Annotated in this window: 52 protein-coding genes, 2 pseudogenes and 1 riboswitch (1 of these 55 only partly in view); of the genes and pseudogenes, 19 read left to right on the plus strand and 35 right to left on the minus strand. The window is 66.2% G+C overall.

The window, feature by feature from the left end; genetic code table 11:
• Both KF708C_RS06320 and KF708C_RS06325 read right to left on the minus strand, forming a co-directional pair.
• Positions 1–1,135: pseudogene (locus KF708C_RS06320) on the minus strand (hypothetical protein); the annotation flags it as partial.
• A 9-nt stretch (positions 1,136–1,144) separates the two neighbouring features.
• Positions 1,145–2,560 carry a hypothetical protein gene (locus tag KF708C_RS06325; RefSeq protein ID WP_059411220.1) on the minus strand — a complete coding sequence of 472 codons (1,416 nt, stop codon included), beginning with the start codon at positions 2,558–2,560 and terminating at the stop codon, positions 1,145–1,147.
• 604 nt (positions 2,561–3,164) lie between these two features.
• Between KF708C_RS06325 and KF708C_RS06330 the strand changes: the two genes are divergently transcribed.
• Positions 3,165–3,386, plus strand: coding sequence for a hypothetical protein (locus KF708C_RS06330; RefSeq protein WP_059411222.1), 222 nt, complete (start codon positions 3,165–3,167; stop codon positions 3,384–3,386).
• A gap of 129 nt (positions 3,387–3,515) precedes the next feature.
• Here KF708C_RS06330 and KF708C_RS34385 read toward each other — a convergent pair whose 3' ends face one another.
• The gene (locus KF708C_RS34385) at positions 3,516–3,914 is read right to left on the minus strand and encodes a hypothetical protein (protein WP_082079468.1); all 399 of its coding nucleotides are present in this window, start codon (positions 3,912–3,914) and stop codon (positions 3,516–3,518) included.
• Positions 3,915–4,475: 561 nt separating this feature from the next.
• On the opposite strand from KF708C_RS34385, the gene KF708C_RS06335 reads away from it, so the two are divergent.
• From KF708C_RS06335 to KF708C_RS36625, 4 genes and pseudogenes are all read left to right on the plus strand, one after another.
• Positions 4,476–5,198: a hypothetical protein gene (locus KF708C_RS06335; protein ID WP_059411223.1), complete on the plus strand. Its 723-nt coding sequence runs from the start codon at positions 4,476–4,478 to the stop codon at positions 5,196–5,198.
• A gap of 3 nt (positions 5,199–5,201) precedes the next feature.
• Entirely contained in the window at positions 5,202–5,348 is a 147-nt protein-coding gene (locus tag KF708C_RS36615; RefSeq protein ID WP_231586398.1) for a hypothetical protein, read from the plus strand.
• Positions 5,297–5,704, plus strand: a pseudogene (locus tag KF708C_RS36620) (SIR2 family NAD-dependent protein deacylase); the annotation flags it as partial. The gene KF708C_RS36615 and the pseudogene KF708C_RS36620, both read left to right, overlap by 52 nt.
• 45 nt (positions 5,705–5,749) lie before the next feature.
• The gene (locus tag KF708C_RS36625; RefSeq protein ID WP_231586399.1) at positions 5,750–6,019 is read left to right on the plus strand and encodes a hypothetical protein; all 270 of its coding nucleotides are present in this window, start codon (positions 5,750–5,752) and stop codon (positions 6,017–6,019) included.
• A gap of 64 nt (positions 6,020–6,083) precedes the next feature.
• Here the strand turns inward: KF708C_RS36625 and KF708C_RS06340 are convergent, their stop codons facing one another.
• The gene (locus KF708C_RS06340; RefSeq protein ID WP_059411225.1) at positions 6,084–7,229 is read right to left on the minus strand and encodes a tyrosine-type recombinase/integrase; all 1,146 of its coding nucleotides are present in this window, start codon (positions 7,227–7,229) and stop codon (positions 6,084–6,086) included.
• 1,136 nt (positions 7,230–8,365) lie between these two features.
• On the opposite strand from KF708C_RS06340, the gene KF708C_RS06345 reads away from it, so the two are divergent.
• Together KF708C_RS06345 and KF708C_RS36870 are read left to right on the plus strand one after the other, a co-directional pair.
• Positions 8,366–9,859 (plus strand): phage/plasmid primase, P4 family, encoded by a 1,494-nt coding sequence (locus KF708C_RS06345; protein WP_059411227.1) that lies wholly within the window; start codon positions 8,366–8,368, stop codon positions 9,857–9,859.
• Positions 9,856–10,557, plus strand: a complete 702-nt coding sequence (locus KF708C_RS36870) for a DNA primase family protein (RefSeq protein WP_059411229.1) — start codon at positions 9,856–9,858, stop codon at positions 10,555–10,557. The genes KF708C_RS06345 and KF708C_RS36870 overlap by 4 nt, the downstream gene beginning before the upstream one ends.
• A gap of 337 nt (positions 10,558–10,894) precedes the next feature.
• Here the strand turns inward: KF708C_RS36870 and KF708C_RS35495 are convergent, their stop codons facing one another.
• On the minus strand, positions 10,895–11,509 hold the full coding sequence (locus tag KF708C_RS35495) for a hypothetical protein (RefSeq protein WP_156173747.1): 615 nt from the start codon (positions 11,507–11,509) through the stop codon (positions 10,895–10,897).
• A 379-nt stretch (positions 11,510–11,888) separates the two neighbouring features.
• On the opposite strand from KF708C_RS35495, the gene KF708C_RS35500 reads away from it, so the two are divergent.
• From KF708C_RS35500 to KF708C_RS06360, 4 genes are all read left to right on the plus strand, one after another.
• Complete coding sequence (locus KF708C_RS35500; RefSeq protein WP_370552795.1) at positions 11,889–12,170, plus strand: hypothetical protein; 282 nt, start codon at positions 11,889–11,891, stop codon at positions 12,168–12,170.
• Between the two features lie 182 nt (positions 12,171–12,352).
• Positions 12,353–13,237: a hypothetical protein gene (locus tag KF708C_RS35505; protein WP_156173749.1), complete on the plus strand. Its 885-nt coding sequence runs from the start codon at positions 12,353–12,355 to the stop codon at positions 13,235–13,237.
• A complete protein-coding gene (locus tag KF708C_RS35510) occupies positions 13,234–13,710 on the plus strand; it encodes a hypothetical protein (protein ID WP_156173750.1) in 477 nt (158 codons plus the stop codon). Before KF708C_RS35505 ends, KF708C_RS35510 begins: the two co-directional genes overlap by 4 nt.
• Before the next feature lie 491 nt (positions 13,711–14,201).
• A complete protein-coding gene (locus KF708C_RS06360; RefSeq protein ID WP_043366939.1) occupies positions 14,202–14,402 on the plus strand; it encodes a hypothetical protein in 201 nt (66 codons plus the stop codon).
• A 194-nt stretch (positions 14,403–14,596) separates the two neighbouring features.
• On the opposite strand, the gene KF708C_RS06365 is transcribed toward KF708C_RS06360, so the two are convergent.
• The 6 genes from KF708C_RS06365 to KF708C_RS06390 all read right to left on the minus strand — a co-directional run bounded on the left by KF708C_RS06365 (position 14,597) and on the right by KF708C_RS06390 (position 22,283).
• A complete protein-coding gene (locus KF708C_RS06365; RefSeq protein WP_197090320.1) occupies positions 14,597–16,084 on the minus strand; it encodes an N-acyl-D-amino-acid deacylase family protein in 1,488 nt (495 codons plus the stop codon).
• 5 nt (positions 16,085–16,089) lie between these two features.
• Complete coding sequence (locus KF708C_RS06370) at positions 16,090–17,067, minus strand: Bug family tripartite tricarboxylate transporter substrate binding protein (protein WP_059411232.1); 978 nt, start codon at positions 17,065–17,067, stop codon at positions 16,090–16,092.
• Between the two features lie 64 nt (positions 17,068–17,131).
• Positions 17,132–18,067, minus strand: coding sequence for an N-carbamoyl-D-amino-acid hydrolase (locus tag KF708C_RS06375; RefSeq protein WP_059411233.1), 936 nt, complete (start codon positions 18,065–18,067; stop codon positions 17,132–17,134).
• 245 nt (positions 18,068–18,312) lie between these two features.
• The gene (locus KF708C_RS06380) at positions 18,313–19,221 is read right to left on the minus strand and encodes a LysR family transcriptional regulator (protein ID WP_059411234.1); all 909 of its coding nucleotides are present in this window, start codon (positions 19,219–19,221) and stop codon (positions 18,313–18,315) included.
• A gap of 355 nt (positions 19,222–19,576) precedes the next feature.
• Positions 19,577–21,145, minus strand: coding sequence for a methyl-accepting chemotaxis protein (locus KF708C_RS06385; protein WP_059411235.1), 1,569 nt, complete (start codon positions 21,143–21,145; stop codon positions 19,577–19,579).
• A 172-nt stretch (positions 21,146–21,317) separates the two neighbouring features.
• Entirely contained in the window at positions 21,318–22,283 is a 966-nt protein-coding gene (locus KF708C_RS06390) for an aldose epimerase family protein (protein WP_059411371.1), read from the minus strand.
• Positions 22,284–22,631: 348 nt separating this feature from the next.
• Between KF708C_RS06390 and KF708C_RS06395 the strand changes: the two genes are divergently transcribed.
• Entirely contained in the window at positions 22,632–23,054 is a 423-nt protein-coding gene (locus tag KF708C_RS06395; RefSeq protein WP_059411372.1) for a cupin domain-containing protein, read from the plus strand.
• Between the two features lie 69 nt (positions 23,055–23,123).
• Here KF708C_RS06395 and KF708C_RS06400 read toward each other — a convergent pair whose 3' ends face one another.
• Positions 23,124–24,338, minus strand: a complete 1,215-nt coding sequence (locus KF708C_RS06400) for a polyhydroxyalkanoate depolymerase (RefSeq protein ID WP_059411237.1) — start codon at positions 24,336–24,338, stop codon at positions 23,124–23,126.
• A gap of 491 nt (positions 24,339–24,829) precedes the next feature.
• Between KF708C_RS06400 and KF708C_RS06405 the strand changes: the two genes are divergently transcribed.
• Complete coding sequence (locus KF708C_RS06405; protein WP_020204244.1) at positions 24,830–25,483, plus strand: glutathione S-transferase family protein; 654 nt, start codon at positions 24,830–24,832, stop codon at positions 25,481–25,483.
• A 121-nt stretch (positions 25,484–25,604) separates the two neighbouring features.
• Here KF708C_RS06405 and KF708C_RS06410 read toward each other — a convergent pair whose 3' ends face one another.
• Complete coding sequence (locus KF708C_RS06410) at positions 25,605–27,629, minus strand: acetoacetate--CoA ligase (RefSeq protein ID WP_059411239.1); 2,025 nt, start codon at positions 27,627–27,629, stop codon at positions 25,605–25,607.
• Positions 27,630–27,745: 116 nt separating this feature from the next.
• A complete protein-coding gene (ubiD, locus tag KF708C_RS06415; RefSeq protein WP_020204246.1) occupies positions 27,746–29,275 on the minus strand; it encodes a 4-hydroxy-3-polyprenylbenzoate decarboxylase in 1,530 nt (509 codons plus the stop codon).
• A 631-nt stretch (positions 29,276–29,906) separates the two neighbouring features.
• Here ubiD and KF708C_RS06420 point away from each other — a divergent pair.
• Positions 29,907–30,980: a lytic transglycosylase domain-containing protein gene (locus KF708C_RS06420; RefSeq protein WP_029043865.1), complete on the plus strand. Its 1,074-nt coding sequence runs from the start codon at positions 29,907–29,909 to the stop codon at positions 30,978–30,980.
• A gap of 316 nt (positions 30,981–31,296) precedes the next feature.
• Here the strand turns inward: KF708C_RS06420 and KF708C_RS06425 are convergent, their stop codons facing one another.
• From KF708C_RS06425 to glyA, 21 genes are all read right to left on the minus strand, one after another.
• On the minus strand, positions 31,297–32,478 hold the full coding sequence (locus tag KF708C_RS06425) for a pyridoxal phosphate-dependent aminotransferase (protein WP_020204248.1): 1,182 nt from the start codon (positions 32,476–32,478) through the stop codon (positions 31,297–31,299).
• 136 nt (positions 32,479–32,614) lie between these two features.
• The gene (nusB, locus tag KF708C_RS06430; RefSeq protein ID WP_020204249.1) at positions 32,615–33,121 is read right to left on the minus strand and encodes a transcription antitermination factor NusB; all 507 of its coding nucleotides are present in this window, start codon (positions 33,119–33,121) and stop codon (positions 32,615–32,617) included.
• On the minus strand, positions 33,114–33,617 hold the full coding sequence (gene ribH, locus KF708C_RS06435) for a 6,7-dimethyl-8-ribityllumazine synthase (protein ID WP_020204250.1): 504 nt from the start codon (positions 33,615–33,617) through the stop codon (positions 33,114–33,116). The genes nusB and ribH overlap by 8 nt, the downstream gene beginning before the upstream one ends.
• Positions 33,618–33,699: 82 nt before the next feature.
• Positions 33,700–34,809 (minus strand): bifunctional 3,4-dihydroxy-2-butanone-4-phosphate synthase/GTP cyclohydrolase II, encoded by a 1,110-nt coding sequence (ribBA, locus tag KF708C_RS06440; protein WP_020204251.1) that lies wholly within the window; start codon positions 34,807–34,809, stop codon positions 33,700–33,702.
• Between the two features lie 253 nt (positions 34,810–35,062).
• Positions 35,063–35,557, minus strand: coding sequence for a DUF1453 family protein (locus KF708C_RS06445; RefSeq protein WP_020204252.1), 495 nt, complete (start codon positions 35,555–35,557; stop codon positions 35,063–35,065).
• A gap of 126 nt (positions 35,558–35,683) precedes the next feature.
• On the minus strand, positions 35,684–36,307 hold the full coding sequence (locus KF708C_RS06450) for a riboflavin synthase (RefSeq protein ID WP_020204253.1): 624 nt from the start codon (positions 36,305–36,307) through the stop codon (positions 35,684–35,686).
• 145 nt (positions 36,308–36,452) lie between these two features.
• A complete protein-coding gene (gene ribD / locus KF708C_RS06455) occupies positions 36,453–37,571 on the minus strand; it encodes a bifunctional diaminohydroxyphosphoribosylaminopyrimidine deaminase/5-amino-6-(5-phosphoribosylamino)uracil reductase RibD (RefSeq protein WP_029043866.1) in 1,119 nt (372 codons plus the stop codon).
• Positions 37,572–37,648: 77 nt separating this feature from the next.
• Positions 37,649–38,221, minus strand: coding sequence for a GspH/FimT family pseudopilin (locus KF708C_RS06460; RefSeq protein ID WP_059411241.1), 573 nt, complete (start codon positions 38,219–38,221; stop codon positions 37,649–37,651).
• 3 nt (positions 38,222–38,224) lie between these two features.
• A complete protein-coding gene (locus KF708C_RS06465) occupies positions 38,225–38,674 on the minus strand; it encodes a type IV pilin protein (protein WP_059411243.1) in 450 nt (149 codons plus the stop codon).
• 65 nt (positions 38,675–38,739) lie between these two features.
• A complete protein-coding gene (locus KF708C_RS06470) occupies positions 38,740–40,233 on the minus strand; it encodes a hypothetical protein (protein ID WP_059411245.1) in 1,494 nt (497 codons plus the stop codon).
• A gap of 278 nt (positions 40,234–40,511) precedes the next feature.
• Positions 40,512–41,135: a pilus assembly protein gene (locus KF708C_RS06475; RefSeq protein ID WP_231586393.1), complete on the minus strand. Its 624-nt coding sequence runs from the start codon at positions 41,133–41,135 to the stop codon at positions 40,512–40,514.
• Complete coding sequence (locus tag KF708C_RS06480) at positions 41,129–42,061, minus strand: PilW family protein (protein ID WP_059411374.1); 933 nt, start codon at positions 42,059–42,061, stop codon at positions 41,129–41,131. The genes KF708C_RS06475 and KF708C_RS06480 overlap by 7 nt, the downstream gene beginning before the upstream one ends.
• Positions 42,058–42,522 (minus strand): hypothetical protein, encoded by a 465-nt coding sequence (locus KF708C_RS06485; RefSeq protein WP_156173751.1) that lies wholly within the window; start codon positions 42,520–42,522, stop codon positions 42,058–42,060. The genes KF708C_RS06480 and KF708C_RS06485 overlap by 4 nt, the downstream gene beginning before the upstream one ends.
• Positions 42,523–42,743: 221 nt before the next feature.
• A complete protein-coding gene (locus KF708C_RS06490) occupies positions 42,744–43,196 on the minus strand; it encodes a type IV pilin protein (protein WP_020204262.1) in 453 nt (150 codons plus the stop codon).
• Positions 43,197–43,242: 46 nt separating this feature from the next.
• Complete coding sequence (locus tag KF708C_RS06495; protein ID WP_059411250.1) at positions 43,243–48,051, minus strand: pilus assembly protein; 4,809 nt, start codon at positions 48,049–48,051, stop codon at positions 43,243–43,245.
• Between the two features lie 58 nt (positions 48,052–48,109).
• Positions 48,110–48,712 carry a pilus assembly PilX family protein gene (locus KF708C_RS06500; RefSeq protein ID WP_082079455.1) on the minus strand — a complete coding sequence of 201 codons (603 nt, stop codon included), beginning with the start codon at positions 48,710–48,712 and terminating at the stop codon, positions 48,110–48,112.
• 8 nt (positions 48,713–48,720) lie between these two features.
• A complete protein-coding gene (locus KF708C_RS06505; RefSeq protein ID WP_020205624.1) occupies positions 48,721–49,584 on the minus strand; it encodes a PilW family protein in 864 nt (287 codons plus the stop codon).
• Positions 49,581–50,126, minus strand: a complete 546-nt coding sequence (pilV, locus tag KF708C_RS06510) for a type IV pilus modification protein PilV (RefSeq protein WP_059411251.1) — start codon at positions 50,124–50,126, stop codon at positions 49,581–49,583. The genes KF708C_RS06505 and pilV overlap by 4 nt, the downstream gene beginning before the upstream one ends.
• 4 nt (positions 50,127–50,130) lie before the next feature.
• A complete protein-coding gene (locus tag KF708C_RS06515; RefSeq protein WP_197090321.1) occupies positions 50,131–50,814 on the minus strand; it encodes a GspH/FimT family pseudopilin in 684 nt (227 codons plus the stop codon).
• A 195-nt stretch (positions 50,815–51,009) separates the two neighbouring features.
• A complete protein-coding gene (nrdR, locus tag KF708C_RS06520) occupies positions 51,010–51,477 on the minus strand; it encodes a transcriptional regulator NrdR (protein ID WP_020205621.1) in 468 nt (155 codons plus the stop codon).
• 162 nt (positions 51,478–51,639) lie between these two features.
• Positions 51,640–52,887, minus strand: coding sequence for a serine hydroxymethyltransferase (glyA, locus tag KF708C_RS06525; protein ID WP_020205620.1), 1,248 nt, complete (start codon positions 52,885–52,887; stop codon positions 51,640–51,642).
• 122 nt (positions 52,888–53,009) lie between these two features.
• Positions 53,010–53,111, minus strand: a riboswitch (ZMP/ZTP riboswitch).
• Positions 53,112–53,284: 173 nt separating this feature from the next.
• On the opposite strand from glyA, the gene ybgC reads away from it, so the two are divergent.
• The 5 genes from ybgC to tolB all read left to right on the plus strand — a co-directional run.
• The gene (gene ybgC, locus KF708C_RS06530) at positions 53,285–53,689 is read left to right on the plus strand and encodes a tol-pal system-associated acyl-CoA thioesterase (RefSeq protein WP_029044165.1); all 405 of its coding nucleotides are present in this window, start codon (positions 53,285–53,287) and stop codon (positions 53,687–53,689) included.
• Complete coding sequence (tolQ, locus tag KF708C_RS06535; RefSeq protein ID WP_059411252.1) at positions 53,686–54,369, plus strand: protein TolQ; 684 nt, start codon at positions 53,686–53,688, stop codon at positions 54,367–54,369. The genes ybgC and tolQ overlap by 4 nt, the downstream gene beginning before the upstream one ends.
• A gap of 58 nt (positions 54,370–54,427) precedes the next feature.
• Positions 54,428–54,865 carry a protein TolR gene (tolR, locus tag KF708C_RS06540; protein ID WP_020205616.1) on the plus strand — a complete coding sequence of 146 codons (438 nt, stop codon included), beginning with the start codon at positions 54,428–54,430 and terminating at the stop codon, positions 54,863–54,865.
• 30 nt (positions 54,866–54,895) lie between these two features.
• Positions 54,896–56,053 carry a cell envelope integrity protein TolA gene (tolA, locus tag KF708C_RS06545; protein ID WP_059411253.1) on the plus strand — a complete coding sequence of 386 codons (1,158 nt, stop codon included), beginning with the start codon at positions 54,896–54,898 and terminating at the stop codon, positions 56,051–56,053.
• 134 nt (positions 56,054–56,187) lie between these two features.
• Positions 56,188–56,592: the beginning of a Tol-Pal system beta propeller repeat protein TolB gene (gene tolB / locus KF708C_RS06550; RefSeq protein ID WP_052166008.1), read on the plus strand. The gene runs 891 nt beyond the window's last position; the window shows 405 of its 1,296 coding nt (coding positions 1–405); its start codon is at positions 56,188–56,190; its stop codon lies off the right edge, out of view.

Consider the following 56,592-nt stretch of genomic DNA (forward strand, 5'->3'; position numbering starts at 1 on the left):
CCGTGCTGCTGCTATCGAGGCCGGTGTGTGCCTTGATATCCGGCAGCGATGAAGCAAGCGATACGGCCTCTGACGCGGAAGACGCAGGAGCTTCCTGCACAGCTTCCTCCACGACGTTCAGCCCATGCACATCCTTATAGATATCAATGGCAACCTGGCTACCTCCGATTATCTCGTGAATCAGGGCGCGGATGCCATAGACAGTGGAAAGCCCGAACAGCTCGCGTCCAAAGAACTTCGATATGATTTTCTCGCGCGCTTCGTCGCTGTTGCACAGTGACTCATCGCCGATCAGATCGACGATCTTGTCGTAGTGATCAGACAGGAAGTACAGGGAGTTGAATCCAATGCCGGAGACGTTCTTCTGGATGAAGTCGGAATCGACAGTGTGGTCATCGAACGACAGCTCGATTGCGGCGCGATACTGGGCAATGCCAACGACGTCGATTTGGTCGATCAGCTCGCTGACGAAATCCAGCAGCCTGATCTCCTCATCGCAATTGACATCGAGCTTTTCGAGCGTTGTCACAAGGTAGTTGTCGACATCGTCTGCGGTCAGATTGACCTGTGGATTCCGGCGCATGAAGTCATATGTCAGCCGCAAGATCAGCAGGTTCTTCGGAATCGATTTGAAACGGCGCTTGTTGGCCTCGATGTTGAGTGCCCAGGTGTTGAAGCCTGTGTTGTTTTCAACGTGCTGCAGCCGGTGATGGAGTCTGTCGACGGCGTGTTCAAGGAAATCCCGGGTTTCGATGATGTAGTCGTTCATCGTCCCGAGATTGTTGCGAATGACAGCGATGGCTTGTGCGTTGATCAGCTTCTGCTGCTGAAGCTGCTGCAGGTAGTGCCATGCGAACCGTTGAATCTTCAGGATGTCCAGCTGGTTCAACGCTTGGTTCTCGCTGGTCTTGCCGCTGATGGCACTGGCCAGGCGTTTGAAGAACCCTGCATCGGCCTGACGAGCAAGCCGCTCCTGGCTCGTCGTCACCAGTCGCGACGCATCAAGTGCCAGTTGCTGGGTGAGGGCGGCATTTGCCTTGTGCTTGCTGACCAGTGCGTTGACGGCCTCGAGTTCCGCCTGCTCCATCGGTGCACTAAAGATCTGCTGTTGTTCAGCTACGGATGCTTCGTTCATTGTCCCGTCTCAGAGATTGTTGATCTTTTGCTTCAGGCGCGCGCTCTGCACCTGCATGGTCTTGACTTGATGTGTGAAATGCCGCTCGGACAGATAAAGTCCCCTGTGGAAATCCGCGTAGTATTCTTGGGAGAACTGCAGGTACTTCAAGGTGTCGTGCACGGCAATGCCATTGCTGGCAACCTGTTCCGAGGCAGCAAGTGTGAGCCTGAAGGTTTTCTCGACGTGGTTGTCGAGTGCGATGCTCATGGCGAGCGAAGTAATCATGCTGCCCACCATACTCCCGATCAATGCCCCTATCGGCCCCCCCAGCGCGCCGATCGATCCACCGACAGCGGACCCGACTACAGCGGCACCAGTCTGAAAGACGTTTTTGCCCGTACGGGTTTCCAGTTCCGCAACGGTCATCTTGCCCGCGGCAACCATGACGAGACATTGAACGAGATCCACCGCGCAGATCGCGGCGCCCGCAACAGTGCCGCCGACAAGACTGCTTTGGAATGCCGAGCCCGCGAAGAGTTCGGGGAACGAGCGTGCCACCATGCTGGCGCTCGCCGTTGCTGTACCTGCCTTCAGTGCGCTGTCGGCGGCGGCAATTGCCGTATCGCGCAGGATGCGCGTGGCGGCCTGCTCCGCAGTGACCTCACCATTCTTGACTTGCCGAATGCACTGGAAGGCGTTGATGCAGCCTGCGGTCACGGCGGTGATAACCGCCGCAGAACCTGCTGCCCGCAGGCTTTGCTGGACTGTGGCCTTGTTCAGGTAGCCCTTCTGCATTTTCTCGTGCGACGCCTTGCCTGATTTGGTACCGCCACCAATTTGCTCGGCTTCGCCTTTGCTCAGGAATGTGGATTGAACACCGTCCACATCGAGTTGTCCTGCCGTGTTGTCCCGCACTTTCTCGGCCGCCTGCGATACGTTAGGACGTGTCTCTTTGTTTTTCAGTATGGCTTTCTGCGCGGAAGCCTGAATACCGTCGATCTGATCGGATGGCCCTAGGAACACATCGCTGTGCTCATAGCGATGCACACCATCCTTGCTGGACCGGAATGCCTTTTGCGTGGCATCGGCGTCCTTGAAATATTTCAACTGCGCCCCAAGCGCCTGCTTGCCGTCTTTCATGACGACGATGTCGTGCATGGGGTCGTTGCGGGGAATGGGTGTTTTGGCGAACCCGTCAGTGAAAGCGCGTACATCCTTGTCTTTCAGGATGGCGTCCAGGTTGAAGGATTCGGCGTGAAAGGTTTCGGCAGCAAAGCCCCCCTTGATGGCGTTGTTTTGCGCAGTTGCTGAAATACTGCCAATGATGGAATTTGCTTGGTTGATTTCACCAAGCATCTGGCCAATTTTCTCTGTGGCCTGGGCCGGCCAGATCTGACATGCGCTGATAGACTCCGTTACTGCCTTTTTGCGATCATTGTTCAATGCGAGCTCCTGACTGGGATGTCACCAAGATTCCTGCGCAGTGCCGCTAGCGGTGACGGCTCACGCGCCTTGGCTTCGTCATCATCAACATGGATCTGGACAAGACATGTCCAGTTGACGGCCGAGCATGGCGACCGGGTGCGGTATCAATACATTCGCAAGCGACAACATCAGTACCGTCCTTGCTCACCTGCGATGCTTGACACATCATGGCGTCGCGGCCGCAGCGCGACCACTAGGCGGTCTCGGAGGTCTCGTGTCTGTGTCATCGAGGTAGGTGTGCATGTGTCCACGTGGACACCTAGCTTCTGACGTTCAGCCCCTCATTGGAAGGACGTCCATAAATGATGGCTTACGTTATTTTCGAGGACCGGGCTCATGTTTCGTCAGGAGATCAGCACTGTGCACATATATCGTTGAGCAGGGCCAACCTCTATACCCCTCATTGGAGGGGCTGATTAGCGGCGCCTTGCTTCCCCATTTGTTCGACAACGCTATCCCGCGATCTCCGATGCAGCGCCCTGGGCGTCCATTCCTTCGGCAGTAGCGCGACGAAGCTGGTGTAGCCGTTGTGCCGGTTGGCGAAGGGTAGGAAGCTGCCCGGATGGCTACCTCAACCGATACCCCTATTTCCCTGCTGTCTCCGGAGCAGGAACAGGCCCTTGCGGAGATTGTGAGCGAACACTTCGGCTCTGCTCTTTCCTACGTTGAGTTTTTAGACCAGCTGCATCTACTGTGCGAGGACATCGCCGGATTCGAAGCGGGGAACCTCGCCGACACCGTGGCGCGGCGAATCTGGAATGACTACAGTAGGCGGGCGCAGTAGCGTCTGGTGTGTGCCGCTATTTGCGGCGTTGGCTCCGTGCCGGATGCTTGGATCGCAGCAGGTCAGTGAACTGCTGGACGAAGCTGATCACGAGCGCCCTCTCGTCGTCCTCCAGGCCTTTCAGGGCATCTAATCGGTGTCTTGCCGCAATTGCTCGACCAATTCTTCCACCAGGTAGCGCCTATGGGGCGCAAGGCTCTGGATCTTCTGTGCTAGTGCGAGCGCATCCGGTCCCAGCTTTTCCGCCTTCCGATTTTCCCTTCCCTGAGCAGCCGGCGGCGGCCCGTATTGAAGCCAGTGCTCAGTTACCTTGAGCCATTCCGCCAAGACGGCGAGCTTGTCACGGGTAGGGATGGAGCGTCCGGACAACCATTTGTGCGTTGTCTGGGTCGATACGGGAGACCCTGAGCGATAGCGCAGATTGAACTGCAGCGCTAGATCCGTAGGGCTGGAAACGTCCTCTCCCGCACGGCGTAACGCCAATCGTAGACGGTCAGAGAAGGCCTGCTTGTCGGCATCGGTGAGCATAACAACATTCTGTAGGCCCATACGCTGGCGGCGATCAACCGCACGGGCTAATAATATCTCAATTCATTCTCCTGATGGGTAGTGACGACCACGGCAATGGACCGGCAGTGGATGCCCCGCCCACGGTTTTGCTCAACGATGGTTCCGGGACGTTCGCGAACGTTGTCCCGACGACGTTGCCTTCCGTGCCCGGCACTGCTGCGCTGGATGCCGTCCTGTTGGGCCGCAAGCTGTATCTGCTGCGCACGAGCGATCAGGGCGCGAACTCCTATGCCACTCGCATGTTCAGCGAGTCGACCTCAGCACCAACGCATCGGACATCGTGGTCAACGAGTAGCCCACTGTCGCTACGCCGTGGATCGAATGGATGCTCCCGTATGCGAAGGACGGGGTGACGAAGCTCGTATCGGACAACGCGAACAATCCGATGACGTACACCATTCCTTAACGAGACGACGCGCCGCCATCCGTGCGGTGCTCGGCCGTTTTCAGCGCTCGATTCGCAGTGCCCAGCCCTTCCGAATTCCCGGACGATGAAGGGCTGGCGTACTAACAAAGGGGATGACCGTGTTCGACAATCACAATTACAAGGACGACGATGGCCCAATTGCGAGCTTGATGCGACTTGCTTGGGCAACTTGGTTTCTCGCCGTCGTCTTCCTCGTTCCCATCATTCTCTGGCAGCGAAGAGCAAACGGAACCAAACAGATGAGCGTCGCCACGACGGAGCAGGAGACGAAGTTTTGGATCGTGCATCGGTGGACCTCCGCCATGATGCTGTACGGCGTGATTATGTTGTACTGCTGGTTTGCACGAGTGCTGTTTTTCGGCCCATCAGATCACCACCTCGTGTTCTACCTATCGGCCGCGACTAATGTCTTCGGCACGCTCCATGCGATCTTCATGGACCGCACGATACTCACCGAGATGGAAACGCTGACGCTTGTGCAGACCAACTTCCTCTACGTGATCGGCCTGAGCATGTTCGGGGTTGTCTGGTGTAAGTTCTATGGTACGGTGACTAGTCGAGGCGAGTGGCTTCCCCCGGCGGCAGAGCGAGCCCGCGAGCAGGTGGAGCATGATCGGTTGGAAAAGCCATTCCACGAGATCACTAAGAAAATGATCGCTCACGAGGACGCAAAACCCTCGTTTGCTGACGGCTTCGAGGACTTGCCGCAGGAAGAGCAACAGCGACAACTGGAACAGTGGCAGACGGAGTTTGATGCCATCAAGCGCGAGCGAAGCGCTATGCCCCGGTATGTCAGTAAATGGGCGAGGAGATAAGTCGTGGAAGACGCGAAAATCAGGCTCGCAGCGCAATGGATACGTGATGCAGGCGCACTCATCATCACGGCGGGCGCAGGCATTGGGGTTGATCCGGGTTGCCGGATTTTCGCGGTCCGGATGGCTTCTGGCGGGTATATCCAGCGCTGAAACATGATGGGATCGGGTTCTACGATATAGCTACGCCTGAGGCATTCCGTTCTCGGCCAGAGCAGGCATGGGGCTTCTACGGGCAACGACTCAAGCTCTATCGGAGAACAGCCCCCCATGCCGGATTCGGCATCCTGAGGGACTTGGCAACGTCGATGCGAGACGGCTACCGCGTCTTCACTAGCAACGTGGACGGGCACTTTCAACGCGCGGGCTTCGAAGCCGGATGCGTGCACGAATGCCATGGTTCAATCCACATGCTGCAATGCCTGGATGGCTGCAGTGGGCAAGTGTGGCTAGTGGAGGACTTCTGGCCGGTGGTGAGCAACGAACGTTGCTTGCTCAGGAATGCCCCGCCAAGGTGTCCAGCTTGTGGGGCACTAGCACGCCCACATATCCTAATGTTCGATGACGACACGTGGGTCCACGGCCCGACAAGCGAAGACCGGGATCGGCTTGATGCGTGGTGCAAGGAACGGGAAGGGATTCTCGTCATCGAAATCGGTGCTGGTGAAGCCATACCGACTGTCCGGAGGTTTGGTGAGCGTGTAGGGCATCGGATGATCCGAATCAACCAGGAAGATGAGTCGGCCAGCGATGCGCGTCGAATCGTGCTGCGCGGTGGCGCACTGAATGTGCTCACCGCACTGGCAGAGGCTGTGCGGGCCTGACAGCAAGGGACGGAGTTTTCCGGATTTACGCACCTTGCTAAAAGATCCAATCACAACTATTTCCCTACGCCGCAGATAGCATCGTATCGATCAGGGTCGCGGCCTTCCTGCTGGCCTGATTGGGGCTCAGGTGTGCATACCGCTGCGTCATTTTCGGATCGCTGTGGCCGAGGAGGACAGATACCTCGTAGAGGCTGACGCCCGGGCGCACGAGCTTGCTGGCGTAGGTGTGTCGCAGGGTGTGCAGAGTGACACGACCGCCTCGTTCCTTTACCACCATCGGAGCATTCAGTCCGGCTCGGTCAATGGCCTTCTTGATCGACTTGCTGCTATAGCCGCGCTCGTGACCGTTGCGATCCTCGAAGACGTACCGTTGATCGTGACGACGCGTGCTGTACCTCCGTTCCATGATTTCCCGTAGGCGGGTGGTCATGTGCAGTACATCCTCGTTCCGAACCTTGCTGCGGTACAGGCTGATGGTGCTGGCTGCCATATCGATGGCGGACCACGGGATGTTGGCGACCTCCGAGTACCGGCATCCCGTATCGAGCAAAAACACCGTCAGGTCGTAGTTGTCTTGCACGTTGCGCCGCATCTCAGATGTTCGCTCCTCAATCGACTTTAAACCCGTTCTGACGGCGTTGGGATCGAGCTCGCGCAGTAACGCGGCTTCCTCGTTGGAATCGAGATACCGAAGCCTATAAGCGGTTTTAAGCGCGGGATATACGATGTCTTTATTCGCCTTGTAGCCAAGCTTCGCCATCTCGTTCATGGTCGCACGAATCAGGCCAATCTCATGCTTGATGGTGGCAGGCTTATCACCCTCCGACTTGCGTCGTGCGACGAGCTGGTCGATGTCGCGGGTCTGAAGCGTGTGCAGCGGCGTGCTCGGGTCGAGGCCGTAGCAGGGGAGCTTTTCCTTGGTCCGGGGATGGAGCTTGTAGCCCAATGTCTTCCGAACGCCCGAGCACATGCCCGGGTAATAGGCGGTGTCCTTGCGCGCTTCCAGATATCTCTCAAGGGCGTCCTTGAGCGTGATGGTCTCTGCTTCTCCGAGGAATGCCTCGCCGTGGGCTCGATTGCGCATCTCGCGTTCGACCTGCGCTGCCCTCGTCTTGTTCGGTGTGCCGGTCGTGCCGAAGAATTTCTTACCGTTGATCTGGAATTGGTAGTACCAGTTCTTGCTGTTGTTGCGTCGTAGTAGGGTCATGAGGTGTCCTTGTTAAATATCGATATGGACACCTTCCGGTCAACCGCGCGGGTGGATCAACAGCTTCCCTCGTCCCAGCACGAAGAATATTTCAATCGCTTTCCGAGCTATTGGAGGGCCCTTCAGGAGGCTACAAATCTGAGGGGTTCGCGGCGCCCCCCTTCCTTTGTAAAAGGCGCTGCTGCCGTGCCTCGCGCGCTGGAGGGCTGTGCGCGGTGCTGCCGCCTGCCGTGGCGATCGGGAGCGACGACGATGTTTACATAGTCTTGCTACGGCTTAACGGGGAAACGGGCAATTTTGTATAGTAAGCGTTCTTTACGAGTAGCAAGCACATGAATTTGCGGGCCGAGCGGTCTGCGATTTCCCACCCTGCGGGCGACGGTAGTGTGATCGCCACGGATACAGCGTCTTGAGCTGTCCGTTCCGGGATATTCGGATGCAATGGGACGACCTCGAACTGAAGCACCGTCCATTGGGGACGGTGCCTGATCGATGGTGTCCGCCCATACATTGCGCTTCATCGTGCAACGCCATCGATCCTTTCTCACGAGGAATAATGATGGTGAATTCGCAATTTCCCCCTGCTACCACGCCCCGCCAGCTGACACCCTGCCGTTCAGACCACGCAGCCGACTACTGTTCGTCCGAGTTTTGTCCGCGCTTTAACATGGATGCTGCCTGTCTCAACGAGGGCGAGGAACTGTTGTCGCCGGCACCGAAGTACATCCTGCCTTGCCGTTACTGCGGCTCGCCTCAAAAAGTCTGCGAAGTTTTCCTGGACTCCGACAACCCGATTGAGTGCTCGCACTGTCACCGTGACATGGGCCTGTCCGAGCTTGCCCATCGCTTGCCACATGAGTTTGCATCCCAATGGGAACCCATTGCAGATTGCGATCATCGGCATGAACGAGCCCAAGCCACCGCGACAAGCTGGCACGAATCCGTGGTCTGGTTTGTGAGCCGCGAGAGGAAGCCGTTCGCTAACAGCTAGTGCGGCGGCAGGGATGGCACTAGTCCCGGGCTAAACACAGCTCCCGTCGTCAACCTTCATTTTCTCTGTCAGGCAGCGTATCTCCGCTTTGGTGGCGGCTGGGTCAACTCGCGCTCGCGCCTGCCTGACCCTTTTACGAATTTCTATGCAGAACAACAAATACACTTGCCTCGCCGTCCGCGGTTTCTCTGTCTTCCCAGTCGTCGTCGATGGCAAGAAGCCTGCGACATCGAATGGCTTCAAGGACGCTTCGCGGGATGAAGCGCAACTCGCCCAATGGAGCGAGACGCATGCGCATTGCAACGTCGGCATTGCCACCGGGAAGCCGTCCGGCATCTGGGTATTGGACATCGACATCAAGAACAACAACGTGGGCATCAAGTCTCTGGGCAAGCTCCAGAAAGCCCATGGAGAATTGCCAGAGACCTTGACGGTTGAAACCCCATCGGGTGGCTTTCACTTCTATTTTCGCTACCCGGACGACATCGATATTAAGAGTCGTGTTGCGATGGTTGATGGCATTGACGTGCGGGCAGCAAAGGGCTACGTCGTTGCGCCGCCGTCGAAAATCGATGGCAATCAGTATGTGTGGCTCGACGCGGATATTCCAATTGCTGATGCACCTGATTGGCTCGTCAAGCTTGTGGCCAGCCCCTCGCCGAGTAATCGGCACGTGACGCGCCCTGGCGAGAAGATTGAAAAGGGTGGCCGCAACGATTTCTTGATGCGCGCCGCGTTCAAGTTCGTCAAGCAAGGGAATGCGGCCGAGCGGTTGCCGGACCACCTTCAACACCTCAATCAGAATCAGTGCGAGCCGCCTTTGCCACAAACAGAGGTCGATGAAATCGCCGCGAATGTGACTCGCCTGCACATCGAAAGTGATCATGAGGAGGTGCGTTTTACGGACCTCGGCAACGCGCGTCGGTTGAGCGGATTGTTGGGCGACAAACTGCGTTATTTTTCGCCTGAAAAACAGTGGTTTCAACTGACCACAGAGAAATACTGGCGGAGGGTGGATGAGCTTATTGTCGCACGTGGTGCGCGCACGATGATTGAGGAGATGCACGCGGAAGTGGCAAGGCTGGGCGATGGCCCCTACAAGCTCGCCATGAAGAAGCACGCCATTCGCTCCGAGAGCGCGAAAGCTATTAACGACGCCATCACGCTGTTCCGTTCGGAACCCGATATCCTCGTGGAGGTCTCGGCATTGGATCAGGGCGAGTGGCTGTTCCCTGTGGAGAACGGCATCGTGAATCTGAGGGATGGTAGCTTCTTGCCGGCCGACTCGAGTCTCATGATTACTCAGACTGCTGGCGCTCGCTTTGATGCCGACGCAACTTGCCCAATATGGGAGGCATTCATCGACCAGATCATGGGAGGTGACAAAGAGCTTGTAGCCTACCTCAGGCGCGCGGTTGGCTACTCCTTGACGACGACTACGCGCGAGCACGCGATGTTCTTCGTCTACGGCACCGGCGCGAACGGGAAGTCCACATTCCTGAATATCTTGCGCGCGTTGTTCGGGGAACTGGGAGCGCAGGCGTTAGGTGATCTTCTTCTGGAGCGTTTTAAGGGGGAAGTACGGGCGGCCCGAGTAGCGATCTGGCTCGTCTTCGCGGCAAACGTCTCGTCGCCATGAGTGAGGTGGAGGATGGTCAGCACTTCAGTGATAAGACCGTGAAGTCGTACACCGGGGGTGACGCAATCACCGCCCGCCACCTGTATAAGGATACCTTCGAGTTCGTGCCTCGCTTCAAGATTTGGCTGGCCAGCAATTACAAGCCCACTGTGAAGGGTACGGACACCGGCGTTTGGCGGCGCATGAAGCTGATCCCCTTCACCGTCACCGTGCCCGCCGATCAGCGCGATAAGCACCTTGAAGAGAAATTGCGCGCGGAACTGCCCGGAATTCTCAATTGGGCGTTGGCGGGATGCATTGAGTGGCAGAGCGTTGGCCTTAACGATCCGATGGTGATCGCCGATGCCGTGCAGGAGTATCGCGACGATATGGATGTCGTGGGAACTTGGCTGCGGGACCACTGCATCTTCGATCCCGATGCCGAAATGCGCTTCGACACTGCATATAAGTTCTTCAAGGCATGGAGCGAAGAGAACTACAACTTCGCCTACTCGAAGAAGCGCTTTGGTCAGCATCTCGGTGCTACGTCGGGACTCACTGCAATTAGCAAGCCTCAGCGCTTCTACAAGGGTGTGCGGTTGAACGGCGATGTCATCCTCGATGAGCATACGGAGAAATTCCTGCGCTTTAGCCCATCGGTTGATTCGCTGTGGCCCAAGCGCCAGCGAGCCGGCGATGATTGCCCAGACTCCGTGTAACTGGTCAATAGGGGTGCCGACTACTGCAATCGGCACCCCATGTTCGGCCGGCGCCCGCCTTCTACACGGTTTGATGATCCACACCAAAAAATACAAACTCTCCTCGCTTATCTTCTTCTCTTCCATCATTTTTTAAAAAACAATGGGAATTATTTAATCATCTAATACGCCTGGAATTTCAATAAAAAAATGCTTGGAGGCGCGAACGCGACGGGGGAGCGGGGGCTGCTCCCGTCGCCGGGCCTATTTAAGCTAACGATCTAACTCGGAAACTCCTGTTGAATCAAGGAGATACTGGAGGGGTGGGTGATGGTGACGTGAAAACTGTCACTGTTGCTCATTGGACTTCGCGCTGGCCGCCGTCGTGTTGGCCGTGGATGCTTCGCTCACGCCGCCCATTCGAGCGCCAGTTGCCACTCAGAAACGGTCGAATGCGTACGTACTCCAGCACTTTCAGAGCGTGGTCAAGTTCTTCTAGCTCCGTCAACGTCGTTACTGGGTCAAACACTTCCGTGGTGGCGAATGTGTTGCCCTTCCTGTCCGCAGGATATCGATGGCGTTGGTCCAATGTCGAATGGAACTTCTCTTGGTCTTGCGGGAAGAGGTCAAGGTTCAAGCTGACGCGGAAGTGGGAAGGGAGTTCGAAGGAGAATATCAACTGGGGATAAAGGCGACGATATTCAGAGAAGAGTTTGCTCAGATCGTGAGTCTGGGGAATCGAGCGCTCAGAAACGGCGCCAATTGCGCCTTTCAAGAACAGTTCAACTCCCTGGCGAGCCAAGTGCAATATAACTCGGCTGGAAGAGTACTGGGAACTAAAATCGCCACCCAACATGCTCGTGCACAAGCATCGACTCGCTTCAAGAAACGCGCGTGAGAGCCAGAATGAACGGTCCCAAACGGGCAGGTTAGCAAGTTCTTCGGAAAACGACGGATCGGAATCCTCTTTCATAAACCTCTCTCCAGCGTGGGATTGTGCGTACTACAGTATGCTAGCTCGCGAAGCCGCAGGTGGCGTGGACTCGGACGGGATGGTGTGGCTCAAAATCTGAGCAAAAACAATAGGTTAGATGGTGTTTGTACTGCGGTGACGCGAGGACTGTCACTGTTGCTCGGCGATCCGTCGCTGGGTCAGGCTAAAAGTGCTCAATGCGCCATGAGTTGTCTGTCTTGAAGATTCGCTGGACAGTAGGGGCTCCAATGACATCAGGAGCCCCGATCATGACCAATCCCAAGGCAGTCGCAAGCCCGAAGGCTAAAGAGACCGGCGCTGACAAGGCAGAGTTGGTGGGCAGGCGAAGCCGGCAGCGGTTGCTGTGGCGGCTGGCGCTATTGCACTGCATCGGGAAGGCCAGGCCCGGGAGGGCAATGAGGGCAGTAATGCGGACGCTGAGTGGTCGCGGATGGTTGCCGCCAAGCGGGATGCTGAAGCAAAAGCTGCGCCGACCAAAATGATGGTTGCGGTGGAAATCTACAAGCGGATGGTTGCTGTGAAGGGCATCACTCGCAAGGACATCATTCAGAAGTTCATTGACGAAGTGAAGCTGACGAAAGCCGGCGCGAGTACCTACTATCAGCTGATTAAGGCGAAGCAAGCTCCGCCGAAGAAGTGAGGCGATGATGTCCTGGCCTAAATGACTCCGTGTGGAGTCATTTTTTTTTGACTCCAATGAGCAGGCGGTCTTCCCAGAGTTACGTCCACCCACGCTAGTCCTCTCCGATGTGGGGTTGCAATGGATGGCCTCATGCTGCACTCTAGCGAGTGACGGGCAAACAAGACAACGGACAGAACAGGATGCAAAGAGGTCGTTATTATCTGGGGAGAGTGATCAAACTCGGTACGTTAGATCAATCTCGCTTGATGGATGCCATATCAAACGCGGGAACAATTATGGTCGGGAAGGCAAGGTGGACCATTACTAGCGTTGTGGATCGGCGTGCGGACAGCTTGCCATTTGTCTTTGGCAGGCTTTCGAAATACTCTGACGAGGGGCACGTAACTGTTGTGGATACATCCACTAAGTCTGAAGTGGATGCAATTGCACCGAATCTGCTTATTGCAAGCGCAAGCTTCGTATATCTGCCTGAGTATTCTGGGATTGCTTACGTGCATGTGTGGAATCATATCGAGGCGGATACGTTCGCTAGGCGCTTTAAGGCCGTGATCGAAGCAACCTACGATAATTTCTTCGTGGGATGTTCAATTGAGGCTGTATCGGATTATCGTGCCTTTGGCATCAAATTACAGTCGCTAGACCGAATTCGGCAAATCTCAGCTCGTGTTCATCCTCCCAATCCGTTGTTTGGGCGTTTGTGGGGATCATTGAATCGTTACATTGAAGAGCGAAATGCTTCCGAAGTAACGGTGAAAGAGTCGCAAGAGGGCATGAAGGGTCTTGCCACTGATATTGCCAAACTGGTATCAAGGATCCTTGAGAACCGGGAGTATGAACCTGAGAAGGACGTTGCCATCGGTGACGCGGCAATCCTCATGGCAGCGGATGGTTATGGATCTGGCCGCGTGGTTGGGGACCAGCATGGTGAAGAGGTTGTGATCAGAACCTCGGATACACAGAAGGCCTTCCTGTTTTCAAAGGACCCAGTGCCTGAGGACTTGGCTGCGGAGGCGGAGATCCACTTCCGACGAACAAGCATGGAAAGAGATATGAGGCATCCATGAAGCAGACAGTCGAGTTCGCGAGGTTTTTCCTAATCGGGCCAGAAATGCTAATTGTGGTAACTGGGCTCTTGCTCAGAGTTATTTTTCCCATCCAGATTGACTCCCTTTTGCACGGGATTCAGGTGTCTGATGATCAGCTTAAGTGGCTCGTTGCAGTTCCCGCGGCACTTTTTGCTTGGTCATTAACCTCTGGGAGGAAGCTTATTTTTCCAGAAAAAGATAAGGAGGGCGTACTTCAGCAGTGGCCAGAATACTGGAGGCTACGTCTTGGCTTCCACGTTGCCTTGCTTTGGGGTTTTATATTTCTTATGGTATCTATGGCAGCATGGGCGGGAGATTGGAAAAATCCATCGGTAACGCATGCCATACTGTTAGCTGTTTCGATCACTGGCTCCGGGCTTTTTTCACTCAGCCTCTATAATGCGCAAACTCGAGTAGAGGAGGCGGTTTCTCAATACAAGATCCGACGTTAAACAGTTGCGCCGTTGTGGTCTCAATTCGCCGGTCTATGCCAATAGCTTTTCTTGCATCTGGGTGGGGGCGGAACTGGCATCGCGTCAAAACGCACAGATTTGGTGGGGGAAATGAACAGGCGCGAGAATTTGCGTCTGAAACCCGCATGAACAGTGGGTTTGGTCAAGCCGTTGCGGCTTGGGAAGCTAAGGTAATGGCCATTATACGACGCCCGCTAAGGCATGACAGGCGCGGATTCTAGCATAACTCGCGCATGGGAAGCATCGGCGCGACCTGTGCCGTTGGCCTGTGAGCCGATGGTGCCGGCGTCGGGCCCGGCGTCATGTACCTTGATGCCATCGGCGTCTTGCGCCGGTCGGCTTGTCCGCCTCGGCAATGGCCTGATCCGGATGCGAATATTCCCTGCCTCGGCGTCACGATTCCTTACAGTCGGCGCGCGCTCGGGCCGGTATTCTCCGCATCAAGCATACCTTCGAGAATAGACACCATCATGAAATCCCTTCTTGCCTTGTTCATTGCCTGCGGTGCCCTGCTCAGCGGCTGCGTGGTGGCGCCGTATGACGACCACGGCGGCGGTCAGGGCAACGGCGGCTGCCCTCCCGGACAGGCGAAGAAGGGGAATTGCCGCGTGGATCAGTACGGCAACGAATCGTTCTGCCCGCCCGGGCAAGCGAAGAAGGGCCGCTGCTGACGCGGGTATCCGGGCGCGCCGGACCAAGGCACGTCACGCCGCCTGGGCGCGCCATGCGCCGCCTGGCGTGGTGAGTAGCGCCCGGGCCGGCCAATGCGCGGATCGCGCAGTTTCCACGATCCAGCCGGAAAAGATGACCAGGCCATAAACAGATACAGCAGACACAGCGAAGATACGGCGGAAATGGCCGCCGCTCAGGCTCGCGCGCTGTCCTCCCGGTCGGCGTCAGTTGACGCCACCAGGATCTGTCCCGGCAGTTCGCCGGTCGCGCATTCCCCGTTCCATACGCATTTCCCGTTCACCCACACGCCGACGATGCCTTCGCTGGCCTGCACGGGCGCGTCGAAGGTCGCGCGGTCGGTCACTGTCTGCGGATCGAATACGACGAGGTCGGCGTACATGCCGGGGCGCAGCAAGCCGCGATCCGACAGGCGGTAGTACCGTGCCGCCAGCCCGGTCATCTTGTGAACCGCCGTCTCCAGCGGCAGCAGGCCGCGTTCGCGCACCTGGCTGGCCAGTACCCGCGTGAAGGTGCCCCATTGGCGTGGATGCGGGTGCTTGTCGAAGGGCAGGCCATCGGATCCCACCATGCATCGCGGATCGGCCAGGATGCGGTCGACGTCTTCTTCGCTCATCAGGAAATAGATCGCGCCGGCCGGAGCAAGGCGCGCCAGCATCTGCTGGTCGTCGAGGCCCAGCTCGCGCTGGAGGTCATCGAAGTCGCGGCCCTGCGCGCCGGGGTAGCCGTCCGACCATGTGATCATCGTGCGCCGGGCCAGGCGCACGCGATCGAGCCGCAGCATCGTGGAGGTGGCGGGATACGGGTGGCAGTCCAGGCATACCGGCTGGAGCGCCGCGGCCTGGCCAATGCGGGCAAGCGTTGCCGCCGAGCGCCCGTGATTGCGTTCGCCGGCCAGCTTGTGGTGGGAGAACACGACGCGGCTGCCAAGCGACTGGCCGATCGCCAGGGCTTCTTCAATCGCAGCATCGATGTGGTCTGCCTCGTCGCGCAGGTGCGTGGCATAGATGCCGCCGCGCTTGCGCAGCGGGGCGCCGACGTCGATGATTTCCTGCGTCGACGCGTGCGTGGCGGGCGGATAGAACGTGCCGGTCGAGAGGCCGAAAGCGCCTGCGTCCAGTGCTTCGGACAACAGTTCGCGCATTTGCGCGCGTTCCTGCGGCAAGGCGGGCCGGTCGAGATCGTCCATCACCGCCACGCGCAGCGTGGTGTGGCCCACCAGCGGTATCACGTTCACGGCCGCGGGCTGCGCGCGCAGGGCGGCGAGCCAGTCCGCGAATTTCGGGAAACGGAACAGCTCTCGCGGTCCAAGCAGGTCCAGCGGCTGCGGCAGCCGTGGCCTTGCCGGAGAGGGCGCCAGGCTGATGCCGCAATTTCCCGTGACCACGGTGGTAATCCCCTGCGATACCTTGGGGACCATGTCCGGATGCGCGATCAGGTAGCCGTCGTCGTGCGTGTGCGAGTCGATGAAGCCCGGGGCGACCGCCATGCCGGCGATGTCCAGCACCGGCGCGTCGGCATGCAGCGTGCCGGGCGCGCCAATCGCGGCGATGCGCTCGCCTTCGATCAGGAGGTCGGCCGCGCGTGGCGGGGAGCCGCTGCCGTCGATCAGCATGCCTGCGCGCAGCAGCAGTCGTGTCGAAGCCGTGAGGGATTGCGGCATGTCCATCAATCCAGTTTCTCGATGTGTGCCTGTTCGATCAGCTGCCCCCAGCGCCTGGTTTCCTCGTCGATGACGTGCTGGAAATCGGCGGAACTGCCGCCGGCGGGAACCGCGCCCAGCTTGTTCAGGCCGTCGCGCACCGAATCCGTTTTCAGCGCGGCGTTTGCCGCCTGATTTATCTTGCTGACAATATCCGCGGGCGTGCCGCGTGGCGCGACGATGCCGCCCCACGCCACGGTCTGGTAGCCCTTCAGCCCGGCTTCGTCCAGCGTCGGCACATCGGGCAGGATCGGCAGCCGCCTGGGGCTGCTGACACCCAGCGCCCGCACCTTGCCGGCGGCGATCTGCGGGCCGACTTCCGAGGTATTGGCGAAGAGATAGTCGATGCGTCCGCCCAGCAAGTCCTGCAGTGCGGCAGGGCCGCCGTTGTAGGGCACGAACAGCACGTCGATTTTCGCCATTCGCTTGAAGAGCTCGCCGCCGAGGTGGCCGGTGGTGCCGATGCCCGGCGCGCCGAACGACAGGGTGCCCGGCGCCTTGCGCGCTGCCTCGATCAGCGCCGCCGCGCTCTGGAAGGGGGCGTCCTTGCGGACAATCAGCACGTTGTAGAGATCGAACGCGTGGACGACCGGCACCAGATCGCGATCCACATCGTAGGGCAGCTTCTTGAACAACGACCGATTCACCGCGAGCGTGTTGACGTTGCCGTAACCGACGGTATAGCCGTCGGCAGCCTTGTTCTTGATCTGCAGGATGCCGATGTTGCCGGCGGCGCCCGGGCGGTTCTCGATCACCACCGGCACGCCCAGGGTCTTGGTCATCTCATTGGTGACGATGCGGGACAGCACGTCCGGCGAGCCGCCCGCGGCGGAGGGGATCACAAAGGTCAGGGGTTTTTCGGGCCAGGCCGCCAGCAGGGGCGTGGACAGCAGCAGGCTCATGGCGACGACGGACAAGCGCGTCGAAAGGCGAAAGGAGGGCATTCGGCATCCTTGCGGAAAAGGTGGATGTGCGGGGCAACGGTGGAGAAATCGTCGTTCTTTCGAATCAGGGCAGCGGTTCGCCGGCACCGGTGCGCTCGGTGATCAGGCGATAGTGTTCTGGCCGGCGGTGCTTCGCGAAGTTGAATACGTGCCGACGGAAGTGCTCGCCCAGCGTCATGTCCGCCTGCACGCTGATCACTTCGTCGTCTTCGGTCAGGGCGCGCGCCACGATCTCGCCGGTGGGCGCAACGATGACCGAGTTGCCGATCATGTGGTGCCCGTCCTCGCTGCCGCATTTGGCCGCCGCCGCCACCCAGATGCCGTTCTGGTAGGCATTGGCTTGCAGCGAGATCAGGTGGGTGGAGGTCCGCAGGTGCGCCGGTTCGTTCCAGTGGATGTTCCGCGAGGGCGTGTTGTAGCCCAGCACCACCACTTCGGCGCTCTGCAGCGCCATCACGCGATAGGTTTCCGGCCAGCGGCGATCGTTGCAGATGCACATGCCGAACCGGGTGTCCTGCGTGTCGAACACGCGAAAGCCCAGGTCGCCCACTTCGAAGTACTTCTTTTCCAGATGCTGGAACGGTGCCTCGGGCTTGAGGTCGCTATGGCCTGGCAGATGGATCTTCCGGTATTTGCCGACGATGGCGCCGTCCGGCGCGACAAGGATCGACGTGTTGAAGGCGCGCTGGTCCGGTGTCAGTTCCGCATAGCCAAGGTAGAAGCCCATGCCGAGCTTCCTGGCCTCGTCGAAGAGTGGCTGCGTCGCCGGGCCGGGCATGCTGCGCTCGAAGAAACGTTCTTGTGCTTCGGCCTCCTCCATCCAGTAGCGGGGGAAGAAGGTGGTCAATGCCAGTTCCGGAAACACGACGAACGTCGCGCCGCGGCCGCGGGCGTCGCGCAGCATTTCCACGAGTCGGCGGACCACGGCGGCGCGGGTGTCGGCCAGGTGGACGGGGCCCATCTGTGCAACGGCCAGGCCAAGGGAACGCTTGGTGTCCATGTCGGCTTCAAGAAGAGTGGGAGAGGGTTGCCGGGACGGGCCTTCTTGCGGGGCCGCCGGCATGCAAACCATTATCCGAACGCGGAACGGGCGCGTCGAATGACGGTTTGTGCGTCAGCCTTAATCGCGGTTTAAGGCATTGCTTCGTGTTGGTGCCGCATGCGGGCGGCGCACGGCGCCGGTGCGGCTTGCACCATTTCGTGACGACGGGGTACAGGGCAGGGCAATGCGCCCAGGCGAGTGCCTTAGCCGGGGTCGGGGAGCGACAGGCCGTGCAGCGTCATGACCCCACGTATCACCCGAATGAGCGCTTCGGCAACTGGCGACAGCGATTCGGCGTGCGGGTACACCAGATCCGCGACGATGGGCGCCGCCTGTTCCACCGGCAGGATGCGGAAGCGCGCGCCGGGCCAACCGCGCAGCAGGAACTCGTCCACCAGCGCGATGCCGGCACCCGCATGCACCAGCGCGCAGGCCGTATGAGGCAAGCCGGCTTCGATCTCGATGCGTGGGGTCTCGCCTATCTCCGCGTACAGGTTGTCGATCCGCTGGCCGAAAGGGGTGTCGTGCGGATACGCGATCAACGGATAGGGCAGAAGGTCGGCGACACTCACCGACGAGCGCGCCGCCAGCGGGTGCGAGGGCGGGCAGATGCATACCAGCCGGCTCGCCGCCAGGGGCGAGGTGCGCAAACTGGGATGCTCCATCGGCAATGTGGAAATGCCCAGGTCGATCTGCCGGCCCAGCAACTGCTCCTTGAGCCGAGCGTGGGTCATGCAATGGAAATGGATGCGAACTTCCGGATTGCCGATGTGGAACTCGGCGATGGCCTGGGGCACCAGCATCTGCCCGACACTCGGGCTGGAGCCGATGCTGATCAGGCCGTGCCGGCGCTCGGCCAGTTCATGGACGAGATCGCCGATGCGTTCCACGCCCCGGTAGACGAGCTGCACCTCATGGTAGAGCCGCCGCGCTTCCGCGGTGGGATGCAGGCGGCCCTTGACCCGTTCAAAGAGCGGAAAGCCGAGCCGGCTCTCGGTGTACGACAGCATGCGGCTGACCGCCGGCACCGAGACATGCAGCAGCCGCGATGCGTCGCTGACGGACCCGGTGCTCATCACCGCGCGAAAGACCTCGATCTGCCGCAGGTTCATCGCCTGGCACCCGCCGCCGGGAGCAAGCCGGCGGGGAAAACCGCCTGAGTGAAAATCACGTTCATCGCCATGTCGGGCTTTGTCTGGACATTGTTCTCGACCCGGTCAGCCACGTCCATGCTGAACCGGCATGCGCCATGCCGACGAGCATCATACCGGCAACCCGCCGGCCTGCCCGGCCGCGCCGCCCTCACCCAACAGCGCCGCCACGACCGAGCGCGGACGCCGCCGGCGCGCGCCTGGAGGACATCGTTCTCCTGAACGCCCGCCCCGAAATCATGACCGGCCCCGACAACATGGCGGCCGCCCGCGTGGGCGGCGTGACCATCAACTTCGCATTCGCGCCAGATAACCTTCAGGCGCGCCCGCCGCCAACGCGGAACACCGCCACCGCCGCCGACAGCCTGTGCGCCTGCTCTTCCAGCGAGCCGGCCGCGGCGGCGGCCTGTTCGACCAGCGCGGCGTTCTGCTGCGTCACTTCGTCCATCTGCGCCACGGCGATGTTGACCTGATCGATGCCGCTGCTCTGCTCGGCGGAGGCGGCGGCGATCTCGTTCATGATGTCGCTGACGCGGGTGATGGCGCCGACGATCTCGGTCATGGTCGAGCCGGAGCGCTCGACCAGTTGCGCGCCGGCTTCGACGCGCGTGGTGGAGGCGCCGATCAGGCCCTTGATTTCCTTGGCCGCGCCGGCGCTGCGCTGCGCCAGCGAGCGGACTTCGCCGGCGACCACCGCGAAGCCGCGGCCCTGCTCGCCGGCGCGGGCGGCTTCGACCGCGGCGTTGAGGGCGAGGATGTTGGTCTGGAAGGCGATGCTTTCGATCACGCCGACGATGTCGCCGATCTGGCGCGAGTGCGTCACGATGTCCTGCATGGTGCCGACCACCTGCTGCGTGAGTTCGCCGCCCTGCGCGGCCAGCCCGGACGCGCCGTGCGCGAGCTGGCTGGCCTGGCGGGCGTTCTCGGCGGTCTGCTTCACGGTGGAGGTGAGCTCTTCCATGCTGGCGGCGGTCTGTTCGAGCGACGCGGCCTGTTCCTCGGTGCGCTGGGACAGGTCGGTGTTGCCCGCGGAGATCTCGCGCACGCCGACGTTGATCGACTCGCTGCCGCTGCGCACGGTGCCGACCGTGTCGATCAGCGATTCTTGCATCTTCTGCAGCGCCGCGCCGAGCTTGCCCATTTCGTTGTCGCTGGTGACGGCCACGCGCCCGGTCAGGTCGCCGGCGGCGATGCGCTGGAACTGCGCGATGGCGGCGTTGACCGGATCGACGATGGCGCGCATCAGCGCCGCGCGCCCGGCCCACGCCAGCAGCAGCGAGACGGCGAGGCCGGCGGCGACCGCGATGCTGACGGCCTTGAAGCGGCTTTGCGCCTGTTCATAGCGTTGCGCGCCGCGGTCGAGCTGGAGCTTTTCCAGCGCCAGCATGGATTTCTCGAAGGCGCCGTAGAGCGGCGGCAGCTTGTGGGCCTGCAGTTGCAGGAAGGCCTGCCGGTCGCCGCCCTTGAGCGCGGCCAGCGCCGGTTCCACGCCTTCGGCGAGGAACTTCGCGCGCTTTTCCTGCATGTCCTTGATCAGGCGCTGCTCTTCCTCGCCGCTGCCGGCCGAGGCGAGGTAGTGCGCCTGGCGCTCGTCGGCCGCCTTCAGGTACTGGCCGGACCGCGCGAGCACGGCGCTGGCGCCTTCCTGGTTGTTCAGCTCGGTGAGCGAGGCGTAGGTCGCCAGTGCCAGGCGCAGGCGCAGCAACTGGCCGGCGCTGCCTTCGAGGTCGGCCACGGCGGGCGTGTCGACGGTGTACATCTGCTTGAGCGATTCGTTGCCGGCGTGCATGGACAGCAGTCCCGCCGCGGCCCCGACCATCAGGGCAAAGCCGAACATGGCGACCATGAGGCTGAGATAGCCCCGGATGGACAGTTGCTTCAACATTGTCTTCCTCTCCTTGGATACAGCGTTCTTGTGTCCGCTGCCGCGCGGCACAAGGACCGCGGCACGGAAAACGCCTCTGATTGCGGGGGGCGCTATTTCGGTCTACGGCTGTGGAGGAGGAAAACTGAAGCGGCTTCGGGCAGGTGGCTGCAGGCGCGCGGGCGGCCGGATGTCACGCCAGGATGCGCAGGCGGCACACGGCGGTCTCTTCCTGTCCCGGCGCGAGCCAGCGCAGCCCGGTGCCGTGGTGGATGGCATTGGGCAGGCCGAGCCACGGTTCCACGCAATAGAAGTCGGCGTCGGCGTGCTCGGACCAGGTGGTGACGGCGAACCACGGCGCGGCTGCGGGCGCGTCCGGCGCGTCCAGTTCGATCGCCAGCCGGCGGCCACGCGGGGCCGCCGCGCTGGGCGGCATGGCGAGGATGCAGGCGCGCGGCGCGGCGTGCGATTCACGCAGCACGTGGAAGGTGTCCTGCAGGCGCGCATCGTCGAGCGAGTAGGACGCCGCGCCGGCACCGAGGGCGTCCAGCGCGCCGTCGGCGCGCTGGCGCATCAGGTCGGCGTCGGGCATCTCCAGCACGGCCGCGCCGCGCGCTTCATGCGCGAGCGCGAAATAGAAATGGTGGCCGGCGTAGTACGGCAGCGGCTGCGTGCCGGTATTGCGCGTGCGCAGCGTGGTTTCGAGTCCGTCCTCGAGCAGGCGGTAGCCGGCTTCGAACGCGAATTCGAACGGGTAGCCCGCGCGCGTGGCGTCGCTGGCGCGCAGCGTCATCGCGATGTGGCTGCCGGCGTCGTACTGCGTGAGCGCGAACGGCAGGTCGCGCGCGAAGCCGTGGCTGGGCAGGGCGCGCACCGCGCCGTTCGCGTCGCGCCAGGCGCCCGGCGCGCCGTCGACGAAATGCCGGGCGATGAAGGGGAACAGCAGCGGATTGCCGCCGCGCACGCGCGCCGGCTGGGACCAGTCGGCCGGGTCGGGCCAATGCAGGATGTCTTCGCCGCGATGCACCCAGCGCACCAGGCGCGCGCCGGCCCGCGGGGCCAGCAGCAGGTAGTTGTCGTGGCCGCCGACGCGGACCAGGTCCTGGCCCTGGAACTGCGTGAAGGAGGGAGCGGGGGAAGAGGTGGCAGGGGCTTGCATGTGGCGCGGGGTCTCGGGCAACGGTGAGGCGGGCGGGGGCGGAAGCGGCGATGCATGGCAATCATAACCGCAGCACCGCGCCGGTGCCGCGGCGCGGGCGGCGTGCGCGCCGGGCGCCCAGCACGGGTGCATGCGTTGGGTGTGCCACGGCGCGCGGCGCGCCGGCGGCGCCGGGCGCTTCACATTTGTCCGCGTGGCGGCGCGCCTTGCGCGCCGTGGTCCGCTGGCGCGGATGTTGCGTTGCATCGCAGCGCATTTCCCCACCAGCGAAAGGAGCTTGTCATGGCCGAGTCCAACAGCAAGTCCAGCAGCGAACCCGCCGGCGCGCCCGCCGCGGATCTTCCCCCCATGCAGTTTTCCCACGTGCGCCCGCACGACACGGCGTTCGTCGACCAGGGCCTGCGCGACTTCTTCCTCTACCGCGACCTGGGCGTGGCCGAGGCCACCGGCGGCAAGGTGCTGGCGCAGCTGGTCAAGGCCAACCAGCCGCCCGAGCAGGGCACCGGCTGGCACCGGCACGAGGCCGAGTTCCACGTGGTGCTGATGCTCAAGGGCTGGGCGCGTTTCATGTACGAGGACAAGGAGACGCTGGTCGCCGCCGGCGACTGCGTGCACCAGCGCCCCGGCATCACGCATTACCTGTTCGACTATTCGCCCGACATGGAATATCTGGAGATCGTCGGGCCGGCCGATTTCGCCACGGTCGAGGTCGAGGGGCCGTGCGCGGTGCCGGCGGTGACGCCGTGGCCGACCGACCGCAACGCGGCCTGACCGCCTGATTGCCTGGCCGCCGCGGCAGCCCCGGAGAAAAATCCCGGGGCCACCGCCGCGCGGTCCCGCCTACGAAGTCATGTGCACGGTGTTGCGCACGATCGGATAGACCTGCGCATCCCAGCGCTTGCCATTGAACACGCCGTAGTGGCCGACGCCGGTCTGCACGTGGTGCATGCGCATGTAGGGGCGCAGGCTTGCGCACAGGTCCTGCGCGGCCATGGTCTGGCCGATCGCGCAGATGTCGTCGCGCTCGCCTTCCACCGTGAGCAGCGCGGTGCGCCGGATCGCGCGCGCGTCCACGCGGCGCCCGGCCACGTCGAGCAGGCCCTGCGCCAGCAGGAAGCGCTGGAACACCATGCTGACCGTCTCCAGGTAGAACTCGGCGCTGAGGTCCATCGTGGCGAAGTATTCCTCGTAGAAGGTCTGGATGGCGTCGGCGCGCTGGTGCTCGCCGTTGGCGCGCAGGTCGTAGAGGTCGTGGAAGGCCTGCTGGTGGCGCTCGCTGTTCATGCTCATGAAGGCGGTCAGTTGCACGAAGCCCGGATAGACGTGCCGCATGGCGCCAGCGAAGCGCAGCGGCACGTGGCTGGTGAGCGTGCGCTCGAACCACTCGATGGACTGGCTGGTGGCGAGCTCGTTGACCTTGGTCGGGTTGATGCGCGCGTCGATCGGGCCGGCCATCAGGATCAGGCTGGGCGGCTGGGCCGGGTCGTCGTCCTCCGCCATCAGCGCGACGGCGGCGAGCGCGGCCACGGTGGGCTGGCACACCGCCATCAGGTGCGTGCCGCCGCCGAGCACGTGCAGGAAGTCGATCAGGTGCTGGACGAATTCGTCGAAGCCGAAGCGGCCGTGCATGAGGGAGATGTCGCGCGGGTTGTGCCAGTCGGTGATGTACACGTCGTGGTCGCGCAGCATGGTCTGCACGGTGCCGCGCAGCAGCGTGGCGAAGTGGCCCGACATCGGCGCGACCAGCAGCACGCGCGGCTGCTGGCCGGCGCCGTGCTTGCGAAAGCGCAGCAGCGTGCAGAACGGCGTGCGCGCCGCCACTTCTTCCGTCACCTGCATCGGCGTGCCGTCGACGGTGATGCTGTCGATGCCGAAGGCCGGGCGGTGATGGGTGAGCCGGCTCAGCGCCAGCACCTCGCACGCGGCGCGCGTGGCGCGCATGGGCTCGCATGCGGCCAGGCGCGGGTTGGCGGCCATTGCCACGGCCATCATGTCGGCCACGCTGCAGGCTGGCTGCATGAGGTCCGCATAAGTCTGGTACACCTGATACAGCATGGCCGCCCCCCTTTTATGCGTTGGCTTCATACGCCGCAATATGTGTGCCACGGCGTTCTGTTGGCATGAGGCTTGCGGGCCTGCCATCGTGGGGAGACGGGCGACCGGTTCTGGTTCGAATGCGGCGCCAGCGCCGCGTGCGGCAAGTGGCACGAAGGGCTGCCGCGCCGGCGCGGCTTCATGCTGGTGCCGCAAGCCGCACCGCGCCGGTGCGGACCATCTGCCGCTTGTCCGCGGCGCGTTTTCCCGTGCCGCGCCGGCCGCGATGCCACGCCCGCCATGTAGTACAACATCATGGTAGGAGCCGCGGCATGCGGCACATAGCACGACATGACAGCGGGAAAACCCGCGGCGGGAATGATGTGAGCGGCGGGGAACGCAGCGAAAGAAGCAGCGAAAGAAGCAGCGGCGGCATGCCGGGCATCGTTCGCGCCGCGAGCGCGTCGCCGGCCCGCCGTTCCAACGACTCATCGAGATGGCAAGGAGACGTGATGGCGAAGACGACACTGACCATCAGCAGCAAGACTTATTCGTCGTGGTCCCTGCGCGGATGGCTGCTGGCGCGTTTTGCGGGACTCGACTTCGAGGAAGTGCTGGTGCCGCCCGACGACGCCGCGGCGCGCGCGGAGATCCTGCTGTTGTCGCCGTCGATCCTCGTGCCGCGCCTGTTCCACCAGGGCGTGACGGTGTGGGACACGCTCGCCATCGGCGAGTATCTCAACGAGATCAGCCCCAAGGCCGGCCTGCTGCCCGACGACCGCGCCGCGCGCGCGCATTGCCGCGCCATCTGCGGCGAGATGCACTCCGGCTTCGCCGCCCTGCGCGCGGCGCTGCCGATGAACCTGAAGGGGCATTTCCCCGGCTTCAAGGTGTGGTCGCGCGCGCAGGCGGACATCGACCGCATCGTGCAGATCTGGAGCGAATGCCTGACCCGCTACGGCGGCCCGTTCCTGTTCGGCCAGCGCAGCATGGCCGACGCGATGTACGCGCCGGTGGTGACGCGCTTCCTGACCTACGGCGTGGAGCTCGACCCGCAGCCGGTGGCGTACTGCAAGCAGATCCTCGCCATGCCCGAGCTGCAGGAATGGATCGCCGAGGCGCGCAAGGAGCCGGACGAGATCAGCGAGCTCGAAGTGGAATTCTGAGCGCGCCGCGGCGCGCTCAGGAGCGAAGACGAAGCGAAACCGCAGGGGACCGGGCGCGGCGGGCGCTGCCGCAGCCGGTCCCCTTCGCGCTTCCTGCGCGCGGCGTTCGGCGCGCTCCCCGTCAGGCCGCCGCGGATGCGCCGGCGCGCGCGGCCAGGAAGCCCACGGCGTAGGCGAAATACCAGTCGAGCGTGTCCGGGTTCATCATGGCGTCGCGGTTGGCGATCTGGTCCGGCGCGTGGCCCAGCAGCAGCTTCTTGACCGGCACTTCCATCTTCTTGCCCGACAGCGTGCGCGGCACGCCCGGCACCTGCAGGATCTCGTTCGGCACGTGGCGCGACGACAGCGCGGCGCGGATGCGCGCGCGCATGGCCTCGCGCAGCGGCTCGTCCAGCGCCAGCCCTTCGCGCAGCACCACGAACAGCGGCATGTAGGACTCGCGGCCCAGGTATTCGAGGTCCACCACCATGCTGTCGAGCACTTCCGGCAGGTCTTCCACCACGCGGTACAGCTCGCTGGTGCCCATGCGGATGCCGTGGCGGTTGATGGTGGCGTCCGAGCGGCCGTAGATGATGGCGCCGCCGTGCGCGGTGATCTTGATCCAGTCGCCGTGGCGCCACACGCCGGGGTAGGTGTCGAAATAGCTATCGCGGTAGCGCCTGCCGTCGGCGTCGCCCCACAGGAACAGCGGCATCGACGGCATCGGCGCGGTGCAGACCAGCTCGCCGACCGCGCCGGTCAGCGCGCGGCCCGCGTCGTCGAACGCTTCCACGCGCGCGCCGAGGCAGCGGCATTGCATCTCGCCGGAGTAGACCGGCAGGATCGGGCAGCCGGCCACGAAGGAGCCGGCGAAATCGGTGCCGCCGCTCATCGGCGCGAGCCAGATGTCGGCGCGCACGTGGCGGTAGATCCAGTCGTAGGCCTCGGCCGGCAGCGGCGAGCCGGTCGAGCCGAGCGCGCGCAGGCGCGACAGGTCCGCCACGCGCGCGGGCTCGATGCCGGCCTTCATGCAGGCGGTGAAGAAGGCCGCGCCCGCGCCGAAGGCGGTGATGCCGGCGGCCTCCACGAAGCGCCACAGCACGCCGGCATCCGGGTAGGCCGGGTTGCCGTCGTAGAGCGCGATGGTGGTGCCGAGCAGCAGCCCGGCCACCTGCGCGTTCCACATGATCCAGCCGCTGCTGCTGTACCAGTGGAACACGTCGTCCGGGCCCAGGTCGTTGTGGAAGGCCATGAGCTTGACCTGCTCGACGACGATGCCGCCGTGGCCGTGCACGATGGGCTTGGGCATGCCGGTGGTTCCCGAGGAATAGACGATCCACAGCGGGTGGTCGAACGGCACCGGCTCGATGGCCAGCGCCGCGCGGTGCGCCAGCACGTCCCGCCACGCGTGGCGGCGCACGCCCGGCGGCAGGGGCGGGGCGGCAGCGTCCGCGTGGCCGGACGGCACCAGCACCACGTCGGTCAGCGAGGGCAGGGCGGCGGCGAGGTCGGCCAGCACCGGCGCGCGGTCGTGGTGCCTGCCGCCGTACTGGTAGCCGTCCACGGCGACCAGCACCTTGGGCTCGATCTGGCGGAAGCGGTCGATCACCGCGACCTGGCCCATGTCCGGCGCGCAGCCCGACCAGATCGCGCCGAGGCTGGCGGTGGCGAGGAAAGCCACCACGGTGGCCGGGATGTTGGGCAGGTAGCCGGCCACGCGGTCGCCGCGCGCCACGCCCATCTGCCGCAGCGCGTGGGCCAGCGAGGCGACCTGCGCTTCGAGCGCGTCCCAGCTCAGCTCGCTCACGCCGACCGCCTCGCCGGCGAAGCGGATGGCCGCGCGCCGGCGCGCGGCGCCGCTGCCGGCGTGGCGGAACACCTGCTGCACATAGTTCAGGCTGGCGCCTTCGAACCAGCGCGCGCCGGGCATGGCGGGATCGGCCAGCACACGCGCCGGTTCGGTGTCGAAGCGCAGGTCGAAATACGCGCGGATGGCGTCCCAGAAGGCTTCCAGGTCGGTTACCGACCATTGCCACAGGGCGCCGTAGCCGTCGAAGGCGAGGCCGCGCTCGCGCGCCAGCCAGCGCATGAAATCGGCGATGCGGCTGCCGTCGCGGAATGCCGGCGACGGCGTCCACATCAGTTTCCCTTCCTCAAGGGTGGTCATGTGTCTCCTCCTCGGTTCCGTCTGGCGCGGACGTGCGGATGGCCTGGTTTTCATGTTGCCGCGCGGCAGCGTGGCCGCCGCGTGCGGCTTGGCGTGATCTTATTACATGGCGCGGCCTAGGCGCTGGCGCGCTGCGCGAACAGCGAGTCCCACAAGCCGTCGACGCGCGCCTTCACGGCGTCGTCCATGCGGATCGGGCGGCCCCATTCGCGCGTGGTCTCGCCGGGCCACTTGTCGGTGGCGTCGATGCCCATCTTGGAGCCCAGGCCCGAGACCGGCGAGGCGAAGTCCAGGTAGTCGATGGGCGTGTTGTCCACCAGCACGGTATCGCGCGACGGGTCCACGCGCGTGGTGATGGCCCAGATCACTTCCTTCCAGTCGCGCACGTCGACGTCGTCGTCCACCACCACGATGAACTTGGTGTACATGAACTGCCGCAGGAAGCTCCACACGCCGAACATCACGCGCTTGGCGTGGCCGGCGTACTGCTTCTTCATGCGCACCACCGCCATGCGGTAGCTGCAGCCCTCGGGCGGCAGGTAGAAGTCGGTGATCTCGGGGAACTGCTTCTGCAGCAGCGGCACGAATACCTCGTTGAGCGCCACGCCGAGGATGGCCGGCTCGTCGGGCGGCTTGCCGGTATAGGTGGAGTGGTAGATCGGGTCGCGCCGCATGGTGATGCGGTCGATGGTGAAGACCGGGAACCAGTCCTGCTCGTTGTAATAGCCGGTGTGGTCGCCGTAGGGGCCTTCCAGCGCGTGCTGGTAGCCGCTCGGGTGGCCGGGGTCGGGCTGGATATGGCCTTCGAGCACGATCTCGGCCGAGGCCGGCACGCTCAGCTCGGACAGCGTGGGCGTGAGGCAACCGGCCAGCGCGGTGCGGCTGCCGCGCAGCAGGCCGGCGAACTGGTATTCGGACAGCGTGTCCGGCACCGGCGTCACGGCGCCGAGGATGGTGGCCGGGTCGGCGCCCAGCGCCACGGCGATCGGGAACGGCTTGCCCGGGCTGGCCAGCGCGTGCTCGCGGAAATCCAGCGCGCCGCCGCGATGCGCGAGCCAGCGCATGATGACCTGGTTGCGGCTGATGACCTGCTGGCGGTAGATGCCCAGGTTCTGGCGCTTCTTGTGCGGGCCCTTGGTGACCACCAGCCCCCAGGTGATCAGCGGCGCGGCGTCCTCCGGCCAGCAGGTCTGGATCGGCAGGCGCGCGAGATCGACGTCGTTGCCTTCCCACACCACTTCCTGGCAGGCGGGGCTGTTCACGCGCCTGGGCGCCATGTCCCACACCGACTTGGCCAGCGTGAACAGCTTGCCCGCTTCGCGCAGGCCGCGCGGCGGCTCGGGCTCCTTGAGCGCGGACAGCACGCGGCCGATGTCGCGCAGGTCGGCCAGGCTTTCGGCGCCCATGCCCAGCGCAACCCTGCGTGTCGTGCCGAACAGATTGGCCAGCACGGGCACGCTATAAGTCTGTCCAGGACGCTGCGGATCGCTCGGTCTTTCGAACACGACGGCGGGTCCTTCCGCCCGCAACAGCCTGTCGCAGATCTCGGTCATTTCGAGGTTGGGCGACACCGGCACGCCGATCCGCTTCAGTTCGCCGAGGCCTTCAAGCTGGCCGATGAAATCGCGCAAGTCGTTGTATTTCATAGTGAATTCTGTTGGTGCCTGGACGCGGCAAAATGCCCGCGCCGGCAATGAATGCGGATCTTCGTGCACATCCGCATGGCGTGGCGAAAAAAAATCGCCCTGATTTACATCATCAAATTGTAAATTTTTTTCCCGCGCCGGCGCTGGGGGAGACTGCTCCGATGCTTTACCAGTACTGACTTTCGCCGAATTCGGGGGAGGCGGAAGCGGCGTAAAGGACATTGTTACATATAACTACAAGCTATGACTTTTGACATCGTTATTCTTGACGATGTATAAAAGCGTTCCTACAATCCGGTTCTGCTCGTTGGAGTGTTGCGTCGCAGCACATTTTTTTCCTCCCTGTCAAGGGGCTGGCAAAAAAACATCCATCTCTGATCACTAAGCGGATTCGCCTGAGCAAGGGCGGGTCCCGATCGATTGTCCCGGCGCTGGCCGGGTGCATTGAGTAGTTCGCGGCAGGGCAGGCTCCCCCAAGAGCCTACCCTGTTTCTCGTTGGGCGCATGGGGAGCGCCCACCAACAGGTGCTGGCAGCCTTTGCTAGGCAGTGCAGCATCCTTACTTGAGTACGCGGTCATCGGCGTGAGGCGTTTCGGCGCGGCACGATGCGAACGGCGGATGGAGGTAAGTATGAGTGGTTGGAAAACCCTTCATCTTCCCGGTGTCGGACGGGCATTGCAGGTCCGCTTCAGACAACCGGTTCCCGGGGTGAGTCGGGCATTGCAAGTCCGTCTCGCACACCGGGTGGCGGGTCGCGCCTTCCGGGGCGGCCGCGCCACAGTGAAATATGCCCTGAACAGTCTCGGGGTGGTGTCGGTGGTCGCGGCGGTCTCGCTGGCGGTCAGCCAGGAATGGCGCACGGCCCTGGCCGGCGCGCTGGCCGGGGACGAAGCGCCGGCGGTGCTCATGGAAGCCGCGGTGCCCGCCGCCTCGGCCGACGTGGCTGCGGCCAAGCTCGGCCTGGCACCGGCTCCGGTGCTGGCCAAGGCGCCGGGCCTGCCGACGGTGTCCGGCACCGACGACTGGAACCAGCCGGCCGGCAAGGTGCCTTCGGTGGCCCACCTGGCCGCGCAGATTCCGGCGCAGCGCGTGGCGCTCGACGCCCGCAACCCGACCACGCTCGGCAGCGCGCGCGAGCAGGCCGTGGTGGCGGACTACATTGCCCGCAAGTACCGCGTGGCGGCGCAGGCCACCGCGCAACTGGTGAAGGCCGCGTACCTGACCGGGCGCGAGGTCGGCATCGATCCGCTGCTGATCCTGGGCGTGATCGCCATCGAGTCCAGCTTCAACCCGTACGCCGAGAGCGGCGTCGGCGCGCAGGGCCTGATGCAGGTCATGACCAAGGTCCACCAGGACAAGTACGAGGCCGTGGGCGGCGTGGCAGCCGCGCTCAACCCGTATGCCAACATCAAGATCGGCGCGCTGGTGCTCAAGGACTGCATCGCCCGCGCCGGCTCGCTCGAAGGCGGCCTGAAGTTCTACGTGGGCGCGTCCAGCAACACCGACGGCGGCTACGGCGCCAAGGTGCTGGCCGAGCGGGCCCGCCTGCGCCAGCTTCCGGGCGTGCACAGCGCACCGGAGCCGGTCGCGGCCAAGCCCGAGGCGGAGGCCGACGCCAATGCCAAGTCGCAGGCCCAGGCCGTGCATCACCAGGGCAACGGCGACAAGCTGGAAGCGGCCGGCAACGTGCCGAAGAGCGCCTGATCGTCCGAGCGCCCGAGGCCGCGTGCCGCGCGGCTTGCCGCGCAACAGGGAAAAGCACCCCCGAGGGGCTGGCCGTCAGCAAAAGGCGTTGAAAGCCCCAGGAGGGTCGAGAAGTCAAAAAAGCCCCGCGAAGCTGCCTTCGCGGGGCTTTTCTTGTATTGCCGATCCGTCTTGCCCGAGAGGCTGGTCCGAGAGGCCGGCCAGTTGCTGCTGTGTGATTTCCCGCGGCTTCCGCGCGAGGATCAGGTGCTGCCCCAGGCGCTCCGCAGAGGCCCCCTGGGGGCGCGGGTGCTTTCTGCTTGCCGCGCTGCCGGGCTCAGGCGAAGAACTTCCGCAGCCGTGCCATCGCTTCCTCGATGTTCGCCATCGAGGTCGCGTAGGAGATGCGGATGTAGTCGCTGGCCGTGTACGGGCCGAAGTCCTGGCCCGGCACCATGACCACGCCGGCCTCGTGCAGCATGGCCTGGGTCAGGCTGTCGGAATCGCCGGCGGCGCGATGGTTGACGCCGCGGCAGTCGGCATACACGTAGAAGGCGCCGTCCGGCTTGACCGGCACGTGCAGGCCGAGCGACTCCAGCGCCGGCACGATGGCGTCGCGGCGGCGACGGAACTCCGCCTTGCGCTCGTCGTAGATGGCCAGCGCCTCGGGCGTGAAGCAGGCCAGCGCGGCATGCTGGGCCACCGCCGAGGCGCAGATGAACAGGTTCTGCGCGACCTTCTCGAACGCGTCCACCAGCGCGTCGGGCACCACCAGCCAGCCCAGGCGCCATCCCGTCATGTTGAAGTACTTGGAGAAGCTGTTGACCGTGACCACGTCGTCGTCCAGGCTCAGCGCCGACACCGGCGGCGCGTCGTACGACAGGCCCTGGTAGATCTCGTCGACGATGGCGAAGCCGCGACGCGCGCGCACGGCGGCGAGGATGCGCGCGAGCTCGTCCGGCAGGATCGAGGTGCCGGTCGGGTTCGAGGGCGACGCCAGCAGCACGCCGCGGGTGTGCGCGTGCCAGTTGGCCTCGACCTGCTCGGCGGTGAGCTGGAAGCGCTCGGCCGGGCCGCTCGGGATCATCTTCGCGCGGCCGTCGAAGGCCGCCACGAAATGGCGGTTGCACGGATAGCTGGGGTCCGGCATCAGCACCTCGGCGCCGATCTCCACCAGCACCGCGCAGGCCAGCAGCAGCGCGCCCGAGGCGCCGGCGGTGACGATCACGCGGCGCGCCGGCACGTCGATCCCGTAGGCGCTCTTGTAGTGGGCGGCGATGGCCTCGCGCAGCGGCATGATGCCGAGCGCGCCGGTGTACTGGGTGACGCCGCGGCGCATGGCCGCCTCCGCCGCCCTGACCACGGGCTCGGCCGCGGTGAAGTCGGGCTCGCCGATGCCCATGTGGATGATGTGGCGACCGGCCCGCTCCAGTTCGGCGGCCTGCTTGGCCAGTTCCATCACGTGGAAGGCGTCGATGTGGGCGAGGCGGGAGGCGGTGGCGAGGCGCTGCGGGTTCATGGCGGGTAGCGGAGTAAGGGGATGAAGCCTGGCCGGCCCGTTGGTCGATCGGGGCCGCCGGCGAAAGTGAAAACACCCGCCTGGAGCGGGTGTCGTCGTGGCAGGGGCGCCGCGCGGGCGGCGCCGGCTGCCGGGCTCAGCGTCGCGCGGCCAGTTCGGGCGCGCGCACCTGGGCGGCCAGCTTGTCCAGCACGCCGTTGACGTATTTGTAGCCTTCCACGCCGCCGAAGGTCTTGGTCAGTTCCACGGCTTCGTTGATGACGACCTTGTACGGGATGTCGATGCAGTGCACCAGTTCGTAGCTGCCGATCAGCAGCGCGGCGCGCTCGACCGGCGACAGCTCGTCCACCGGGCGGTCCAGGAACGGCGCGAACACGCCGGTCAGCGTGCTTTCCTCGCGGATCGCGCCGTTGAGCAGCGCGTCGAAGTGCTCGCGGTCGGCCTTGTTGAAGCCCTGCGCGTCATGCAGGTGGGCCTGGATGGCGCCGGTGTCGTTGCGGTTCAGCAGCCACTGGTACAGGCCCTGCAGCGCGAGCTCGCGCGAGCGGCGGCGCGCGCTCTTGGGCGCCGCCTTGGGCTCGGACTTGCCTGCCGGGGCCGCGGGCTTGCCGGCCGGGTTGCTGCTCTCGGGCGCGTCACTCATCGTCGTCCTCGTCTTCGTCCTCTTCCTGGCTGCGCAGCGAATCCAGCGCCGCGACCAGGTTGGCCATTTCCACCGCGGCGCGGGCGCAGTCGCGGCCCTTCTCGCGGGTGCGGGCATGCGCCTGGGCGTCGGTGTCGACGGTCAGGATGCCGTTGGCGATGGGCACGTTGAAGTCCAGGCCCACGCGGGTGATGCCGGCGCCCGATTCGTTCGAAACCAGCTCGAAGTGGTAGGTCTCGCCGCGCACCACGGCACCGAGCGCGATCAGCGCGTCGAACTGGCCGCTTTCGGCCATCTTCTGCAGCGCCAGCGGCACTTCCAGCGCGCCGGGCACCGTCACCACGAGGGTGTCTTCGCCTTCGATGCCCAGCTTTTCCAGCTCGGCGACGCAGGCTTCGCGCAGCTCGTCGCAGACCGGCTCGTTGAAGCGGGCCTGCACGATGCCGATACGCAGGCCTTCGCCTTCGAGGTTGCTGGGGTAGAAACCGTGATCCATCTGTATTCTCCTGGGTTCGGTTCGCGGCCGGCGCGATCGGGAAAGGCGCGGCCGCCGGTATGCGGTGTTCGGGGTCGGTGTATCAGTCTGCCTGGCCGCGCATGGGCTGGTAGCCGGTCACTTCCAGGTCGTAGCCGGTCATGCTCGGCATCTTCAGCGGCGAAGCCAGCACGCGCATCTTGCCCACGCCGACATCCTTGAGGATCTGCGCGCCGGTGCCGTAGGTGCGCAGGTCCGGCTTGTGGCGCGAGCGGTCCTGCGGCGCGTCGAGCGCCGAGAACTGCGCGAACAGCTGCGTCGAGCAGTCGCCGCAGTTCAGCAGCACCATCACGCCGTGCTCGGCCTCGGCGATGGCCTCGAGCGCGGCGGGCACGCTCCACGAATGCGTGGTGCGCGACACTTCCAGCAGGTCCAGCGTGGACAGCGGCTCGTGCACGCGCACCAGCGTCTCGCGGTCCGGGCGCGGCGTGCCCTTGACCAGCGCCAGGTGGGCGCGGCCGCTCGGCTTGTCGCGGTAGATGATGCTGTGGAAGGTGCCGTAGGGCGTCTGCATGCTGCGCTCGCCGGCGCGCTCGATGATGCTCTCGGTGCGGCTGCGGTAGTGGATCAGGTCGGCAATGGTGCCGATCTTGATGTCGTGCTCGCGCGCGAACTCGATCAGGTCGGGCAGGCGCGCCATCGTGCCGTCGTCCTTCATGATCTCGCAGATCACGGCGGCCGGGGTCAGGCCGGCCAGCGTGCCCAGGTCGCAGCCGGCCTCGGTGTGGCCGGCGCGGATCAGCACGCCGCCGGGCTGCGCCGTGAGCGGGAAGATGTGGCCGGGCTGGACCAGGTCGGCCGGGCGGGCGTCCCTGGCGACCGCGGCCTGCACGGTGCGCGCGCGGTCCGCCGCGGAGATGCCGGTGGTCACGCCCTCGGCCGCCTCGATCGACACCGTGAAGTTGGTGCCGTGCACCGTACCGTTGCGGCTGACCATCGGCTGCAGGTCCAGCTGGCGGCAGCGCTCGGCGGTCAGCGTCAGGCAGATCAGGCCGCGCCCGTACTTCGCCATGAAGTTGATGGCTTCCGGGGTGACGAAATCGGCTGCCAGGACCAGATCGCCTTCGTTCTCGCGGTCTTCCTCATCGACCAGGATGACCATGCGGCCGGCACGGATTTCGGCAATGATGTCTTCGGTACGGGCGATTGTCATGAGGTACGGGCTGCGGCAGGCTGAGGTTGGGGCGGAGTGCGGAGCGCTCTTGGTATTCGGGGCGGGGAAGGCCGGCGTCGTCCGACCGGCGCCGCCCGGACCGGACCCGGCTGGCCCCGGGGCGGGCCCGGAACTGGCGCGCGCAAGGAAAACCGGCTGGCCGCGGCGGCGGTCTGGCCCGATATTGTACGTCAAGCGCGCCCCTCGGGGCGCGCGGTGGCGATTTCCGGCCGCCGCCGGCCGGCGGGCAGGCTCAGGCGCCTTGCGCGGCCGGCACGCCGGCATGCATGCCCAGCAGCGCCTTCGCCCGTTGCCAGACGATCTCGGCCTGGAAGGCGACCATGACGGCGATCAGCACCATCACCTGCCCGAAGCCGCTGCTGTGGGCCACCGCCGCGCCGGCCATGTAGGCGGCCGCGCCGAGCGCGAACTTCACCAGCACCAGGCCCAGGAACAGCGCGATCGTCAGCTTCGTGCCCTGCGCGTAGACGGCCCCGTTCTCGACCGACAGCGTGGTCAGGCGTCCGCGCACGTAGCCGACCGCCGCGCTCATCGCCAGCCCGCCCAGCAGCAGGGTCCAGGCCAGCGGCGACGCCGGCGCATGGATGCCGCCGGCCACGAAGCCGACGATGGCGTAGATGGCGGCAAGCTTGAAGCGCGACTTGCCGTCCACCTCGCTGCGCACGGTCTGGCGATAGACCGCATAGCAGCACAGCGCGGCGATCAGCAGGATTTGGTGGGTCGTCATGATCTCTTCCTCGTGGTTGTCTGTGCGGGAGCCGGTGCGCGCCCGCGATGGAAACCATCGTAGAAAGGGAAAATGAGCCGAAAATGATGGCGCCTCTCCCGCGGCGGGGAGGGCGCCGGCGGATGCCTACGCCGCGTCCTTGGGCGCGCTCATCATGCGCTCCACGTAGCGCGCGATCAGGTCGATCTCCAGGTTCACGCGCGCGCCGGCCTGCAGGTCCTGCAGCGTGGTGACTTCGATGGTGTGCGGGATCAGGTTGATCGAGAAGGTGCAGCCCTGCGCGTCGTCGCTGACCTTGTTGACCGTCAGCGAGACGCCGTTGACCACCACCGAGCCCTTGTAGGCCAGGTAGCGGCCCAGCTCGCGCGAGGCGCGGATGCGCAGCTCGTGGGATTCGCCCACCGGGGCGAAGTGGGTGACTTCGCCGAGGCCGTCGACGTGGCCGGACACCAGGTGGCCGCCGAGGCGGTCGGCCAGGCGCAGCGCCTTTTCCAGGTTGACGCGGCCCGGACGGTCCAGGCCGGCGGTCTTGCCGAGCGATTCGCGCGACACATCGACGTCGAAGGTGTCGCCTTCGAGCGCGATCACCGTCATGCAGGCGCCCTGGATGGCGATGCTGTCGCCGAGGGCGACGTCGGACAGGTCCAGCCCGGTGGCGCGCACCCGCAGGCGCACCCCGGCGGTTTCGCCGGCGGCCAGCGGGGACACGGTTTCGATGCGGCCGACGGCCGCGACAATGCCAGTAAACATGGTCGGTGGAAGAGTGGAAGAGGCGATGGGGAAAACATGCATGCTAGCAGGTGCGCGGTGGTTTCGTTGTCGCCGTTTCCCGTTCCTCGCCCCCGCCCGCCGCCATGCGCGCCGCTGGCGGCGCGCCCCGCTCCCGCGCCTGCTGTTATGCGTGGTCGATGCGCCGGGCGAGCAGGCGCAGGTCTTCGCCGACCATGCGCACGTCGTGCCAGCGGAAGGCGGCCGCGTCCTGCAGGCGCGCCAGCGGCGGCAGGTTGAACATGCCCTGCGCGTCGCCGAGCAGCTTGGGCGCGAGGTAGACCAATAGTTCGTCGACGCAATGCTCGCGGATCAGCGAGCCGTTGAGCTTGAAGCCGGCCTCCACGTGCAGCTCGTTGATGCCGCGCCGGCCCAGTTCCTCCAGCATGCGGCGCAGCTCCACCTTGCCGTGCGGGTTGGGCAGCACCACCACCTCGGCGCCGCGCGCTTCCAGCGCGCGCCGGCGGGCGGCGTCGTCGAAGGCGCAGAACACCAGCACCGGCTTGGCGAAGTCGCCCGTGTCGGGGATCAGCAGGCGCGCGTCCAGCGGGATCTCCAGGCGCGAATCCACCACCACGCGCTGCGGCTGGCGCGGCGTCTCGACCGCGCGCACGTTCAGTTGCGGGTTGTCGTCGCGCACCGTGCCGATGCCGGTGAGGATGGCGCTGGCGCGCGCGCGCCAGGCATGGCCGTCGTCGCGCGCGGCCTGCCCGGTGATCCACTGGCTGGTGCCGTCGTGCAGCGCGGTGCCGCCGTCGAGCGAGGCCGCCACCTTGACGCGCACCCACGGCAGGCCGCGCGTCATGCGCGAGACGAAGCCGATATTGAGTTCGCGCGCCTCTTTCTCCAGCAGGCCGCAGCGCACGTCGATGCCCGCCTCGCGCAGGCGCTGCAGGCCGCGCCCGGATACCGCGGGGTTCGGGTCTTCCATCGCCGCGACCACGCAGGCGATGCCGGCGCGCACCAGCGCATCGGCGCACGGCGGCGTGCGGCCGAAATGGCTGCACGGCTCGAGCGTGACGTAGGCGGTCGCGCCCGCGGGATCGTGGCCATGCGCGGCGGCGTCCTTGAGCGCCTGGATTTCCGCGTGGTCCTGGCCGGCGGGCTGGGTGAAGCCCTGGCCGATGACCTTGCCGTCCTTCGATAGCACGCAGCCGACGCGCGGATTGGGCGTGGTGGTGTACATGCCTCGCGCGGCCAGCGCGAGAGCCTGTGCCATGGCTGCGTGATCGGTATCTGAGAACATGAGGCTAGGTGTGCTTTCTGGTCGCGCGCGCGGCGCGTTGGATGAGGGTCGGCAACGGGTGCCGACGGGTTCCGGTGTCATGGCGCTCCGGCCTGGAGCGGGCCGTCGCAGTCCGCGTCCCGCCCCGGCGTGCACATGCGGACACGGCCGTGCGCGCCGAGCTTCAGCAGCCGTTGTTCGCCGCGGCAGCTCACGGTGAAGGTGGCGGCGAGAAAACCGCCTTGCTCCGAACGAGAGTATCCCACAGCTGTCATGCGCAGCGCATGGCTGCCCGGCGCGGTGGAGCGCAGCCCGATGCGCAGGCAGGCGCCGTGCGTCTGCACCACGGCGAAGGCATCCCCGGCGGGCCCGTCCGCCGATGCCCGCGCCGACGCCAGGCTCAGGCGCCAGCCGCGGTCCAGCGCGAGGCTGTCCGGCAGCGGCGACAGGACCACGTCCTCGCGCCTGGCCACGGCCGTGGCGCGCGCCAGCGCGAGCGAGCCGGCCAGCCGGTCCGCCGCCAGTTCGACCTGCTGCCGGGCCAGCAGCCGTTGCCAGGACGGCCATGCCGCTGCCGCGAGGATGGCCAGCACGGCGAGGCAGGTGAGCAGCTCGGCCAGCGTGGCGCCGCGGTTTGTCCCGTCTGTCCGGCGTACGCGGTGCGGAGCCATTGTTCAGCAGGCCGGCGGCAGCGGCACCGGTTCGGCGGCGAGGGGCGGGTGCGCGAGCCATTCCCCGGTGCTGCGCAGGATCAGCGTCCCGCACGGCGCATCGGGCCGCTGCGGCACCGCGCGCAACTCGACGCAGCGCTCCAGCCCGGCGCCCGGGCACGCGCCGGCGCTGATCAGGTGGCGCGAGCGTACCGGCGGCGCCGGCACGGGGCGCGGCCACCGGCCGGCCACCAGCGCGCCGCCGGGTTCCGCCGCGAAGGTCATGGCGGCCAGCGCGTGGCGCTCCAGTTCCAGCATGCCGCCGATCAGCGCGCTGCGCGCCTCGGCGCGCCAGCCGCGCTCGACATGGCGGTGCCAGGCGGGAATGGCCATTGCGGCAAGGATCGCGGCGATGGTCAGCGTGACCAGCAATTCGAGCAGCGTGAAGCCGCATGGGCGTGGCCGGCGTGTCATGGGCGGTTCTCCGGGTACTGCCCGCCGTGGCGGGCGGTGGTGGAAAGCGGGCTTGGCGCGAGATCTCAAGGGACGCCCGCGCGGATCAGTTCCCGCCAGCGCAGGCGGCCGGTGCGGCGGCTGGCCACGGTGCCGTCGAGCGGCGTGGCGTGGCCGGCTTCGACCGACCAGAGCGTCAGCGCCACCGTCTCGCGCGCGGCGCGGCCCGGGCGCGGCGGTTCAGCGGCGGCGAGCGGCATGCGGGCGAGGGTGATGGTGGCGCCCGCGCCGGCGGCGTCCGGCCAGATCGGGGCGGCTTTGCCGGCGAACTTGCCGGCGGATGCCGGGGTTCCGTCCAGCGCCCGGACCAGGTAGCCGCGCTGGCGGCCATCCGGCGTGCGCGTGAGCAGCGCCACATGGCCCGGGTCGGCGGGAAGGAGCCGTTCGAGGCGCTCGCCGGGATTGGCCAGCGGCAGGCGCCAGCCGGCCTTGCTTCCGTTTCCGGCATTGGCCGGGGCGGGGGGATCGGGCACGGCGACGACATGGTGGCCGCTGCCGTACACCACCAGATGGCCGCCCGCCGCGCTGAACACTTCCGGCGCGGCGGACATGGCCGGCGCGGTGGGTTGCCGGGCGGGCGTGCCGGGGCCGTGCAGGCAGCGGCCGTCCGCGCGCCACGGCGCCGGGCCGCGCAGGCCGAAGCGCCAGAGCCGGCCGGCGCCGTCCACCGCGTAGGCCGCCACGGCGAGGCCGGCCGCGTCGGACAACACGGTCGCGGCGAGCAGGGTCGCGCCGGCCGTGCCGGCCCCGCAGCCGCCCGCGGGCAGGCGCAGGTGTTGCGCGGCGTACTTTCCGCGCCACGGCGCGTTGGCGGGTTTGTCGAGCGGCAGCAAGGCGAGCCCGCCCACGGCCAGCGGCACCAGCGCATGCCACCGCTGTCCGCCCGGCGCCGGCAGGGCCAGCGCGCGGACCGGCCCCGCGGGCGCGAGCGGCAGCGCGGGGGAGGCGGCGGTTTCCCACAGCGGCCCGGCCGGTGGCGCGGAGGCGGCGTCCGTGATGTCGAGCGCGAACACGGCTGCCGGCGATGCGCCCGCCGCCACGCCGCAGAGCAGGACCGTGCGCCAGCGTTCCGGCTCGAGTTGCACATCGGCCGCTTCGGGATATGGGCAGGGTGTGCTGGTGGATGTTGGCCGTGGCGCCTGCTCTTGCTGTCTTCGGGCGCCCGGCTCGCCGCCGGTGTGGCCTGCGGCAATCCCCGGCAGGTAAGCCAGCACTTCCTCTCCGCTGCCCGCGTCGAACGCATGCAGCAGGCCGGCCTGCGTGCCCAGCCAGACCAGCGGCGCGCGCGCGGCATGCCTCGCGGCGAAGCCGGCATGGCCGGGCCGGCCGGGTATCCACGCCGGCGGCGGCACGAGCACCGGCCTGGCGCCGGCCGCGCTGCGCGCGAGCGGCGCACGGCGCAGCGCGGCCAGGCGCGCCGCCACGGCATCGTCCGCGCTTGCGCGCGCCGTGAGCAGCCTGCGCGACGCCGGGTCGCGCAGCGCGAGCCGGGCGCCGGCTTCCCATGCGATGGCCGGCACGTGCCGGGCGCGCGGCGGCGCGGCGGCGGGCAGGGCATAGGCAAGCAGTTGGCCGGTCCCCGGCTGCGGGCCGGGCCGTGCAATGTAAGTGAGTGCCTGCGGTGAGGCGGCGCTGGCGCTGCCGCACGCCAGCCCGGCGAGCAGTCCCGCAAGCGGCCCAATGAACGGTCTCGCAAGCAGCAGCCTCGCAAGTAGCCTCACAAGCAGTCCCGCAAGCAGTCTCGCAAGCAGTTTTGCAAGTAGCGCGGCGAGCACGCGGCGCGGCATGGCGGCGCGCCTCATGGCTGAAACTTGGTCTGCAGCAGGGCGCGCACCGCCGGGTCGCGCCCCGCGCCCAGCGCGGTGATGCGAAAGCGCGGCTTCGTGTTCTTTCCCGCGTCGCCGTAGCCGGGCGTCAGCCATGCGCCGGGAGGGCGTTCGTGCAGCAGTTCGATCACGTAGCGCGGCAGCGCGGCCGCGCCGGCGACGCCGGCCGGAAGCGCCGGCAGGGCGATGCCCGTGAAGGTGCCGGCGGCGATGCCGGTTGCCGCGTCGGGGCTGTGCGCGTCGAGCCAGTCGTTCCATACCGGCGGCATGCCCGGCGCGGGCCGGCACAGCCCGCGCTGCGCGCCGCCCGCGCACTGTCCGGGCGGTGGCCACGCGGCCAGGCGCGCGTCGGCGCCGGTGGCGCCGGCGCGCAGCGCCAGCAGCAGGTCGGCCTCGGCGTCCAGCAGCGCCGCCTCCGCGGCGCGGAAGGCGATCTCGCGCTCGAGCTGGTAGGCCCCGACCTGCCGCGCGGAGAGCAGGAAATGGAGACCGGCCGCGGTGGTGGCGGCAACCAGCAGCAGCATCGTGCCGACCAGCAGCAGCGTCGTGCTGCCGGCCATGCGCGGGCGCGCCGCGAGCGCGGCGGCGTTCAGCACAGCGTCTCCGCGCATGGCGCCGGATTGCGCAGCCGCACCGAGGCGGTGAACACGCGGCGCAGCAGCGCGGGCCGGTCCGCTGGCTCGAACGCCACCGCGCCGTCCTGCGCGGCGGGCGCGGGCGGAAACAGGACGAGGGCCGGCGCCCGCGCGCGCTGCGCCAGCGGACGTTCGCCACGCAGGACCAATGCGACCTGCACGGCGAGCACGTTGTGCCACGCCGGCATGCCGCGCCGGTTCATCTCCTCGGCGCGCAGGAACGTGTCGGGCCTGCCGTCGCCGGTGGTGTCGATGCCGTAGCGCAACCGCATCGTCTCGACACCGCGCACCAGCGCGCCGGAGGTCCAGCTACCGGCCTGCGCCTGTCCGTCGCGCCGGCTGGCATAGCGGCACAGCAACTGCGGTTCGCCGTCGGCACCGCTGGCCACGTAGAGCAAGTTGGCGCCCGCATACGGCGTTTCCTTTGCGGCATCGCCCACGCTCCGCGCCGCCAGCGCATAACCGCTGCAATCCACCATGGTGCGGTCCGGCAGCGCGGGCTGCCGCTCGCGCCCGCTGCCGCTGAAGCGCACCAGCAGCGCATCGCCGCCATTGACGCCGCGGCGCGCGCAGGCGGGCACCGGGCCGATGCCGGGCTGCCCGCAATCGTCGCGCCCCGACACGGCTGGCGGCGCCTGCGCCGGCATGGCCGCCGCATCCGGCCGCCAGCCGCCGTGGCGGATCAGCTGGGCAATGATGGCAAGCGCGTGCTGGCCGCGCTCTTCGAGCAGCACGAGATCGACGGCGGTGCGATAGGCGACCTGGACCGCGTGGAAGGACGACGCCGCCAGCGCGCTTACCAGCAGGCCCAGCGCGAGGCCGGTCATCAGTTCGACCAGCGTGAAGCCTTGCCAGCGCCGGCGCCGGGCCGCGCGTGCGGTCTTCATGGCCGGATCCACAGGGCGATGGCGCGCAGGGCCGCGCTGCTGCCGCCGGTGCCGCCGGCGCGTGCGGCCCGGGCGTGCAGCGGACCGGCCACCGCCAGCCTTGGTCCCGCCGCGCAGGCGGGCTCGTCGTTTTCATCGCCCGTGAAGGCGAGCGAATCGCACAGGCGCACGTGCAGCCGCCCCGCGTTTCCGCGCGCGCGCAGCAAGGCCAGCACCTGCGCCGGGTCCTCCAGTTCCGCCAGTTCGGCGCCCGCGCGCGTGGCGTGGCCGAGCGCCTCGTAGTGGCGCACGGCGCCGAGCGCGGCGGGTGCGAGCGCGGCGAGCGGGAGCAGCCCGATGCCCAGCACCGCGAGCGCGGCGAGGGCTTCGATCAGGAGGTAGCCGCGCGGCGCGCGGTGCGGCGCATGTGGCCGGTCGGCAGGGTGGCCTGTCCGGCTGGTTCGGCCTGTTCGCAACGGCATGGCGATCTCGCGTGGCAGAGGATGGCCAGACGATAGCCGCGCGGCGGGGCTGGAAATGTTCCAGATTGTGGAGACTGGCTGTGGACGATTCTCAAAATCACCGGGCTACGCCAGCCAGGCCGGCCGCGCGCGCCGCGCGCCGATACCGCGCGCCGATGCCCGCGCACTGCCGGTTCCTTGCGGACCGGCGTTCAGTCCCGTCAGCAGTCCTGCCGGCAGCCCTACCAGCAGTCCTGCGTGCTCCCCGTGCTGGCGGGGGTCTTGTCGTTGAGATCGTTGATCGTCATCTGGCCGCATGCCGGGTCGGTCTTCACCGCGTTCGCGGTCAGCAGGTAGGAGCTGGCGATCCCCGTTCCGCCCGCGGCGACCGAGATGACGTAGGCGCTGGATTCGCAGTTGTCGCCGGAAGGCGTGGTGCCGCCGCCGGTGCAGGCGGGCAACTGCAATGCGGCCAGGTCGGTGGTGTACTTGTTGTTGACCGTGAAGTACCGTTCCAGCGCGCCTTGCGCCCGCAGCAGCGCGGCCTTGCCTTCGGTGCGCCGCGCGCGCAGCACGTACTGCGAGTAGTTGGGAATGGCGACCGCGGCCAGGATGCCGACGATGGCCACCGTCGCCATCAGCTCGATCAGCGTGAATCCCGGGCGCCGGCGCCGCAGGGTCGGGGAGTGGGTCATGTGCGTGTTGCTCCTGTTGCTCCTGCTCCTGATGCCATGCGGCGCGTCAATGCAGGATCTCGCGCCACGTCAGGCGGCCGGTCGGGCTGCCCGCGCTTTCGGACACGGTTTCCTGGTTGCCGCTGGTGCCGGTCAGGAACTTGCATTCCTTGTTCGGGCCGCACCGTGTCACCGTCGGCGTGGGCGTGACGCCGACCGTGGACTGGCGTCCGCCGACGTATTGCTGGCCGCCGTTGCTGCCGTTCACCATGTCGCGCGGGTCGAAGTAGCCATCGTTGTTGACGTCGAACGGCGAGACGGGAAGCCGCCCGCCGGATAGCCCGCTGAGTTCCATCAGCCAGCTCGTGCCGCCGTTGGCGCACAGGTCGCCGGACGGAATCAGCGTGGAGAACACGATGCGGTTGCCGCGGATCTGCGGGTTGTAGACCACGCGCTCGCCCTGGCCGGGCAGGCCCGGGGAGAGCAGGTTCAGGTACCAGCCGCCGGTCGTGCCCGACTGGGAGTACGTCACGGTATTCTGGCTGACGAGCCGGTACGCAAAGCCGTTGTACAGGAGTTCCTGGCTGATGGTCTGGGCGACCAGGTTGTTGCGCGACACGGTGGCCGCGCCCACGGTGTCGCGGTCCCAGATGCCGTAGAAGCTCTGCGTGCTCATGTCGGCCGGGTCGCTGGTGTCCACGTAGCGGCCGGTGCCGAACAGCACCATGAAGCCGCCGGCCGGATTGCGCATCACGTCCACCGAGGAGGTGATCGGCTGGCGCTTGCCGCCGTCGTCGGTGGCCACGAACAGCAGCGAGCGGGCGCTGGCCTGGGTCCAGGCGGACGGGCTGGTGCTGCGCAGGTCGAACTTCCACAGGTTGCCGAGCAGGTCGCCGGCATAGAGGATGTCGGTGGTGCCGTCGCCGTTGATGTCGGTCGGGAAGACCTGCGCGATGCCGTTGGCCGCGGTCGCGGCGGCGTCGTCGACCGACAGCTTCAGGTAGTCGGTGCCCAGCACCCAGCTCTTGGAGCCGGCGGGGCGGTCCAGGAACACGATGTAGATGTACCCCTTGGCGGCGGTGCTGTTGAAGCCGTTGCCGAACACCGCCGCCCACTTGCCGTTGGCCAGCTTGATGATAGCGGGCTGGCCGAACGTGTAGCCGAGGTCGGCGTCGCTGCTGCTGGTGAATTCCCACAGCACGGTGCTGGCCGCCGTGCCTTCGGCGATCGATTCGGGATCGGTCACGTCGAGCGCGTAGATGCCCTTGCCGCCCGCGGCGAGGCCGCCCACCAGCACCGTCTTCCAGGCGTTGTTGACCAGCGCGTCGCCGGTGGCCGGCGTGCCGTCGACGTAGTAGGCGTGGGTGTAGCCGGTATCGGTGAGCTTGGCCAGCGTGCCGTACAGCGGCGAGGGCACGTAGGCGAACAGTTCCTTGCCGGCGTCGGAGCCGGCGTCCGTGCTGGGGTTGGCGGAGAACGCGTGGAGCATGCCGTCGTTGGCGCCGACGTACAGCATCGGCTTGCGGTTGCGCTTGTTGGCGACGAAGGTCGCGTAGCCGGCGTCGGCCAGGCCGGCATTGGGCACGCCGACGTACTGCGGGCTGGAGTTGACGATGTCGCCCAGCAGCGTGTTGGGCCGCACGCGGAACTTGCCCTGGGCGTCGCCTTCGTTGCTCTGGTCGCCGCGCAGCCAGTTCAGGCGCGCCTGGCCCTGGGCGTCGGTGAGATTGAGCGCGGTGCGGTACGTCGCGGGCAGGTTGCTCCAGCGGAACGGGATGCCGCTGCCGGCCGCGCTGTCGTAGGACAGGATGTTGCGGTTGTTGGCGACGGCGCCCTTGAGCAGCAGCCCGGCGTCCCACAGCGCGGGCTGTTGCAGCAGGCCGTCCGCGTTCACCGCGTAGGCCAGCAGCTGGCCGGACCAGTCGGTGCCGTTGAAGCGGGCCTGGTAAATCCGCGAGCCCGTGGTCAGCGACGACGAGTTGGTCGCCACCGACGCGGCCGACGAGGTCTGGAGGATGGACAGGAACGCGCGCTCCAGCGCCGCCGACAGCGCGCCGGGGTTGGTGGCGTAGAAGTAGTTGTCGGGCAGGCCGTCCGTGCCGCCGCTGCCGTCGGACAGACGCACGTCCCATTCGGAGACCTGGTCCGGCGTGTTCGAGCCGTTCAGGTCCTTGAAGCCGCCCCACTTCGCCGCGTAGTACAGCGGATCCTGGAACTGCGAGCCGCTCTTGCCGTTGGCGGTGTAGGTGACGCTGGTTTCTGGGTCGCCCAGCGCGCAGTTGCTGCAGCCGCCGCTGGCGTTGAGCTGCGAGCCGGACGGCGTCACCGTGACGTTGACCGGGTCGGTGTAGCTGAAGCCCAGGATGCCGGAGTGGAAGTGCGTGCCGTCCTTGTCGGTGCCGGAGACCGTGTAGCCGAAACCCTGCCCGTTGGAGGTGGACGCGGAAACCACCTTGGTCGAGATCTTGATGGTGTCGCCGCTGACGCTGTAGGTCAGCGTGCCCCACACGTCCTGGTCGTAGTCGCCGCCGGCGATGGAGTCTTCCCAGTTGACGTAGAACTTGCCGCTGGTGGCCGTCTGGCTGATGACCTTGAAGTCCACCAGCGTGCCGTTGCTGGCGGGCACGCCGCTCGGATGCAGCTGGTAGGACGGCATGATGGTGACCGTCTTGCCGTTCACGTTGACGTTGATCTTGGGCGTGGTGGTGGCGAGCTGCACCGCGTAGGTCGCGACCTTCAGCGATTTCTGGTCGCCGTCCGGCACGCCCAGCGTCTTGCCGTCGCGGATCCGGTTCATGTGGGCGAACAGCGCGGCCCCGGCGATCTGGAACGTGCCCTTCTGCGAAGGGCCTTCCGGGCAGATGCCGAGCACGTCGCTGAAATTGGACACGGCCTTGGCCGAGCACATGTTGTCGATCACCGAGCCCACGCCGCCGGCGAACCAGGTCGCCTTGCCGTCGACGCCTTCGCCGGCGCCGACCTTGTTGGTCCAGGGGCTGACGCTGCCGGTGGTGTTCAGGTCGGAGAACTTGTCGAGCTGGTCGCCATCGTAGGAAGTGACGCTGGAGTTGAACACGAGCGTGTTCAGCGGCGAGCAGTAGGGCGCCTTGCCGGGGTCGGTGGCGGGCAGGTCCAGCGGGTTCGCCCAGCCCGGACTGGTGAGCTTGAGCGTGGCGTCCTTGCCGCTGCCGCTGGCGGCAAAGCGGCTGTCCGGCGATTTGCCGGCGAAGTAGCGCAACGTTTCGAGATAGATCTCGGAGATCGGGTTGCCCCAGGTGGAGCAGTTGCCTTCATTGGCCGGCTGGTTCTGCGCGGTGCTGCCGCCGCTCGAGACGATGCCGGTCTGCTGGTAGTTGCATTTGTCGGCGTTGACGTAGCTGCCGTCGCTGTAGCTGTATCCGTAAGGGCGCAGGTGGTCGATGTTCCAGACGATGCCCTTGACGGCGCTGGTGCCGGAGAACAGGAAGGTGCCGTTGTCCGGGTTGATCTCCTGCGCGAAATTGGTCACGTTCCGGCGCAGCATGCCGCCCGAGATGTTCTTGTCGTAGGTGCCGGTCATCAGGCCGAACAGCATCTGCCCGGTCTCGCCGTACTTCTGCAGCAGTCCGTAGGGCTTGTAGGTGGTGCCGTACTGCTTGCAGTTCTCGGTGCCGATCAGGCCCGCCACGCAGACCTGCACGCGCGCGTTGAAGGTGCCGGTGGCCTGGCCGGAGCCGAGGCCGCGCGTGCCCTGCACGGGATTCTCGGCGGACGAGTTGATGCCCGAGACCGCGGCCCGGTTGCCGTTGGAGGAGCCTGAGACGGAGACGTTGTTGCTGCCGACCTTGATCGACGGCAGGAACGACCCCTGCGTGTTGTTCTCCTCGCCGTACCAGTTGCACTGCCACTTCTCGCTGGCGCCCCAGGTGGCGTAGTTGCCCTTGACCACGCGCAGCACCGGCGCCTGCGTGTTGTTCTGCGAGTTGAGGTTGCTGGAATCCTTGGGCGTGACGTTGCAGATGGTCAGGCCGCCGCGGGTCAGGTTCTTCACCGACCACGACGAATAGGTGGCGCTGGTGCCCTTGGGGTCGGACACGCCGTCCGGGTAGACGGCCACGCTGACCTGCTGGCTGCCGCTGGTGGCGGTCACCCAGCCGGTCAGCGTGGTGTTGGCCGGCGCCGCGGAATCCTTCGCCGTGAACTGGAGCTGGTCGCCGATCTGCATGTTGCTGTTGGCGCTCAGGCTGACGGTGATGACGTTGGCCCGCATCTGGATGTTGCTGCTCGACGTCACGGTGCCGATGTCGGACATCAGCTCCACGTCGCTGAACGGCACCAGCTTCTTGATGTCGGCGTCGTTGTTGTAGTACTTGGCCCAGGCGTGCGCGTCCATCGGCAGGAAGGCGCGCTCCAGCACGGTGGTGGCGTTGTCGGTCGAGCGCATGCCGCCGTAGAGGATCTTGCGCACCTCGTCGATCCGGCTCATGGTGGCCCAGTTCAGGAAGTTGCCGCTCCAGGTGGTGCCGTCGCAGTACTTGGTGGTGGTGACCGCCTTGGGCACGAAGCCCTGGATCGTGCTGCTGTCGTAGCCGTAGCACTTGTACGAGTCGAAGTAACCCGCGTAGTCGATGCCGTTGTTGTACGTGGTGTCGAGCGCGCCGTCGTTGTTCAGGTCGGTGTAGTCGTTGTACGCCTTCTGGTGCAGCGAATGGTCCTTGGACAGGTCGATCATCACCATCGGCGGGACGTTGCCGCCGGCATAGAGCGGCCGCGCGGCCAGGTTCAGCTGGGCGGCGGATGCCGAAGCGAGCGCGAGCAGGAACGACACCGCCAGCAGGACGCGCTGCAGGTGGCCGACGGGACGGCCGAGAAGGCTGCCAAGGATATGCTGGGTCATGGTGGGCCCGACAGGTAATGTGACAGGTAATGGGACACGCAAGGGCTGCAAGTACCGCTCAGAAACGGACAACTTCCTGCACCGTGACCTTGGTGGCGGGATTGGCGCCGTAGCCAAGCGCGGTCACGCGAAAAACGTATTGCGTCGCACCGGCGCGCAGGCTGCCCTGCGCGATGTCCGGGATCGATTCGATGATGTAGCGCGGCTGCTGCGAGACGCCGCCCGAATTGGCATTGGCGGCCAGCGGCATCTTCTGGGCCGCGCTGAGGTTGGTTATCTCGCCCAGCGCGACCGAGCGGTTCGGGTCTTCGAGGTACAGGTCCCAGACCTGGCTGCCGCTGTCGGCGGGGACGCAGAAGCCCTTGTAGCCCTGGATGTCGCAGGTCGGGGAGGCGCCGGTGCGCCCGGTCAGGCCGCGCGTCACGCTGATGTCGTTGCGCGCGTCGCGCAGCGCGGCTTCGGCCGCCTGCAGCGCGATGTTCTGGTCGCGCGCGTTGCGGGCCATGCGCTCGGAGGACAGGCTGGTCAGGCTGGCCGCCACGCCGAGCAGCGTCAGGATGATGAGGAACAGCAGCACCATGACCAGCGAGATGCCGCGCTGCGCGCCGCGCGCTGGCTGGCGGGCGGGGGCGGGACGGCGGAGTGGGGTGGGGTGGCGCATCTCGGGGCCTAGTTCAGTCGGTTGCGGACGGCGATGTAGAAGCTGATGTGCTTGCGCAGCCGGCCATCGTCCGGCAGCGCGGCGACGCTGCCGGCGTCGCCGGCCGGCGCGCTGTCGGCGGCGGCGTAGCCCTTGCCGAAGTGGTTGAGCGTGAACGAGGCGGGCTTGGGGTTGGAGCGCGCCGCGCCGCGCAGCACCATCGAGATGCGCAGGGCCCGCACGTTGCCCATGTTGGCGATGCCGGGCGGGACGTAGCGGTTGATGGTGTCGTCGTTGTCGGTGTCCTCGCCGAGCAGCACCTGGAAGAATTCGACGCCCTGGAACAGCGGCGTGGGCGCGCCGTTGACCGTGCATTGCAGCCACGGCGTGCCGGCGGCGTCGTTGACCACGGAGAAGGTCTCCACGGTCTCGAAGTTGCCGTTGACGTTCTCGCCCAGGCAATTCACCGCGGAGCCGTCGGCCACGGGCGCGCTGGCCGGCACGGCGCCCGGGGTGGGGTCGCCGCCGGCCTTGGACGAGCCGAAGTAGCGGAACGTCACGCTGTCGCTGGTGTTGACGCCGTCGTCGTTGGTGGCGTCGAGCGGCTTGGCCGTGCCGAAGTCGTTGCCGTAGTAGGTGAAGTCGCTGTAGCCGGCCTGGCGCGCCTCGCGCTGCAGCAGCTGGCCGATGGCGCGCGCGCTGGCCTGGATGTCGGCCACGTCGCCCTGCGTGTCGTAGGAGCGCCGCTGCGCCAGGTAGACCGAGCTGGTGGCGATCATCAGCAGCATCGCGATGACCAGCCCGACCATCAGCTCCACCAGCGTGAAGCCGCGGGCGGCGGCGGGCCGGCAAGGGTGGCGGTGGCGGCGCGGGCTCGGGGTCGACGGGTTCATGGCACGAGCGCGGTGACGAAGCGTTGGGTGGCGTTCTTGCCCTCGCGCCACCAGATCTTGATGACGTAGGGCGCGCCGGGCTGGTTGTCGCAGGCCGCCGCGGCGGGTCCGCTGCCGTCGTCGGGCGTGCTGTCGATGCAGACCGTGCCGGAGCCCGCCGGCAGCGCGTCGGCGAGGTCGTCGACCCAGTCCTGGAAGCTGCTGCGCGCCATCGCGTCGGTGGGGCAGCCCGCCGCCGTGTAGCACGCGGGCGTGGTCTGTCCGGTCGGCAGGTTGTAGGTGCCGGCCTTGGTCGCGGTCTCGTTGCTGCGGATCTGGTCGGCGAGGTTGTAGGCCATCACGGTGGCGATGTTGCGCATCGACGCGGTGCGGTTGTCGAGCAGCGTCTGCATCTGGAGCACGGTCAGGGCCAGCACGCCGATCGACAGGATGACCAGCGTGACCAGCGCCTCGATCAGCGTGAAGCCGCGCGCCTGGCCGGGCCGGCGGCGCGGCGCACGCTGCGGGCGCGTGGCGGCGGGGTGAGCGAGCGGGCGGCTCATGGCGTCACGACGCATTGCAGGCGGCCTGCTGGGAGCTGGCGCGGCCGGTGCCGGTCAGCGAGACCGTCAGCCCGTCGGCGGTCGAGCCGTGCTCGCAGAATTGCCAGGCGGCGTTGGGCGGCGTCGACGCGCCGAACGAGCGGAACCGCACCACGGTGCCGGAGGGGATGTTGCTGGCCACGACCGCGGTCCGGGCGTTCGGCGCATCGCTGTGGCGGACGACTTCCTCGCTGGCGCCGATCTGGCCGTCGCTGTCGGCATCGATGAAGATGACGCGGCGCCTGGACCAGTCGTCCGTGCAGCTGGCGCCGTCCGCGGTCGGGCAGATGGTGACGGTGGCGTTGCGCCGCGCGGCCTCGCTGCGCGCGGTCTCGATGTCGCTGATCAGCCTGGACGACTCGCTCGTCATCCGGCTGCGATGCAGGAAGGAACTGAAGTTCGGGATGGCCGCCGCCGCCAGGATGGCCAGCACCGACAGCGTCACCATCAGCTCGATGAGCGTGAAGCCGCCCGCGCGGGCGGCGCCGGGCCGGTCATGGCGGTCATGCAGGGGGGAGGGAGCGGCCAGGGCGTCCCGGGAGAAATCCGGGCGCGGGCCATGCGGACGCGAGCCGGCCAGCGCCGCCCGCTTGCCGCACGGCGCTTTCCCCGGTGCCCACGATGGCCTGGCGCGCGCACGCGTCGCCAAGCCCGCTGCCGCGAGGCAGGAAGGCTGACCCATAGTGACTCCCGTCCGAAAAACTGTTCTTATCTGTTCTTATTTATTCTTTACCGGCGTACCTCGCCTCTGCGTGCGAGTCGACCGTACCTTCCACTGCGCATTGATCATAGCTGGCGCAGATTAAAAGGTAGTGCAGATTAAACAGCTTTCCTCGGAGTTCTGCTACCCCTTTCGAGGGGTAGACGAAGAAAATTCATCGAGCATGTCGCGGAATTCAGACACGTCCTCGAAACTCCGGTAGACCGAGGCGAAGCGGATGTACGCGATCTTGTCGAGCCGGCGCAGCTCGCGCATGACCAGCTCGCCCACCTGGCTGCTGGGGATTTCCTTTTCCCCCAGGCCGAGCAGCCGCTCCTCGATGCGGGCGATGGCGGCGTCGATGGCCTCGGCCGAGACCGGGCGCTTGCGCAGCGCCAGGCGCATGGAATCCTTCAGCTTGTCGCGCACGTAGTCGGCGCGCGAGCCGTTCTTCTTGACGATGGCGGGGAAGGAGCGCTCGATCCGCTCGTAGGTGGTGAAGCGGCGGTCGCAGGATTCGCAGCGGCGGCGGCGGCGCACGGTATCGCCTTCTTCCGACATGCGCGTGTCCAGGACCTGCGTGTTGGGATGGGCGCAAAAAGGGCATTTCATGCCTGACCACCTTGAAAGTTGAGCCTGGGCGCAGGCCGCGCGGGGCGGCGTCTCGTCATCTTGTCATTCTGTGAGACGCCGGGCCGGGTTGGCAAGGCGCGTGCCGCGCGGGGCGGCACGGGCTGCCGGCCGCCCGCGCGCAGGCGGGCGGCGCAGGGCGCGTCAGCCGTAGACCGGGAAACGCTTGGTCAGGGCCGCCACCTGCTCGCGCACGCTGGCGATGTTGGCCGCGTCGTGCGGGTTGTCCAGCACGTCGGCCACCAGGTTGGCCACCAGGCGCGCCTCGTCTTCCTTGAAGCCGCGCGTGGTCATGGCCGGCGAGCCCAGGCGGATGCCCGAGGTGACGAACGGCTTTTCCGGGTCGTTGGGGATGGCGTTCTTGTTGACGGTGATGTGGGCCTCGCCCAGGACCTTCTCGGCTTCCTTGCCGGTGATCTTCTTGGCGCGCAGGTCGACCAGCATCACGTGGCTCTCGGTGCGCCCGGAAACGATGCGCAGGCCGCGCTCGATCAGGGTCTCGGCCAGCACGCGGGCGTTCTTGACCACCTGCTGCTGGTAGGTCTTGAACTCGGGCGAGAGCGCTTCCTTGAAGGCCACGGCCTTGCCGGCGATGACGTGCATCAGCGGGCCGCCCTGGATGCCGGGGAAGATGGCCGAGTTGATGGCCTTCTCGTGCTCGGCCTTCATCAGGATCACGCCGCCGCGCGGGCCGCGCAGGCTCTTGTGGGTGGTGGTGGTGACGAAGTCGGCGTGCGGCACCGGGTTGGGGTACTCGCCGGCGGCGATCAGGCCGGCGTAGTGGGCCATGTCGACCATGAACAGCGCGCCGATCGACTTGGCCACGCGCGCGATGCGCTCGAAGTCGATGCGCAGCGCGAAGGCCGAGGCGCCGGCGATGATCAGCTTGGGCTGCTTTTCGCGGGCCAGCTTTTCCAGCGCGTCGTAGTCGATGTCTTCGTTGGCGTCCAGGCCGTAGCTGACCACGTTGAACCACTTGCCGCTCATGTTGAGCGCCATGCCGTGGGTCAGGTGGCCGCCTTCGGCCAGGCTCATGCCCATGATGGTGTCGCCCGGCTTGAGCGCGGCGAAGAACACGCCCTGGTTGGCCTGCGAGCCGGAGTTGGGCTGCACGTTGGCGGCTTCGGCGCCGAACAGTTGCTTGACGCGGTCGATGGCGAGCTGCTCGACGATGTCGACGTACTCGCAGCCGCCGTAGTAGCGCTTGCCGGGATAGCCCTCGGCGTACTTGTTGGTCAGTTGCGAGCCCTGCGCGGCCATCACGGCCGGCGAGGTGTAGTTCTCGGAGGCGATCAGCTCGATGTGCTCTTCCTGGCGCTGGTCTTCCTTCTGGATGGCGGCGAAAAGCTCGGGGTCGATCTGGTCGATCGTATAGCGGCTGCGTTCGAACATGGCGAAAAACTCGTCTTAAGAAATGGGGATCCGAATGGCTTCGGGGTAGGGCGCGCGGGGAAGGCACAGGCGACCGGCACCGGACACGCTGAACGTCCGGCGCAGGGCGCACCCTGCTTCCCATTCGCTGCCCAGGCGAGCGGCAGGCGCTTGAAACTTCGCGCCAGAGAGCTTGCGCTTCCTCGTGGTAGTACCCACTGACTTCGCCAGTCGCGCAAGATGGAATGGTTGGCGGCAGTTTACGCGAGGCGCCGGCCGGCTGCAAGACGGCCCGGCGCGGCCTAGGCGGCAGGCCCTAGCGGAAAGCCGGCGGCTTGTCTGTCAACTAATGTAATTGTTGTAATGTCGGGCAAGGGTTTACACCGGGTTGGGTCGGCTGTCCGCTACAATCGCGGCCATGAGTCACAATGTGTGGGCCCTGCGGGTGTACTGGGAAGACACCGACGCGGGCGGCGTGGTTTTCTACGCCAATTACCTGAAATTCTTCGAGCGCGCCCGGACCGAGTGGCTGCGCTCGCTCGGCATCGGGCAGCAGGCGCTCGCGGACGAAGCGGGCGTGGTCTTTATCGTCAGGAGCACGGCGGTGGACTACAATGCCCCCGCCCGTCTGGACGACCTGCTCGAGATCCGGACACGGATTGAACGGGTTGGACCGGCATCTGTCCAATTCGCCCAGGAAGCCTGGCGTGGGGAGCAATTGCTGGCCACCGGCGCCATCCGTGTCGGATGTGTTGATCGCAGCACGTTCCGCCCGACCCCTATCCCCGCCCCCGTCCTCGCAACCATCAAGACCGCCCGATGAACCCCGTGACCGTCACGCAAGACCTGTCGATCATTTCGCTGGTGCTGCACGCCAGTCTGCTCGCGCAGGCCGTCATGGCGCTGCTGCTCGTCATGTCCCTGTTTTCGTGGACATACATTTTCCGCAAGCACCTGGCGCTGCGCGCGGCGCGCACCCAGACCGAAGGCTTCGAGCGCGACTTCTGGGCCGGCGGCGACCTGCAGGCGCTGTACCAGAGCGCGGCCAACAACCGCCACAGCACCGGCGCGCTGGAACGCATCTTCGAGTCCGGCATGGGCGAGTACCTCAAGGCGCGCGAGCGCAACCACGAAGCCGGCGCGCTGCTCGACGCGGCCCGCCGCGCCATGCGCGCGGCCTACCAGCGCGAGATGGATGTGCTGGAATCGCATCTTCCGTTCCTGGCCTCGGTCGGTTCGGTCAGCCCGTACATCGGCCTGTTCGGCACCGTGTGGGGGATCATGAACGCATTCCGCGGCCTGTCGAATGTGCAGCAGGCGACGCTGGCATCGGTGGCCCCCGGGATCGCCGAGGCGCTGGTCGCCACCGCCATCGGCCTGTTCGCGGCCATTCCGGCCGTGATCGCGTACAACCGCTACGCCACCGAGATCGACCGGCTGGCCATCCGCTTCGAGAGCTTCATGGAAGAGTTCCTGAACATCCTGCAACGCCAGACCCGCTGACGCCACGGTTCGCGCAAGACACACGGATACGTAGCCAAGGTCAAGGAGAAACCCGCATATGGCAGCGATACAGCGCCGCGGCGGCTCGCGCCGCCGGGCCAGTGCCGAGATCAACGTCGTGCCCTATATCGACGTGATGCTGGTGCTGCTCGTCATCTTCATGGTGGCGGCACCGATCGTGAATCCGGCGGTGGTCGACCTGCCCACCGTGGCCAACGCCACGCCGCAGCAGAAGGCGCCGCCGATCGTCGTGACCGTGCACGAGGACGGCCAGCTGACCGCGCGCGGCAAGGACAATGCCGGCAACGCCTTCGACCGCAAGGTCGACAAGGACGGCCTGCTGGCATTCGTGCACCAGCGCCAGGAAGAGAACCCGGACCAGCCCGTGGTGATCGCCGCCGACCGCGCGGTCAAGTATGAGTCCGTGCTCGACGTCATGTCGGTGCTCAAGGGCGACGGCGTCAAGCGCGTCGGCCTCATGGTCAAGTCAAAGTAACCCGACATTCAACAGGCATCGCCGCGCGAGATGAAGACCGCCGCCTATCCTTATCAGCCGGTCAAGGAGCGGGGAACCCTGCGTTCCTTCCTGCTCGCGCTCTTCATGCATGTGTTGCTGGGCATCGTGCTGTATTACGGCGTGCACTGGCAGAGCAGCACGCCGGTCGGCGCCGAGGCCGAGCTCTGGGACGAGATCCCCGATACCGCCGTGGCGCCGCCGCCCCGGCCCGCGCCGCCGCCCGAGCCGGTCGCGCAGCCGCGCCCGGTGCCGCCCGCGCCCGCGGTCCGGTCGCGCGCCGAGGAAGAGGCCGACATCGCGCTCGAGCAGCAGAAACGCCGCCAGGCCGAGGCCGCCGCCCGCGAGGAAGCGCGCCGGCAGGCCGACCTGCGCGCGCGCCAGGAAGCCGAGCGCCAGGAAGAAGCCCGCAAGGAGGCGCAGCGCAAGGAAGACCAGCGCCGCGAAGATCAACGCCGCGAAGATCAACGCCGCGAGGACCAGCGCAAGGAGGACTTGCGCAAGGAAGCCCAGCGCAAGGAAGACGCGCGCAAGCTCGCCGCCCAGCAGGAACAGCAGCGCAAGGAGCAGGCCGAGCGCGACCGCAAGGAAGCCGATGCCAAGGCGCGTGCCGACGCCAAGGCCCGCGCCGATGCGAAGGCCCGCGCCGACGCCGCCGACGCCAAGGTGCGCGCGGAGGCCGACGCCAAGGCCAAGGCCAGCGCGGACGCTAAGGCCGCCGCTTCCGCGAAGGCCAAGGCGGACGCCGATGCCAAGGCCCGCGCGAATGCCGCGGCCGGCGCCCAGCGCCACGCCGAACTGGCGCGCCTGCAGGCGCTGGCCGGCGGCGCGGCGGCGCCGGGCGGGGCCGGCGGTGTCGGCAGCAGCGCGGGCAGCGGCGCCGGCAGCGGCGGCAAGGCTTCGCCGGGCTATTCGGACCGCGTGCAGCGCCGCGTGCAGCCCAACGTCAAGTATTCGGAGGACTTCCCGGCCAGCCTGGCGGCCGTGATCGCGGTCAGGCTGGCGCCGGACGGCGCGCTGCTTTCCGCCCGGGTCAAGACCTCGAGCGGCAACGCGGCGTGGGACGAGGCGGCGCTGCGGGCGGTGCAGAATTCGGACCCGCTGCCCAAGGATGAGAATGGCAAGGCACCCCCGAGTTTCGACATCCGGCTGCGCCCGCATGCCAACTGACGGCGCGAACGTAACAATATGCATAGTGAGCGGAAGCCCGGCGACGATGCAGCTACTATCTAGCCGTCCTTGCCGCTCATGTCCGGCAAGGACGGCGAGTCAACCCATCTGTTAGGAAACCGTTAGGAAACCACATGCGATTCTGCAAACGGAACATAGCCTGGATAAAGGGATTCCTCCTTGGCGGCCTGTTGCTGCTGGCAACCGGCGCGCAGGCGCAATTCACGGTCGAAGTCACCGGCGTGGGCCCTACCCAGTTCCCGATTGCCACCGCCAATTTCCAGGGCGAGGCGCAGGCCCCGCAGAACCTGACCGCGATCATCCGCAGCGACCTGCAGCGCAGCGGCCGTTTCCGCAACGTCGACGTGGCCGGCGCCACCGTGGCCGAATCGGCCAGCGTCGACCTGGGCAGCTGGAAGTCGCGCGGCGCCGACGCCTTCGTGGCCGGCAGCGTGACCCCGGCCGGCAACGGCCAGTACGACGTGCGCTTCCGCCTCTACGACACGCAAAAGGGGCAGAGCCTCGGCGGCCTGGCCTTC

It is taken from the genome of Cupriavidus basilensis, assembly GCF_000876015.1.
GTDB lineage: Bacteria > Pseudomonadota > Gammaproteobacteria > Burkholderiales > Burkholderiaceae > Cupriavidus > Cupriavidus basilensis_B.

Coding starts and splice junctions, on each gene's coding strand:
- KF708C_RS06330 (WP_059411222.1), top strand. CDS start 3,165: ATGGCTACCTCAACCGATACCCCTATTTCCCTGCTGTCTCCGGAGCAG.
- KF708C_RS34385 (WP_082079468.1), bottom strand. CDS start 3,914: ATGCTCACCGATGCCGACAAGCAGGCCTTCTCTGACCGTCTACGATTG.
- KF708C_RS06335 (WP_059411223.1), top strand. CDS start 4,476: ATGACCGTGTTCGACAATCACAATTACAAGGACGACGATGGCCCAATT.
- KF708C_RS36625 (WP_231586399.1), top strand. CDS start 5,750: ATGTTCGATGACGACACGTGGGTCCACGGCCCGACAAGCGAAGACCGG.
- KF708C_RS06340 (WP_059411225.1), bottom strand. CDS start 7,229: ATGACCCTACTACGACGCAACAACAGCAAGAACTGGTACTACCAATTC.
- KF708C_RS06345 (WP_059411227.1), top strand. CDS start 8,366: ATGCAGAACAACAAATACACTTGCCTCGCCGTCCGCGGTTTCTCTGTC.
- KF708C_RS36870 (WP_059411229.1), top strand. CDS start 9,856: ATGAGTGAGGTGGAGGATGGTCAGCACTTCAGTGATAAGACCGTGAAG.
- KF708C_RS35495 (WP_156173747.1), bottom strand. CDS start 11,509: ATGAAAGAGGATTCCGATCCGTCGTTTTCCGAAGAACTTGCTAACCTG.
- KF708C_RS35505 (WP_156173749.1), top strand. CDS start 12,353: ATGCAAAGAGGTCGTTATTATCTGGGGAGAGTGATCAAACTCGGTACG.
- KF708C_RS35510 (WP_156173750.1), top strand. CDS start 13,234: ATGAAGCAGACAGTCGAGTTCGCGAGGTTTTTCCTAATCGGGCCAGAA.
- KF708C_RS06360 (WP_043366939.1), top strand. CDS start 14,202: ATGAAATCCCTTCTTGCCTTGTTCATTGCCTGCGGTGCCCTGCTCAGC.
- KF708C_RS06365 (WP_197090320.1), bottom strand. CDS start 16,084: ATGCCGCAATCCCTCACGGCTTCGACACGACTGCTGCTGCGCGCAGGC.
- KF708C_RS06370 (WP_059411232.1), bottom strand. CDS start 17,067: ATGCCCTCCTTTCGCCTTTCGACGCGCTTGTCCGTCGTCGCCATGAGC.
- KF708C_RS06375 (WP_059411233.1), bottom strand. CDS start 18,067: ATGGACACCAAGCGTTCCCTTGGCCTGGCCGTTGCACAGATGGGCCCC.
- KF708C_RS06380 (WP_059411234.1), bottom strand. CDS start 19,221: ATGAACCTGCGGCAGATCGAGGTCTTTCGCGCGGTGATGAGCACCGGG.
- KF708C_RS06385 (WP_059411235.1), bottom strand. CDS start 21,145: ATGTTGAAGCAACTGTCCATCCGGGGCTATCTCAGCCTCATGGTCGCC.
- KF708C_RS06390 (WP_059411371.1), bottom strand. CDS start 22,283: ATGCAAGCCCCTGCCACCTCTTCCCCCGCTCCCTCCTTCACGCAGTTC.
- KF708C_RS06395 (WP_059411372.1), top strand. CDS start 22,632: ATGCAGTTTTCCCACGTGCGCCCGCACGACACGGCGTTCGTCGACCAG.
- KF708C_RS06400 (WP_059411237.1), bottom strand. CDS start 24,338: ATGCTGTATCAGGTGTACCAGACTTATGCGGACCTCATGCAGCCAGCC.
- KF708C_RS06405 (WP_020204244.1), top strand. CDS start 24,830: ATGGCGAAGACGACACTGACCATCAGCAGCAAGACTTATTCGTCGTGG.
- KF708C_RS06410 (WP_059411239.1), bottom strand. CDS start 27,629: ATGACCACCCTTGAGGAAGGGAAACTGATGTGGACGCCGTCGCCGGCA.
- ubiD (WP_020204246.1), bottom strand. CDS start 29,275: ATGAAATACAACGACTTGCGCGATTTCATCGGCCAGCTTGAAGGCCTC.
- KF708C_RS06420 (WP_029043865.1), top strand. CDS start 29,907: ATGAGTGGTTGGAAAACCCTTCATCTTCCCGGTGTCGGACGGGCATTG.
- KF708C_RS06425 (WP_020204248.1), bottom strand. CDS start 32,478: ATGAACCCGCAGCGCCTCGCCACCGCCTCCCGCCTCGCCCACATCGAC.
- nusB (WP_020204249.1), bottom strand. CDS start 33,121: ATGAGTGACGCGCCCGAGAGCAGCAACCCGGCCGGCAAGCCCGCGGCC.
- ribH (WP_020204250.1), bottom strand. CDS start 33,617: ATGGATCACGGTTTCTACCCCAGCAACCTCGAAGGCGAAGGCCTGCGT.
- ribBA (WP_020204251.1), bottom strand. CDS start 34,809: ATGACAATCGCCCGTACCGAAGACATCATTGCCGAAATCCGTGCCGGC.
- KF708C_RS06445 (WP_020204252.1), bottom strand. CDS start 35,557: ATGACGACCCACCAAATCCTGCTGATCGCCGCGCTGTGCTGCTATGCG.
- KF708C_RS06450 (WP_020204253.1), bottom strand. CDS start 36,307: ATGTTTACTGGCATTGTCGCGGCCGTCGGCCGCATCGAAACCGTGTCC.
- ribD (WP_029043866.1), bottom strand. CDS start 37,571: ATGTTCTCAGATACCGATCACGCAGCCATGGCACAGGCTCTCGCGCTG.
- KF708C_RS06460 (WP_059411241.1), bottom strand. CDS start 38,221: ATGGCTCCGCACCGCGTACGCCGGACAGACGGGACAAACCGCGGCGCC.
- KF708C_RS06465 (WP_059411243.1), bottom strand. CDS start 38,674: ATGACACGCCGGCCACGCCCATGCGGCTTCACGCTGCTCGAATTGCTG.
- KF708C_RS06480 (WP_059411374.1), bottom strand. CDS start 42,061: ATGAAGACCGCACGCGCGGCCCGGCGCCGGCGCTGGCAAGGCTTCACG.
- KF708C_RS06485 (WP_156173751.1), bottom strand. CDS start 42,522: ATGCCGTTGCGAACAGGCCGAACCAGCCGGACAGGCCACCCTGCCGAC.
- KF708C_RS06490 (WP_020204262.1), bottom strand. CDS start 43,196: ATGACCCACTCCCCGACCCTGCGGCGCCGGCGCCCGGGATTCACGCTG.
- KF708C_RS06495 (WP_059411250.1), bottom strand. CDS start 48,051: ATGACCCAGCATATCCTTGGCAGCCTTCTCGGCCGTCCCGTCGGCCAC.
- KF708C_RS06500 (WP_082079455.1), bottom strand. CDS start 48,712: ATGCGCCACCCCACCCCACTCCGCCGTCCCGCCCCCGCCCGCCAGCCA.
- KF708C_RS06505 (WP_020205624.1), bottom strand. CDS start 49,584: ATGAACCCGTCGACCCCGAGCCCGCGCCGCCACCGCCACCCTTGCCGG.
- pilV (WP_059411251.1), bottom strand. CDS start 50,126: ATGAGCCGCCCGCTCGCTCACCCCGCCGCCACGCGCCCGCAGCGTGCG.
- nrdR (WP_020205621.1), bottom strand. CDS start 51,477: ATGAAATGCCCTTTTTGCGCCCATCCCAACACGCAGGTCCTGGACACG.
- glyA (WP_020205620.1), bottom strand. CDS start 52,887: ATGTTCGAACGCAGCCGCTATACGATCGACCAGATCGACCCCGAGCTT.
- ybgC (WP_029044165.1), top strand. CDS start 53,285: ATGAGTCACAATGTGTGGGCCCTGCGGGTGTACTGGGAAGACACCGAC.
- tolQ (WP_059411252.1), top strand. CDS start 53,686: ATGAACCCCGTGACCGTCACGCAAGACCTGTCGATCATTTCGCTGGTG.
- tolR (WP_020205616.1), top strand. CDS start 54,428: ATGGCAGCGATACAGCGCCGCGGCGGCTCGCGCCGCCGGGCCAGTGCC.
- tolA (WP_059411253.1), top strand. CDS start 54,896: ATGAAGACCGCCGCCTATCCTTATCAGCCGGTCAAGGAGCGGGGAACC.